Origin of the sequence: Ralstonia condita (assembly GCF_958405655.1) — a bacterium.
Lineage (GTDB): Bacteria > Pseudomonadota > Gammaproteobacteria > Burkholderiales > Burkholderiaceae > Ralstonia > Ralstonia condita.
On record NZ_CATYWO010000005.1, the window covers coordinates 224706 to 272358 of the forward strand.

Below are 47653 nucleotides of genomic sequence, written 5' to 3' on the forward strand. Positions count from 1 at the left end.
ACATGAACGCGAAGAAGCCTTCGGACATGCTGCTCGGTTTCGAGTACGTGGCCGATTGCTGGGTCGGCCGGCTGGCGGTACAGCGGTATAGCAATGCCATATCGGGCTACACGACCCACATCTTTGCCCAGATCGAGTTCAAGGGCCTGTCCAAGGTGGGGAACAATCCGATCGACGTGATCCGTCTGAACGTACCCGGCTACCAGCCGGTGACCGCGCAGCCGATCACGCCGTCCGTGCTGGATCAATATGAATAACGACATCATGGCTTTCCAATCGACCGCTTCTGCCACGCGCGTGGCGCCCAAGGGCCGTCTGCGCTTTGCGACGGGCATGCTGGTTGCACTGATGGCGGGCGCCATGCTGTTGCCTGCCGTTCATGCGCAGCAGACCCAGCCAGCGAAGAAGGGTGCGCTGCGCGGCATCTTCTCCACGCCTGGATCTTCCCCGAGCCAGCCGCTGTTGCAGGGCACGCTGCCCGGGCCGACGGCGACGGGCTCGCGCAGCCAGCTCGTCGATGAAGTGGTGGCCGTGGTCAACACCGACGTGATCACCCGCCGCGAGCTGCTTGACCGTGCCGATCTGGTCGAACGCACGTTCCGAGCGCAGAACCGTCCGCTGCCTCCGCGCGCGGACCTGCTTGGTGAAGTGCTCGAGCAGCTGATCCTGGAGCGCGTGCAGGCGCAGACCGCCAAGGAGAGCGGCATCCGCGTGTCGGATGCCGATGTGGACCGCGCGGTGGAGAGCGTGGCGCAGCGTAACAACCTGTCGGTGGCGCAGCTCAAGACCAAGCTTGCTGACTCGGGTATGACCTACGACAAGTACCGCCAGGATCTGCGTCAGGAGATCCTGCTGGCCCGCCTGCGCGAGCGCGAGGTGGACTCCAAGGTGCAGGTCTATGACGGCGAAATCGACAATTTCCTCGCACAGCAAGGCGGGGGAGACAACGCTACCGCCGGCGAACAGCAATACAACGTCGCGCAGATTCTCGTGCCCGTGGCCGAGGATGCCACGGCCGCCCAGAAGGCCGCTGCCCGCAGCAAGGCCGAGGCATTGCTCAAGCAAGCGCAGGGCGGCGCTGATTTTGCCAAGCTGGCGCGCGAGAACTCGGGCGCGCAGGATGCCGCGCAGGGTGGCGAGCTGGGTCTGCGCCCGGTCGGTCGCCTGCCGGCCGTGTTCGCCAATGCGGTGCTCGACATGAAAGCGGGCCAGGTGGCTAGCGAGGTGATCGAGAGCCCGGCCGGCTTTCACGTGATCAAGCTGCTGGAGAAACGCGCGCCCAGTACGGCTATCGCCACGAAGGTGCAGCAGACGCAGGTGCGTCACATCCTGATCAAGACCGGTCCGACCATGTCAGCAGATGACGCGCGTCGCCAGCTCGCCGGCCTGCGTGACCGCATCGTGCATGGCTATGACTTCGCAGACGCTGCACGCCGCTACTCCCAGGATGGCTCGGCCAGCGCCGGTGGCGAACTCGGCTGGGTATCGCCCGGCCAGCTGGTGCCGGAATTCGAACAGGCGATGAACCAGCTCAAGCCAGGAGAGATTTCGCAGCCGGTGCAGAGCCAGTTCGGCGTCCACCTGATCCAGGTGGAGGGTCGGCGCGAGGCCGAGGTGCCAGTGGATCGCCAGCGCGACTATGCGCGTTCGGTCATTCGTGAGAAGAAGGTCCAGGCTGCGTACGAAGACTGGCTGCGCGAATTGCGGGACGCGGCACATGTGGAATACCGCGTCAACCGTCAACAGTAAATGACGGCATTGCGCATCGCAAACGGCCGCCTGCGGGCGGCCGTGGCGTTTCTGGAATGACATCGATACACCGCAGGTAAGCATCGCATGCTGAACATTGCCATCACGACCGGCGAGCCCGCCGGCATCGGTCCCGATATCACCGTGGCTGCCTTGATGCACCTGGCACGCAAGGCGCCGGCGCGCTATGCCCACGTGCAATGGCACGTGATCGGCGATGCCGGCTTGTTGCAGGCGCGTGCCGATGCGATTGGCCAGGGCGAATTCTGGCGCGTGGCATCCACCGCGCTGACCATCGTGGAGCGCCCGCTTGGTGCGCCGGTCCGCCCGGGCGTGCTCGACGCCGCCAACGGGCGCTATGTGCTGGACCTGCTGGACGCCGCCATCGATGGCTGCCTGCTGGGCACCGCTGAGGGCATCCGCTACGACGCCATGGTCACGGCCCCGGTGCAGAAGAGCACCATCAACGAGGCCGGCGTCCCGTTCACCGGACATACCGAGTATCTGGCCGAACGCAGCCGCACACCGCGCGTGGTCATGATGCTGGCTGGCCCGCAGCCGGCGCACGACAATGCGATGCTGCGCGTGGCCTTGGCAACCACGCACCTGCCATTGCGGGACGTGCCGGATGCCATCACGCCTTCGGTGCTGGACGAGACGCTGGATATCGTCCAGCACGATCTGCGCGCGCGCTTCGGACTCGCCGCGCCACGGATTCTGGTGACCGGGCTGAACCCCCACGCGGGTGAGTCAGGCCACCTCGGCCGGGAGGAGATCGAGATCATCGAGCCGGCCATCGCGCGTGCGCGTGCCCGAGGCATCGATGCACGCGGCCCGTACCCCGCCGATACGCTGTTCCAGCCGCGTCTGCTGGCCGGTGCCGACTGCGTGCTCGCGATGTACCACGACCAGGGGTTGGCGCCGCTCAAGTACGGTACCTTCGGCCACGGCGTCAACATCACGCTGGGCTTGCCGTTCGTGCGCACCTCCGTCGACCACGGCACCGCGCTTGACCTGGCCGGCACCGGCCGCGCCGAATTCGGCAGCATGATCGAAGCCATCGATACGGCTCTCGCCATGGCGCTGAATGCCTCCCAGGCAACCCATTCCTGATTGCATCTTTCGATTCCGAGTTCCGCAATGGCACGATCCACCACCGGCGTTCACCAGGGTCACCAGGCCCGCAAGCGCTTCGGCCAGAACTTCCTGGTCGACGAGGGCGTGATCCACGCCATCGTCGCGGCCATTGACCCGCAGCCCGACGATGTCCTCGTCGAAATCGGCCCGGGTCTGGGCGCACTTACCGTGCCACTGATGGAGCGGGTGCGAACGCTGCAGGTGGTCGAGCTGGACCGCGACCTGGTGGCGCGCCTGCAGCGTCGCTTCGGCGAGCGGCTGGTCGTCCACGCGGGCGACGCGCTGGCTTTCGATTTCGGCGCGCTGCACGTGCCGGGCCGGCCGCTGCGGATCGTCGGCAACCTGCCGTACAACATCTCGAGCCCGTTGCTGTTCCACCTGGCTGCGTTTGCCGACCGCGTGCGTGATCAGCACTTCATGCTGCAAAAGGAGGTGGTGGACCGCATGGTGGCCGCGCCGGGCAGCAAGGCGTTCAGCCGGCTGTCGGTGATGCTGCAGGTCCGGTACTACATGGAGCAGGTGCTGGATGTGCCGCCGGGCTCGTTCAATCCACCGCCCAAGGTGGATTCCGCGGTGGTGCGGATGATTCCGTGGCCGGCCGACAAGTCGCCCTATGCGCCTGTCGATATGCGCGCGCTGGCCACTGTGGTGACAATGGCGTTTTCTCAGCGGCGCAAGGTCTTGCGCAACACGCTGGGCGCGCTGCGCGATGTGATCGATTTCGACGCGCTCGGTTTCGACCTAGGCCGACGTGCAGAAGAGGTGTCGGTGGAAGACTTTGTCGCGGTGGCGAACGCGCTGCCGGCCGATCGCATCGCCGGGAGCGCGACGGATCTCAGCGAAGATTGACGAGCAGGATGCCCGACAGCACGAGCGCGGCGGCCAGCGCAAACCGCAGACCGACCGGTTCGTGCAACAGCAGCACGCCAAACGCGACACCGAACAGCGGCGTCAGAAACGAGAACACCGACAGTCGCGACGCCAGGTAGCGGCGCAGCAGCCAGAACCACGTCAGATAGCTGGCGAAGGCGATCAGCACGGACTGATAGGCGAGGCTCGCCAGCGCCGTCGGCGTCAGGTGGGCAGTGAACGCCTGCCCGGTGCCAGCCGCCATCAGCATCAGCAGGACGGCCGAGACGGCCAACTGGTACAGCAGCGTCTTTGCCGGTGGCGCATTCGAGAGTTTGCTCGCGCGCACCACAATGGTGGTCGCTCCCCAAAGCGCGCCTGCCACGACGCCCAGCCCGTCGCCCAATGACGTCGACGGGCCGGCTGCCGGATGCAGGATGCCGTCGGCAAACGCGAGCACGATCCCGGCAAATGCGATCCCGATGCCGCTCCATTGGCGCGGGCGCAAGTGTTCGCCGGGGACGCAGGCATGCAAGCCAAGCGCGGTGAAGATGGGTGCGGTGTAGAGAAACACCGCCATGCGCGAGGCCGTTGTGTAGCCCAGCCCGGTGAAGATGCAGAAAAACTCGACGCCGAACAGTACGCCCGCCATCAGGCCACCCGGCAGGGTGCCATCGCGCACCGACAGACACGTGCCGCGCCACAACGCAAACGCCAGCACGAGCGCAGCAGCAATCAGCGAACGCACACCGGCCTGCATCACCGGCCCGACATCGTGCGCAGCCACCTTGATGGCCACCTGCTGAAAGCCCCAGCACATGCACAGCACCACCATCAGGCCGATGGCGGTGCCGTCGAGTGGCCGGCGGACCGCGTCAGTGACGGTTGCCATCGGGCATCGAACGTGCCTGGATCAGCTCGATTTTGTAACCGTCCGGATCTTCCACAAAGGCGATGATGGTGCTGCCCCCCTTGACCGGACCCGCCTCGCGCGTGACCTTGCCACCAGCGGCGCGAATCCGCTCGCAGGCCTGCGCGGCATTGTCGACCTCGATGGCGAGATGGCCGAAGGCCGTGCCCAGTTCGTATTCGCTCACACCGTAGTTGTAGGTCAGTTCGATGACCGTATTGCCTGCTTCGGAGCCGTAGCCGACAAAGGCCAGCGAATACTTGTACTCGGGGTTGTCACTGGTGCGCAGCAATTGCATGCCCAGCACGTTGGTGTAAAAGTCGATCGAGCGCTGCATGTCGCCGACGCGCAGCATGGTATGGAGCATTCGCATGGTCTGTCTTCCCTGGAGGACTGCAAAGAAGCGCTATTTTAGGGCGCCACGCGCAAACGCGCTGGCACGCTGAAGGCCGTCCCGTGAAGGCGTTCATGGCTGCAGGTCGCGTGCGTTCCTGAGCCCTTCGACCAGACAATCGGCAAATATCCGCGTGCGTGCCAGCGGCATACGGGTTGGGTGCCACACCAGCTGTACCGGTACGGGCGGGGGCTCGAACGGCGCCAGCACGACTTCGACGCGGCCAGCGTCAAGCAGCGGGCGCATCTGCCACAAGGGGCCGAACCCGATGCCCAACCCTTGCGCCACGGCTTCGATGGCCGATGCACTTGCATCCGCGCGGAAGCGTCCGCCGACCTTGATGCGGCGCAGCTTGCCGCGGCCGCCGCGCACGTTTGCGCAATACATCGAGGAACTGGCCGCCGCCACGCACGAGCCAAACCCCGCTTGAGCAAGCGAAGCAGATCAGAACGCCGGGAGATACTCTGGAGGATGCGACCGCAGTTGCTCGCGCGCCTCGCGGAACTCCGGAAAGATCGATTCGACCGTGTCCCAGAAGCGTGGGCTGTGATTCATTTCCTTGAGATGCGCAAGCTCGTGTGCGACCACGTAGTCGATCAGGCTGAGCGGAAAATGCACGAGCCGCCAGTTCAGGCGGATCTTCCCGTCGGCCGTGCAGCTTCCCCAGCGCGTGGCGGCCGAGGACAGGGCGTACGCGCTGTGCCGCACGCCCAGGCGCTCGGCGTACACATCGAGCCGCTCACCGAACAGGCGGCGCGCCTGCGTCTGCAGCCAGCCTTGCACGCGGTCCTTGATCTGCTGCTCAGTGGTGGCCGGCGGCAGCCCCAGGTGCAGCGCGCACGAGTCGGCATCAAACATCAGAGCGCCGATCGGCGACTCGAGCTTGAGCGTGATCGTCGTGCCCAGGAATGGCAGCGTCGCGCCGTCCTGCCATGTCATGGCCGGCAGCACGCGACGCGCGGCATTGGTGCGCCATTCGGCCAGCTTGGCGAAGATCCACTTCTGTTTTTCGGCGATGGCGTGTTCGATCTCGGCGAGCGTGACCCAGCGCGGTGCCGTGATCGACAAGCCGCGGTCGTCGATGACAAAGCCGATCGTGCGTCGCGACGACCGCTTCAGGTTGTAGACCAGGGCGCGTTCACCCAGTGTCAAACGGCGCTGGTTCGGCCCAAGCGGTGCCGTGAAAAAGTCCGGGGCAGGGGGGGCGAGGAGCGGTGCATCCGGATGCTGGGGCTGCGACGGGGCTTCGGGCGCGAGCAGCGGCAGTTCGAGCTGAACGCTGTCGGCGGGTGTGGGCGAAGTCGGTGGTCGCAGCAGTTTCATGCAGGCTCGCGGTAACTGTCGGCGTCGATTCTACGCATTTCTGTTTCGATCCACGCTTCGACTTCGCGGTTGAGCTCGTCGCTGGTTTTGCCGGCGCTCGGAATGGCGGGGCCGACCGAGAGCGTGATCAAGCCCGGATGCTTCAAGAAGGAATTGCGCGGCCAGACCCGGCCGGAGTTGTGTGCGATCGGGATGACCCAGGCGCCGGTGTCGACCGCAAAGCGCGCCCCTCCGCTCTTGTAGCGCGGTTTGGGATCGCCCGAGCGTGTGCGCGTGCCCTCCGGGAACATGATCACCCAGGCCCCGTCAGCAAGCCGTTCCTTGCCCTGTCGCGCCACCGAGGCAAACGCGTTGGTGCCGTCCTTGCGGTTGATGTGCACCATCTTCAGCATGCCGAGCGCCCAGCCGAAGAACGGCACATACAGCAGCTCACGCTTGAACACGTAGCACAGCGGCCGCGGCATGGTGGCGACAAAGGCAATGGTCTCCCAAGCCGACTGATGCTTGGACAGCAGCACCACCTGCTTGTTGGTGGCGACCGCTTCTTCGATGTGCTCCCACCCCTGGTATTGCCAGCGGATGCCGAGTAGCCAGCGCGCCACCCAGATGACGGATTTCGTCCAGCCCGACACCATCCAGAAACGGCGATGCGGGTTCATGAACGGGAACACGATGAAGCAGGTGACCGCGTAGAGCGGCGTCCACACGATCAGGAAAATCAGAAACAGCAGCGAACGGACAAAGGTCATGGATAGGAATTCAAGGGGCGCGCGACGGCGTGCCCTGGGGCGCAGGTGAGAGCAGCGCGCGCGCAAACGCACGCAGGTCCTTGTGAATCTGGGTGCTCGGCGGCAGATCGCCCGCGTCGCGTGTTTTGACGCCCTTGCCGGTGAGCACGAGATGCGGTACGGCGCCAACCTCGACGCCAGCCTGCAGGTCGCGCAGCGAATCACCGACCACGGGCACACCGGTCAGGTCCATGTCGAAGCGGCGCGCGATCTCGCGCAGCATGCCGGACTTCGGCTTGCGGCAATCGCACGCATCGGCGGCGGTGTGCGGGCAGAAGAAGACGGCATCGACACGCCCGCCATAGGCGGCCAGCGCCTTGTACATCTTCTCGTGCATCGCATTGAGAGCGGCGGCCTCGAACAGGCCGCGCCCGATGCCCGACTGATTGGTCGCGACCACCACCTGGTAGCCAGCCTGATTCAGCTCCGCGATGGCTTCCAGGCTGCCCTCGATGGCGATCCACTCGTCGGGCGACTTGATGAACTGTTCGCTGTCGAGATTGATCACGCCATCGCGGTCGAGGATCACCAGCTTGGGGGTGTGGGGCATGTCGGACTCCGGTGCCGGTTGGCGGGGCTCACGCCGCCAGCTTGGAGATATCTGCCACGCGGTTCATCAGGCCGTGCAGCTCGCCCAGCAATGCAAGCCGGTTGTCGCGCAGGGCGGTGTCGTCGGCCATCACCATCACGCCGTCGAAGAACGTGTCGACCGCCTCACGCAGGCCAGCCAGCGTCTTGAGCGCGGTGGTGAAGTCGCCGCGCGCGAAGGCGTCGTGCACGTGCGGCTCCGACGACGCGACGGCCTGATGCAGCGCGCGCTCGGCGTCTTCCTTGAGCAGTTGCGGCTGCACTGCGCCGATGGCGACATCGGTCTTCTTCAGGATATTGGTAATGCGTTTGTTGGCGGCAGCCAGCGCTTCGGCCTGCGGCAGGGCGGCGAAGGCGCGCACGGCGTCCAGGCGCGCAACGATGTCATCCAGGCGCTGCGGCCGCTGGCTGACGACAGCTTCCACCTCGTTGGTGCTGTAGCCCTTGTCCTTGAGGTAGCCGCGCAGGCGGTCGTACAGGAAGTCAGTGATCGCGGCGAGATCCGGCTTGACGGCGGCGATGCCGTCGAAGCTGGCGGCGGCAATCTGCAGCGCGTCGTCGATCGTGAGCGTGAGCGGCTTTTCGATCAGCATGCGCAGGATACCGAGGGCGTGGCGGCGTAGTGCGAACGGGTCTTTCTCGCCCGTGGGCTGCAGGCCGATGCCCCAGATGCCGACCAGTGTTTCGAGCTTGTCGGCCAGCGCCACCACGGTCCCGGTGGAGGTGCTGGGCAGTGCATCGCCGGCAAAGCGCGGCTGGTAGTGCTCGGAGCAGGCCAGTGCCACGTCGTCCGGTTCGCCGTCATGGCGGGCGTAGTAGGTGCCCATCGTACCCTGCAGTTCAGGGAATTCGCCCACCATGTCGGTCAGCAGGTCGGCCTTGGCGAGCAGCGCGCCGCGCGAGGCGTGCGCCACATCCGCGCCGAGCTTTTCTGCGAGCTGCCCCGCGATGGCCTGCAGGCGCGTCACGCGCTCAAGCTGCGTGCCGATCTTGTTGTGATACACCACGCGCGAGAGCAGCGGCACGCGGTCGGCCAGCGGCTTCTTCTTGTCCTGCTCGAAGAAGAAGCGGGCGTCGGCCAGGCGCGGGCGCACCACGCGCTCGTTGCCTTCGATGATGGCTTCGGGCGTGCCGGTGGCGATGTTCGAGACGATCAGGAAGCGATTGCGCAGATGGCCTTGCGCATCGGTAAGCGCAAAGTACTTCTGGTTGGTCTGCATGGTCAGGATCAGGCACTCCTGCGGCACCGCGAGGAATTGCTCCTCGAAGTGGCACGGGTAGACCACCGGCCATTCGACCAGCGCGTTCACTTCATCGAGCAGCGCTTCCGGCATCACCACCGTGTCGGGACCGGCCGTCCTGAGCAGCTCGGCGTGGATCGCTTCGCGGCGGCGGGCGTAGCTGGCAATGACCTTGCCTTCTGATTCGAGCGTGCTCGCGTACGCCGTTGCATCCTTGATGATGATCTCGCCCGACGACAGAAAGCGATGGCCCAGCGTCACGTTGCCGGATTGCAGGCCCAGCACGCTGGCGGGGATCACCTCGCTGTCGAGCAGCGCGATCAGCTTGTGCGCCGGACGCACGAACTGAACGTTGTCTCCGTTCGGGCGCTGATAGGTCATCACCTTCGGGATCGGCAGGTTGGCGATGGTCTGCGTGAGCGCCACCTGCAGGCCGTCTGCCAGCAGGGCGCCGCGCGCGGTGTAGCGGTAGAAGAGCGATTCGGCCTTGCCGTCCGGTGCGCGTTCGAGCGACTCGGTGGCGATGGCGTCAACCCCCACCGTCTTGGCGAGCGCCGCGAGCTTTTTGGCGAGTGGCGCGGCGGGCTTGCCCTCGGCGTCGAAGGCGATGTTGACGGGCAGCACCTTCTCGCGCAGTTCGCGGTCCGGCGCGGCACGGCGCACACCGGTGATCGATGCGGCAAGGCGGCGCGGCGTCGCAAAGCCTTCCACGGCGGCGCCTTCTTCGAGCAGGCCTTGCGCCGACAAACCATCAAACAGGCCGCGCGCAAAGGCCTCGCCCAGGCGGGCCAGCGCCTTGGGCGGCAGTTCTTCGGTCAGCAGTTCGATCAGGAGGGTGGACATAGCGTTTGAATCAGTGACGTCGTTGTTCTGCGCCGCTCAGGTATTGCGTGCGGCGGTCATGTTGTTCGGTTCAGCAGGGCGATCCGGGCACGGGCTCCACGCCCGACAGTAGCCACACGCCGTTCTGCTGCTGGAAGCGCAATTGCGTGCCAGCGCACTGGCCCGGCGGAGGCGGCGGGGCGATTGGCGCGGGGTTGGTACCGGGCGCAGCGGCATCGCGCCGGATGAAGCGGGCCGACAGCGCGCCGTGGCGCCGGTCGTAGCGCACCTCCTGCAACGTGCCGGACACGTTGAATTCCAGTCGGCTCGGCAGTTGCGCAGCCGAGCGGAACACACGCGTACGGCGTTGCGCCTTGCTGCCCGAGCCCTGCCATTCGACCCAGGTGAACGGGAAGCGCAAGGCGGTGGCGTACGTACGCAGCGGCACGCGGTGCCAGCCGAGATCGCGCGCGCCGGACAGGTCGCAGGCCATGGTGCGCGCCAGGCTTGTCCACTGGTCGAGGGCGGGCGGAGGGGGCGTCCACGCGGTGCTTAGCGCCTGCTGCAGGGGTTTGGCGTCCGCCACGCAAAGTTGCGACAGGTTCTCGGGCAAGACGAAGACCTTCTCGGTGGACGCGGGCCTGGATGTGCGATGCCGCGCCGCCTGGGCAAGGCTGACCGGCAGAGCAAGGGCGGTGACGGACGCGGCCGTCAGCAGCGCCAGGTTGCGCCACGCACGGGTGGCCGTCATGCCGCCTCCGTGGCGACGGCCGTGCCGCACATCGGGAAGCCCAGGCGCTCGCGCGAGTCGTAATAGGCCTGCGCCACCAGGCGCGACAGGTTGCGGATGCGGCCGATGTAGGCTGCCCGCTCCGTCACCGAGATGGCGCCGCGCGCGTCCAGCAGGTTGAACGTGTGGCCAGCCTTGAGCACCTGTTCATAGGCAGGCAGGGCAAGTTGCACGACGGCGGCGCCGTCATCGGCCGCGCCGTCTTCGCGCACGCCCATCAGGCGCTTGGCCTCGGCCTCGTGCTCGGCAAAGCGGCGGAACAGCACGGTCGTGTCGGCCTGTTCGAAGTTGTAGGTCGATTGCTCGACCTCGTTCTGGTGATAGACGTCGCCGTACGTCAGGCGGCGCTTGACCGGGCCATTCGGGCCGGGTTCTTCCCATTCCGTCCAGACGAGGTCGTAGATGTTCTCGACCTGCTGCAGGTACATCGCCAAGCGCTCGATGCCGTACGTGATTTCGCCGGTCACGGGTTTGCAGTCGAGGCCGCCGACTTGCTGGAAGTACGTGAATTGCGTCACTTCCATGCCGTTGAGCCACACCTCCCAGCCCAGGCCCCAGGCGCCCAGCGTGGGGTTCTCCCAGTCGTCCTCGACGAAGCGCACGTCGTTCTGCTTCAGGTCCAGGCCGAGTGCTTGCAGCGATCCGAGGTACAGGTCCAGGATGTTTTCGGGCGCGGGCTTGAGCACCACCTGATACTGGTAGTAGTGCTGCAGGCGGTTGGGGTTCTCGCCGTAGCGGCCATCCTTGGGGCGGCGCGACGGTTGCACATAAGCCGCGCGCCACGGCTCGGGGCCGATTGCGCGCAGGAAGGTATGCACATGCGAAGTCCCGGCGCCGACTTCGAGGTCAATCGGTTGCAGCAGGGCGCAGCCCTGGGCGTCCCAGTACGACTGCAGCTTGAGGATGAGTTGCTGGAAGGTGAGCATGGTGGTACCCGTAGGTCCGCTGCGGCACAGAAACGCTCTGGACGCCGCGCGGCGGTGGAATGCAGCGGCGGGCACGCAAGCGCTTGGCTGCGTGCCCGCCGTAAAACGTTGAATTTTAGCGTTTTTTGTCAGCCGGCCCGGAAAGTGGCCCAAAAGCCGCCGGGCTCGGATCGATCAGCTTGCCCGTGCCCGTCGGCGGCGTGCCAGCGCGACAAGCAACACCACCGCGCCTGCGCCAAGCGCGGGGGCGTTGCCGGCGCGTACGAACGGCGTCAGGCCCTGCATGCCCTGGACCTCCGACTGCAGTGTGCCCAGTGTGAAGACGGGGAGGCGGGCCTGCACGCTGCCGTCCGGACGCACTACGGCCGTGGCGCCCGTGTTGGTGGCGCGCAGCATAGGGCGGCCGGTTTCCAGCGCGCGCATGCGCGAGATCTGCAGGTGCTGGTCCAGCGCGATGGTGTCGCCAAACCATGCCAGGTTCGTCACGTTGGCGAGCATCGTGGCGGGCTGATCGGCATGCCGTAGCGACGCGGCAATTTCCTCGCCAAACAAATCCTCATAGCAGACGTTCGGGGCGACGCGCTGGTCAGCGACCGTCATGGGGGCCTGCACGAGCTGGCCGCGACGGAAATCACCGAGCGGCATGTTCATCATATGGACGAACCAGTGGAAGCCGAACGGGATGAACTCCCCGAAGGGCACGAGGTGGTGCTTGTTGTAGCGGTACACGCCCTGGACCTGCGGGCCGACGCCGAAGACGCTGTTGGTGTAGTCGACGCGCGAATCTTCGCTGGCGGCGCCGAAAAGCACGCTGGAGCCGGTGGTGTCCACGTAGGTGCGGATGGCCAGTGCGATGTCCTGCGGCATGTCCTGAATCATGATCGGAAAAGCCGTCTCGGGCGTGATCACCAGCTGTGCGGGCTTCTCGGTCACCATCTTGGTGTACAGCGCCAGCGAGTGCTCGACGCCGGTCTGCTGGAACTTCACATCCTGCGGCACGTCGCCTTGCAGCAAGCGTACGGAGATGGGTTTGCCCACGGGCTGAGTCCACGCAATGCCATGCAGCGGCCAGCCTGCCACGAGGACGATTCCGCCAATGACGCCCGCTGACCAGTGCAGGCGGCGCTCCGCGGCAACGCACAGCAGGCCGGCCAGCACGGCTGCGATCAGCACGATGCCGTACACGCCCACCAGCGGCGCGTAGCCGGCCAGCGGGCCATCGGTATGGGCGTAACCGCCGTTGATCCAGGGGAAGCCGGTCCACACCGTGCCGCGCAGCCATTCGGTCACGACCCACGCTGCGCCAAATACCAGTGCAGATGCGGTACCGGACCACCGCCCGCGTCTCGTCAGCCACTGCCATGTCCACACCGCCAGCGCGGGATGCAGCGCCAGATAGCCGGCGAACAGCAGCACGGCCAGCGCTGCCATCCATGACGGCATGTCGCCGTAGACGTGCATGCTGATATAGAGCCACCAGATGCCCGACAGGAACCAGCCCAGCCCGAAGGCATAGCCGAGCCAGGCGGCATGATGCAGGCGCGGCGCACGTTGCACCAACGCAGCCAGCCCCGTCAGCGACAGGATCTGCAGCCACCACCAGTGGTTCGGTGCGAACGACAGCGTATGCATGACGCCGAGCAGTGCCGCCAGCGGCATCGCATAGCGCAGCCGCGCGAGCGGCACGGCGGGGGTGTCCTGCCTGCACGAGGAGTCGGCGGCGGGGGAAGAGAACTGGGCAGGCACGGAAGAATCAGACGGGGTGAGAACCAGAGGCGGTGGCTGCAGCGTTGCTGTCTGCCGGCGTGGCAACGCGGCGCACGAGCAGCACTTGCACCTGCCGAGCATCGGCGCGCAGGACTTCGAATTGCAACACGCCCAGGGCGATCTTTTCGCCCCGGTGCGGCACGCGGCCCAGGTGGTTGGCCAGCAAGCCACCGATGGTATCGACGTCTTCGTCGGAGAAGTGCGTGCCGAAGGCGTCGTTGAACTGGCCGATCTCGGTCAGCCCGCGCACGCGCATATGCCCATCCGCCGTGGCCAGGATGTTGTCTTCTTCCTGGTCGAAGTCGTATTCGTCTTCGATGTCGCCGACGATCTGCTCGAGGACATCTTCGATGGTGATGAGGCCCGCCACGCCGCCATATTCATCGACGACGATGGCAATGTGGTTGCGGTTGACGCGGAAGTCTCGCAGCAGCACGTTCAGGCGTTTGGACTCGGGGATGAACACGGCCGGGCGCAGCATGTCGCGCACATCGAAGCCTTCATCGGTGTAGTAGCGCAGCAGGTCCTTGGCGAGCAGGATGCCGATGATGTTGTCGCGGCTGCCTTCGTAGACGGGGAAACGCGAATGCGCGGCTTCCTGCACGAAGGGGATGAATTCAGCCGGTGCGTCGGCGATGTTGAGCGCGTCCATCTGCGCCCGCGGGATCATGATGTCGCGCGCGCACAGGTCTGAGACCTGGAAGACGCCTTCGATCATCGACAGGGAGTCGGCGTCGATCAGGTTGCGTGCGTGGGCATCCTGGAGGATTTCAAGCAGCTCGGCCCGCGATTCAGGCTCGGGCGAGATGAGGTCGGTCAGGCGTTCGAGCAGCGAGCGGGGTTTATCGGCTGGCTTCGGACTGGGATACGGATCATTCATGGCGCGGTCGCGCGTCGTTAGACATCGGCCCAGCATACACCAAATGGCCTGCCGTCCCGATGAAGCGGGGTGGGCGATGTGCCGTCTGAAGTGCTTCACTTTTCACTTCAGGAGATCGGCACGGACCGCATGGCATAGGCGCCGTGGCTCAGGGGTAGTTCTGGTCAGTCGCGGCTGTTCCCGCGGCCAGGATATTGGCCGCCACTGTCGCCACTGCCTTGGCCGTGATCGCCCTCGCCATCGCCGCCCCGGTCGTGGTCGCCATGACTGTCGCCATTGTTGCCGTGGCCGTGATCGCTGTCGTGGTGGTTGCGATTGCCATCACCGTCGCTACCCCGGTCGTGACCGCCATGCCTGTCGCCATGGTTGCCATCGTGGCCGTGATCGCTGTCGTGGTGGTGGTGATTCCCTTCCCCATCGCCGCCACGGTCGTGATCGCCACCATGGTGACCGTCGTGGTCGTGATCATGGTCATGGTCATGGTCATGGTGCCCGCCATCATGGCCACCGTGATCACCGCTGTGGCAACTGCTACAGGGTGATGGCACGGGCCACGGGCTCGGTGTTGGCGTTGGTGTTGGCGTTGGCGTTGGCGTTGGCGTTGGCGTTGGCGTTGGTGTTGGTGTTGGTGTTGGTGTTGGTGTTGGCGTTGGCGTTGGCGTTGGCGTTGGCGTTGGCGTTGGCGTCGGCGTCGGCGTCGGCGTCGGCGTCGGCGTCGGCGTCGGCGTCGGCGTCGGAGTCGGCGTCGGCGTCGGCGTCGGAGTCGGAGTCGGCGATGGCGATGGCGATGGCGACGGTGACGGTGACGGTGACGGTGACGGTGACGGTGACGGTGAGGCGCCTGGCGCGGGGGCGGGCGCGGGGCTGGATTTGGAAGGCGGGGTATTGTCGCTAGCGGGGGGCGGCGCGTCGTTGTTGCCCGTCGGCGTGGTGGCGACCGGAGCGGGTTCCACAGGGTGTGTGTTGCCGTGATACCGGCCAAGCGTGCTGGCGCCACCGTAGGCGGTCCAGCGCCCGGCGACTTCCATGTCGACGCCGGCGAGCCAGTGGTCACCCGTCGCGCCCACGCCCAGCAGAGCCTTGCTGCTTGCAAAATCGTAGCCGCCGCCAATCAGCGCCTGTACGCTGGTGCTGCCGACGACCCCCTGCAAGCGCGGCCGGATCGTGCCCGGCGCGATCATGAGGTTCACTTCCGCCCCGACCACGCTGTTGCTGTCCGACACATTGACCGTACGGCATCCGACCACCGCGCCGGGGTGCCATGCGCCGTCGAAGACGACCACGATGCCGGCATAGCACGATTGCCGGTGTTCCGCACGCGCGATTCCGGGCGCGCCTGCGAGCACGGTGCCGACACCCACGCCGACAAGCAGCGTGGCCCATGGAATGCTGTCCATGAAACGATGACGCATGATGACCTCCCCGCGGGGCCGCGCCCGTCTGTGCGCGGGTTGGCCCGTGGCGCACGTTCGCGCCGATATTCACGATGCGCGCTCGAATGGCGGCTGATGCGTCGAGGATAGAAATCGCTACGGCAAAACCTATGCGCCGTATGGACAGCGGCGAGGGTGTCGGATGGCGGACGGCGGACGAGGGGGCTGATGAGCGATTCGACTGGCGAAGGCCTGCGCCGAATGGCGGAGGAAATGCCGCAAACCGTTGTCGGAACTGGATCTGTGCTGGAACAGCTTGATTCAGCACTGAAACATCGAGGCGGGAAAAACAAAACGCCGGCACGAGGCCGGCGTCTGTAAGCGGTGCGGGACGCGCGTCAGCGGCTTGCGTAGGGGTCGGCAAAGCCGAGCTCGCCGAGGATCTGGGTTTCGATGCCTTCCATCTCTGCCGCATCCGCGGCGTCTTCGTGGTCATAGCCCTGGGCGTGCAGCGCACCGTGCACGATCAGGTGCGCGTAATGCGCCTGCAGCGGCTTGCCCTGCTCCTTGGCTTCCTTCTCGACCACGGAGCAGCACAGCACGATATCGGCAGAGACCGGATCATCCTCGTTCTCGGCGTACGAGAATGTCAGCACGTTGGTGGCGTAATCCTTGCCGCGGTATGTGCGGTTGAGTGTGCGCCCTTCCTCCTCGCCGACGAAGCGCACGTTGAGCTGCGCATCGGCAAACAGTGCGGGCGCGATCCACGCCTCGATGTCCTGCTTCTTGGGCAGCGCCTTGCGTGCAGCGGCCTTGAGTTCGTCGCCGTACTGGACGGTCAGGTCGAGGGTGAGCATTTGAGCGTCGTCGAACGTGTCGTCGAGGTCTTCTGTTCGCTCGGTTTGTACGGGTTCCGCCTCAACGCGAAGCGTGACGCTGTCATGGTGCTCGGGGCGCAATGACAGCATGGCGTTCGTGTTGGTATCCGAATGCTCGGCGACGAGGGTGATGGCGCCATCGGCAGTGTCGGGCACGCTGATGATCAGGCTGCGGCCGTCGGCAAAGGCGATGCGCAGCGCGCTGGCATCGACCGTCTTGGGTTTGCCCTGGGCGTCGAACACGTCGACGCGCGGGCCGAACGATGCTGCGACTGCGGGTTGGGTCTTCTTGGTTTTTGCTTTGGTATCGGTCTTTGCTTTAGCCACGTTCAGGCGTCCTTATGCATCTTTATGCTGGGCATGGAATTCGTCATAGGCCTCGACGATGCGGGCCACCAGCGGGTGACGCACCACGTCGACGCTGGTAAAGCGCGTCATCGCCACGCCGCGCACGTCACGCAGCACGTGCTGCGCTTCGATCAGGCCGCTCTTCTGGCCGCGCGGCAGGTCGATCTGCGTGGTGTCGCCGGTGATCACCGCCTTGGAGCCGAAGCCGATCCGCGTGAGGAACATCTTCATCTGTTCCGGCGTGGTGTTCTGGGCTTCGTCCAGGATGATGAACGCGTGATTGAGCGTACGCCCGCGCATGTAGGCCAGCGGCGCGATCTCGATCATCTGGCGCTCGAACATCTTCTGCGTCTTGTCGAAGCCGAGCAGGTCGTACAGCGCGTCGTACAGCGGGCGCAGGTACGGGTCCACCTTCTGTGCAAGGTCGCCCGGCAGGAAGCCCAGGCGCTCGCCGGCTTCCACGGCCGGACGCGTCAGCACGATGCGCTTGATGGCGTCGCGCTCCAGCGCATCCACGGCGCAAGCCACGGCCAGATACGTCTTGCCCGTGCCGGCCGGGCCGATGCCGAACGACAGGTCGTGCGACAGGATGTTGCGCAGGTACTCGCGCTGCGTCGGCGTGCGGCCATGCAGGTCGGTGCGCCGCGTGTGCAGCACTGGCGACAGATCATTGCCGTCCGGCTCGTCGGCGCTCGATTCCGGCAGATAGGCGCCGTGCGCAGCCACCTGGCGGGTCTCGACCAGGCCGAGCTGGATGTCGTCCACCGACAGCGGCTCGCGCGCGGCGTTATAGAACGTCTCCAATGCGTTGGCTGCGCCCTGCGCGTTGGCACCCCGCACGGTGAACTTGCTGCCGCGCCGGTTGATGGTGACGTCCAGTGCCTGCTCGATCTGCCGCAGGTTCTCGTCCAGCGGCCCGCACAGGTTCTGCAGGCGCGTGTTGTCGTTCTTGGGCGCCGTGAATTCAGCGATGGTCGGTTTCATCAAATCGGGATGGGTTGATGATCAGTGAGTTGCGCTGGCTGCACGCTGTTCCGTCACCTCGCCCCGCAGCGAGTGCGGATACGCGTGCACGATGCGCACGTCCAGCATCTGGCCGACGAGCTGATCGCGGCGCGCCTGCGGCAGGTCAGGCAGGGCGAAATTGACCACGCGGTTGTTCTCGGTCCGTCCGTGCAGCTCGGTCGGATCCTTGCGTGACGGGCCTTCGACCAGGATGCGCTGCACGCTGCCGACCATGCTCTCGCTGATGCGCACCATGTTGGCATCGATGGTCGACTGCAACAGTTTCAGGCGTTCGAGCTTGACCGCGTGCGGTGTGTCATCCTGCAGGTTGGCCGCCGGCGTGCCGGGGCGCGGGCTGTAGATGAAGCTGAACGAGTTGTCGTAGCCGATCTCGTGGATCAGGTCCATCGTCTTGGCGAAGTCCGCATCGGTTTCGCCCGGAAAGCCGACGATGAAGTCGGTGGCGACCGAGATGTTCGGACGGATCGCGCGCAGCTTGCGGATGATGCTCTTGTATTCGAGCACCGTGTAGCCGCGCTTCATCGCCATCAGGATGCGGTCGGAGCCATGCTGCACAGGCAGGTGGAGGTGATCGACCAGCTTGCGATTGGTGGCGTAGGCATCGATCAGCCGCGAGGTGAATTCCTTCGGGTGACTGGTCGTGTAGCGGATGCGCTCGATGCCGGGAATCTCGGCCACGTATTCGAGCAGCAGCGCGAAGTCTGCACGTTCGCTGGTATCGCCCATCTTGCCGATGTACGCATTGACGTTCTGGCCCAGCAGCGTGACTTCTCGCACGCCCTGTTCGGCCAGGCCAGCCACTTCGGCCAGCACATCGTCAAACGGGCGCGACACTTCTTCACCGCGCGTGTACGGCACCACGCAGTAGCTGCAGTACTTCGAGCAGCCTTCCATGATCGACACGAACGCGGTCGCGCCGTCCACGCGTGCCGGCGGCAGGTGGTCGAACTTCTCGATCTCGGGGAAGGACACGTCGACCTGCGATCGCCCCGTGCGGCGGCGCGCGGCGATCAGGTCGGGCAGGCGGTGCAGCGTCTGCGGGCCGAACACCACGTCGACGTAAGGTGCGCGCGCCACGATGGACGCGCCTTCCTGGCTCGCCACGCAGCCGCCCACGCCGACCACGAGGTCAGGCTTGAGCGCCTTCAGCGCCTTCACGCGGCCGAGTTCGGAAAACACCTTCTCCTGCGCTTTCTCGCGCACGGAACAGGTGTTGAAGAGGATCACGTCCGCATCTTCGGGCGTGTCGGTGGGGACGAGGCCTTCAGCCGCGTTGAGCACGTCGGACATCTTGTCCGAGTCGTACTCGTTCATCTGGCAGCCGTAGGTTTTGATGAAGACTTTTTTCATGTGCCGTTCACAGTGGTTGACCTGGGGGCACGTATTTCGTGGGGCGTTATGACGATGCCAGCTACCGAGACTGCGCCTGTGCGGCCACCGCGGCCTTGTAGTCGTCATCGCTGACAACCCAGGCGGTCAGCAATTGCTGATACAGGTCGAGCTGGTAGCGCACCTTGAACGTCTGGCCGACCACGCTCGAGGTTGGCAGCAGGCGCCCCTCCAGCGACAGGATCCGCACACCCGGAGCGAAGCGGATTTCGGCCTTGGTCGTTCCGAAGCCGAGCAGCAGGAAGCTGACCAGTCCGGTGCTGCCGGTGCTCAACGTGCCGGTATTGACCGAATCAACGGTCAATTGGGCCGCAGGGGCCGTCGCCGGAATGTTGCGCAGTACTTGCGCATGAGACAGCAACGGCGCCGATGCCGCAGCAACGGCAGCGAAGGCGAGGGCAAGGACTTGGCGTCGGGTGCGCATGGCGTCGTGAATGGAAAGCCACCGCCGGGTGAGCGACCCGGCACACGAAACACGAGACAACCCGACATTGTAACGCCGGGGAGCTGTTTCCTACAGCGCTTCGGCGATCTTCGCTGCCAGCGCCACGCCGCTGAGGAAGGCGGCTTCCACACGCGGACCTTCGCACCAGTCACCGCAGGCACCCAGGTGGCCGGCGGCATCCCAGTGGCAGGGCATGCCGGCCGATTGCTCCACGAGCGCGTACGGCCAGAGTTGCGCGGCCATGACGTCGGGGTCGGGCGTGCCAGGAAACGCTTCGGCAAAGCGCGCGTGCAGGGCGTGCAGCGCCTGCTCGGGCGAGTCCTTGGCGTGTGCGGCAGACCACGACGGCGAAGCGTGCACCACCCACGACTCATCGACCATCACCCGGCCGGGCTTGGTGTTGTCGCGCGCGGCCCAGGCCAGCATGTCGTCGTCGATGCGGATGCCGTCGTACGGCACGTCCAGCGGTTGCGCAAAACCCATCATCAACGACCAGCAGGGGGCATAGCGCACCGGCGCGATGGCCTGCGCCAACGAGGCCGGCACCGTGCCATTGAAGAGCGCGGGCAGCTCCGGAGCCGGCAGGGCAAGGGCGACGATGTCGGCGTGTTCCACGCTGCCGCCGTTGCGCTCGATTGTCCAGCGGCGGCCTTCGTGGGCGACGCGCGTGACGGCGTGGCCGAAGCGCACATCCAGCGGCGCAGCGAGGCTGCGCACCAGCGCCCCCATGCCGGGCAGGCCGACATAGCGGGTTTCTTCACGATGATCCGCAACGAGCGCGTCGGCTGTGCGATGGCCCCAGCGTGCGGGCCAGGGCAGGACCGACCCCTGTCTGCCGGCCGCATCCACGGCACGGCGAAAGGCCTCGCTGCGCACATTGAACGACTGCGCCCCGTGATCGAACGCATATGCCGGTGCACCTTCCGGCAGTACGGTGGTCGCCAGCCGGCCGCCCACGCCGCCCGCGCGCTCATAGACGGTTGAGGCAATGCCTTCTGCGGCAAGCGCGTTGGCACAGGCGACACCGGCAATACCGGCTCCGACGATGGCGATGGAAGGCTGGGTCATGGGTAATGTGGGCTAGGTTTGGGCTGAACAACCCCGCCATCATATCGGGTCGCGCCCCAATGAAAAACGCCACCCGGAGGTGGCGTCTCGCAAAGGCGCAGATCTGCGGCTTAGAACTTGTAACCCACAGCCAGCCCGAACACGATCGGGTCGACCTTGATGTCGGTCTTGTTGACCGCCAGCACCTGGCCTTGCTGGCTGCGGATCGTGATGGTGGACGTTGTCTTCAGCGGCAGGTACGACACCGTGCCGATGGCAGTCCAGTTCTTGGCGAACTCATACGACACCCCCACGTTGGCGACCGGCGTCCACGAGCTGGACGTTTCCGCCGTCACCTTGGCCGGGCCCGTCGGCACCTGTCCCATGCCGAGCTGCAGCACCTGCCCGAGGTTTTGCAGCGCGTTCACGAAGTTCGAATTCAGGCGCAGGTTGGTGAAGAAGTTGTAGCTGACACCGGCGCCGACGAACGGGCGGAACTTGCTTTCCTTGGTGCCGAAGTAGTACTGCGCAACGACCGCCGGGCTCCATTCACGCACGGTGGCGATCGGGTTGTTTTGCGGCAGCCCCAGGTTGATCAGCGTCAGCGGCCCGATAACCGGCACCGGCGCGATCACATTGCCGCTGCCATACAGGTTGAACTTGGGCGGCACGCCACCCACGAACGTACCGGCGATGTTGTCGTTGAAGAAGTGCGTGAACGTCAGCGACAGCGTATTGGCGTTACTGACCTTCACGTCAGTGCCCGGCGACTGGTAGGTGCCGAGGCCCAGCGCGCTGGTGGTGGTGGTCAGCGGCGTGGCCGAATCCATCGGGCGGATGTAGAACCAGCCCAGTGCCATGACGTTGCGGCCCCAGACGTAATCGTCCATGAAGCCGCTGAAGCCGCCGCTGCTGCTGGCGCTACTGCCACTGCCGCTGCTGGCGCTTGCGGCCACGTTGGCCTCTGCGGTGGATTGGGCGTGAGCCAGGGGGGCAGCAAGGGTGCTGGCGGCAGCGCAGGCGAATGCTGCGGCAAAGCGGCGGGCAAAGCGGTTCATGTGGCGTCTCTCAGGGTGGGATCGTTATTTCGCCGAGGTGTGGCGATTTGTGTTTCCGCAGCATAACGCAGCGATTTCACTGCGTTGATCGAAGCTTTCCTCTAGCTGGTACGCATGCAACAAGGGTTTCCCCTAGTCGCGTTTGATACCGTCCGCCGGATGGCGGAGCCTTGGTGCGCAACGGTCTGCGGGCTGAACTTCAAAACTTGTATTCGGGATTCCTGGGGTTGAAGGTCTGGTCGTTCCACGTTCTGCGCGTCACGCTCTCAATGGTGATCTTCTCAAGCTGGTTGCCCGATTCATCCCATGATTCTTCGACACGTACCCACGGATTCTTGAGGTCGAAATACAGGCGGACGCGTTTGGCGTAGAACGTTGGCGGCCCGCTTGGAGCGTCCCAGGTCAGGCGCAGCATCCGCTCGCCCTCCTCGGTCACCATCCTGGCCTCGCTGAATTTGCCGGTGCCGCCTGCGGCGACGTGTGCGCGTCCGTCGCGCTCGAGCATATCGACGATGAACTGCAGCCCGAGCTCACGCGCCGTATGGTTCGACTGCGATCTGGCGAGCGGTCCGTCGAGGGCGCTCCAGATGGCCGCAAAGCCGAACAGGCCGCCGAGATGGCCGTACATCTCATTCTTGCGCACGGTTTCGTCGTAAATGATCTCTTGCCCAGCATGCGCGCCGCCCTTGAGCCAGCGCGCGTACACCTGGCGCGGCGCGTTGCGGTAGCGCACGAGCATGAGCGAAGGCTGGCTCTGCCACTGGTCTTTCACGCGCTCCTGGCGGCGCATGCGGTATTCGTACTCGGGCAGATGATTGACCTCTGCGCGCAGCCAGCGCGTGAGCGCTTCGGGCTTCATCGCCTGGGCCATCGCGAGGATGTCGTCATCAGACCAGTCCGCGAAGGCGTTGGCGCGGGTCTGGCTGCCAAGCCACGCGGCCTGCCGGCCAATGTCCATGGCGGAAAAGCCGGCCACCGCGGCGGACGGCGCGGCGGGCACGGCCGCCGCAGTGGCAGCAGGCGCCGGGGCTTGCGGCGTCTGGGCCCAACCGGCCGCGCTGCAGGCAAGCGCCGTCAACAGGGCGAGGGTGCGCGATGACATGCGGGTCTCCGGATCCGTGGGGTTATGGCTGTTCCTGTGCCGCGCGGGCGCGCCTGATGTCCGGGTCGGCATCACGCAGCTCGCGGCGCAGGATCTTGCCGACGGTCGACTTGGGCAGCTCTTCGTGGCGGAACTCGACAATGCGCGGCATCTTGTAGCCCGTCAGGTGCGCGCGGCAGTGCTCAAGCAGCGCGGGCTCGGTCAGGGCGCCGGTGCGTGGCACGACGATGATCTTCACGCGCTCGCCGGCCACCGGGTCCGGCACGCCAATGGCCGCGACCTCCAGCACCTCCGGATGCAGCGCGACTACGTCTTCGATCTCGTTCGGATACACATTGAAGCCCGAGACCAGGATCATGTCCTTCTTGCGGTCGATCAGGCGGATGTAGCCGCTGGCGTCCATCACGCCGATGTCGCCGGTGGAAAACCAGCCGTCGCCATCGATGGCCTTGGCGGTTTCTTCGGGGCGCTGCCAGTAGCCGCGCATCACCTGGGGGCCGCGGACCTGCAGCTCGCCCGGCTCCCCCAGCGCCGCGATCGTGCCGTCATCGCGCTTGAAGCGGACTTCGGTGGACGGCGCCGGCAGGCCGATCGTGCCGCTGAACTCGGTGACGTGCGGCGGGTTCATCGACACGACGGGCGAGCATTCGGTCAACCCGTAGCCTTCAACGATGGTGTGGCCGGTGACCTTCTTCCAGCGTTCCGCAATCGCCCGCTGCACGGCCATGCCGCCGCCAATGGTGATCTTCATGGCCGAGAAGTCGCGCTTGGCGAAGTCCGGATCTTCCAGCAGCGCATTGAACAGCGTGTTCACCCCCGCGATGCCAGAGAACCGTTCCTTGCGCAGAATGAACAGCACACGCTTGGTGTCGCGTGGATTGGCGATCAGGATGTTGCGCCCGCCCTGCGTCATGAACATCAGCAGGTTCACCGTGAGCGAAAAGATGTGATACAGCGGCAGCAGCGTGACATTTGTTTCCACGTCGCCGGTCAGCATGCTCTTGGACCACTCTTCCGCCTGCAGCAGGTTCGCGACGATGTTGCGGTGGGTGAGCATCGCGCCCTTGGCCACGCCCGTGGTGCCGCCGGTGTATTGCAGGAAGGCGATGTCTTCCGGCGACAGTTGCACCGCCTGCAGCGCGCGCGAGCGGCCGATGGCCAGCGCGTCGCGCAGCTGCACCGGCGCGGGCAGCTTGTAGGGCGGCACCTGCTTCTGGACATGGCGCATCACGAAGTTCAGTGCGCGGCCCTTCAAGTTGAGCCCGCTGCCCATCAGGTCACCAATGCCGGTGATGACGATGTTGCGAACTTGCGTGCCCGGCAGTGCGCGCTCCAGCGTACGCGCGAAGTTCTCCAGCACGACGATCGTCTGTGCGCCGGAATCGCGCAGTTGATGCGCAAGCTCTGGCACGGTGTACAGCGGGTTCACGTTGACGACGATGGCGCCAGCCAGCAGCGTGCCGAACAGGCAGACCGGATACTGCAGGCAGTTGGGCAGCATGATCGCCACGCGATCGCCTTTCTTCACGCCGCGCGATTGCAGCCACGCAGCGAAGTGCTTCGCCTGGCGCTCGCATTCGTCGTAAGTCATTTCCGTACCGACGCTCACGTAGGCGGTGCGCGTGCGGTACTTCTCCACCGATTCGCGGAATACCTCGGCCAGCGAGGGATAGCGGTCGGGATCGATCTCGGCAGGTACGCCCTCGGGGTAGGACTTCAGCCAGATACGGTCGGTCAGGATGGTGCTGTCGGCAACGGTGTTCATGGTGTCTCCGTCCATGAAAGCGCGGCGTGGTTTTTTTATGTGCCGCGCGGTTGGTGGGGGCCCATTCCGATGGGCCCTGTGGGTCAATGCGATAGGTGCTCCGGTCGTTCAAGGATGGCGACCACGCCTTGCCCGCCAGCCGCGCAGATCGATACCAGGCCGCGCCCGCTGCCGCGCTGCGCCAGCATCTTGGCCAACGTGGCGACGATGCGCCCGCCGGTTGCCGCAAACGGATGGCCGGTGCCCAGCGAGCTGCCGTTCACGTTGAGCTTGCTGCGATCGATGCTGCCCAGGGGCCCGCCGCGGCCGAGCTTCTCCCGGCAGTACTCGGCCGATTCCCACGCCGCCAGCGTGCACAGGACCTGGGCGGCAAAGGCTTCGTGGATCTCGTAGTAGTCGAAGTCCTGCAGCGTCAGGCCGGCGCGCTGCAGCATGCGCGACACGGCATACGCCGGCGCCATCAACAGGCCTTCGTTCTGCTCCGCAGTGCCGCTGAAGAAATCGACGGCCGCCGTATCGGCGCACGTCATGTACGCAAGCACCGGCAGGTTGTGCGCGCGTGCCCAATCCTCACTGGCCAGCAGCACGCAAGAGGCGCCGTCGGTCAGTGGTGTGGAGTTGCCGGCGGTCATGGTGCCGGCGGCACTGCGATCGAACACGGGCTGCAGCTTGGCAAGCTGCTCGGCCGTGAGATGGCTGCGCAGGTTGTTGTCGCGATCGAGCCCAAGATGGGCGGTCATCAGGTCGGTGAAAAAGCCGCGTTCATAGGCGGCGGCCAGGTTGTGGTGGCTGCGCAGGGCCAGCGCATCCTGGTCTTCGCGGCGGATACCCCAGCGCTTGGCCATCAGCTCGCAGTGCTCACCCATCGACAGGCCCGTGCGCGGCTCGCTGTTGCGTGGCAGCAGCGGCCGCACGAACATCGACGGACGCAGCCCGCTCAGCGCCTTGATGCGCGCGCCGGTCGATTTGGCGCGATTGGCTTCGAGCAGCACCTTGCGCATCTTTTCGTTCAAGCCGATCGGGGCGTCGGAGGTGGTGTCGGTCCCGCCGGCGATGCCAACGTCGATCTGTCCGAGCGCGATCTTGTTGGCGACGAGGATGGCCGCCTCCAGCCCCGTGCCGCAAGCCTGCTGCACGTCGTATGCGGGCGTCTGCTTGGCGAGCGTGGTGGAGAGCACCGTCTCGCGCGTCAGGTTGAAATCGCGCGCGTGCTTGATGACGGCCCCCGCCACCACCTCGTCCAGGCGCTGGCCGTGCAGCTGGAAGCGGTCGATCAGGCCTTGCAGTGCGGCCGTCAGCATCTGCTGGTTCGACGCCGTGGCGTAGGCCGTGTTCGAGCGGGCAAACGGAATGCGGTTGCCCCCGAGAATGGCGACGCGGCGCACCTGCGCGTTGACGAGCATGGGTTCAGTCTCCGGTGTGGTCTGGTTGCAGCGGCAGGGTCAGCACGCCACGCAGATACGGCTTGTCGCCCGCGGTGTTGCGCACCTCGAACGCTCGGCCCGGCGCCGCTTCGTTGGCTCGCCACAGCGTGGCGCCACCGGGCAGCGCCAGCGGCATCTTGAACTCCGCCACCACTTCCGCCCGTGCGAGGGGCTCGGCCGGCAGCAGCGCCGCCAGTGCGCGCGCCTTGGTCCACATGCCGTGCGCAATCGGATGCGCAAAACCGAACAGCTTCGCGCCGAGCGCCGAGAGATGAATGGGGTTCCAGTCGCCGGACACGCTGGCGTAGCGGCGGCCGGTGTCCGCGGGCACGTCCCATCGGCCGTCGGGCGTCAGGTCCGGCGCCACCGGCAGCGGAATCAGCGGTGCGCCCTGTGGCGATGGCACGCCCACGCGCAAGTACGTGGAAAGCGACTCCCAGACCACCGCACCGGCCTTGATGACCACCGTTTCGATGGCAAACGCCTGCCCGCGTGCATGCTGGAACAGCCGGCGCGGACGCACCTCCACGCGTACGCGCTCGCCTGCCTGCAGACGCTGATGCTGGCGGATCGTATTGCACAGGTGCACGAGGCCGATGACCGGATAGGGAAACGCCGATTCCGTCATCAACATCAACTGCAGCGGAAAGCCGAGCACATGCGGATAGGTCATCGGCACGCCATGCAGGGGCGAAAATCCGCACACGGCCGCATAGTCGGCGATGTGCTGCGCATCGAGCGGCACCTCCTGGCGGACCAGCGTGCGGCGCGGCAGTGGTCCGCCGCGCTTGCCCTTGCGTTGCGACAGCAATGCGCGCCAGGCCAGCGCCCCCGGCGTGGGGCTCTCGGTCACCAGCATCTGCGTGGGGACGAACGGCGTCGCGGCAGAACGTGGGGGCGTGGCGGTAGCGCGCATGATCTCAAGCCCCAAGCAGGCTTTGGCCGCACACGCGCACGACGTTGCCCGTCACGCCATTCGAGGCCGGATTGGCAAACCACGCGATCGTCTCCGCCACGTCGACGGGTTGGCCGCCCTGGCTCATCGCGTTCATGCGGCGGCCCGCCTCGCGGATGGCGAACGGCACGGCTGCTGTCATCTGCGTTTCGATAAAGCCGGGTGCGACGGCGTTGATCGTGATGCCGCACTCGGCCAGCAGCGGGGCGCTTGCCTGGACAAGCCCGATCACGCCCGCCTTGGATGTCGCATAGTTGGTCTGCCCGAGGTTGCCCGCAATGCCGCTGATGGACGACACGCAGACGATGGCTCCGCCCGCGCGCAGCGCTTTGGCCCCGAGGAGCGCGTCGTTGATGCGCAGCTGCGCGCTCAGGTTGATGTCGAGCACGTTGCGCCAGGCGGGTTCGGTCATGCGCGCAATGGTCTTGTCGCGCGTGATGCCGGCGTTGTGCACGAGAATGTCGACGCCGCCAAGCGCCGAAAGCTGCTGCGCGAGCAGGGCGGGCGTTTCAGGTGCGGCGATGTCATAGACCAGCGCCTCGCCATCGACCTCCCGCGCGACGGCGTTCAGGTTGTCCTGCGCCGCGGGTACGTCCAGGCACAACACGCGCGCGCCGTCGCGGGCCAGCACCTGCGCAATGGCCGCGCCAATGCCGCGCGATGCCCCGGTGACCAGGGCCGTGCGTCCGGCCAACGGCTTTTGCCAGTCCAGCGAGACCACTGGCGCCGGGCGCACCCGCACCACCTGCCCCGAGACATACGCGGAGCGGGCCGAGAGCAGGAAGCGCAAGGTGGAGGCCGCCACGTCTTCCGCGCCATCGGTCACGTAGACGAGTTGCGCCGTGCAGCCGCGCCGGATCTCCTTGCCCAGCGAGCGCGTCAGCCCTTCGAGTGCACGCTGGGCGATGGCAGCCTCGGGTGTTTTGCAGCCTTCGGGTGGGCGGCCGATCACGACCACGCGCCCGCACCGGCCGATGGCGCGCACGCCGTCGTGGAACACGTGATACAGCGCATCCAGCCCGTCGACGGATGTGATGCCCGTCGCATCGAAAACGATGCCGCCGATGCGATCAGACGCGTCGCCGTCCTTGCCCGTGGGTGCAACGAACCGCCCCGTGATCTGCCCGTGCCGATTGGCCGCGCCGAGCCATTCCGGATCGCTTTCATGGAAGCGCGTCGGCACTTCGATCTCGGCAAACAGCGCGGCCAGCGTGTCGCGCATGGCGCCACCCGGCGCAGCACCCATCAGGAACGGGCCGACGAACTCCGGCTCGCCCGTCCGATAGCGGCGCAGCGGCACCGGCTGCGGCAGCCCGAGGTTGGCCGACAGCCATTTGCCGAAACCGGAACCCACGAAGTCGAGGTACTTGTCTTGCATCGTTGTGGTTGTCGTTGGTCAGGCCGCGCGACGTTCGGCGGCCTGCAAAGCCTCCAGCGCATCCTTGCGGCGCTGCAGGTCGGCCAGCAGGTTGAAGTCGGGCGGGAAGTCGTCCACGGCGACGGCGTGTTCGCCATAGCGCGCGTAGTCGCAGAGCTGCGCCCGCTCGGCCTCATCGATGAAGCCTTGTGCCACGGCTTGCGCGGTCCAGACCTCGAAGTCGGGCAGGCTTTGCGGCACGGGCGGCAGCTTGCCTTCGCGGATGACAGGTTTCAAGCGCTGCTCGATCGCATCCACGGCGGGTTGCAGGCGGAAGGCTGCTTCGCCGTACGCAATCGGGTCGATGTCGGGAGTCGGGCAGTACGAATCAGCCAGCAGACGGTCGCGTGCTGCACCCGGCGTCTGCATCAATTCGGCCACCTGCGCGGCCAGTGCGTCCGACGGTTTGCGATACGGTGAGCCGAACGGAAAGATCAGCGCGTGCAGCAGCCCGGCCATGCCGCGGCTCGGGAAGTTCGCCAGTACGCCATCGAGCGCGTCTTGGGCTTTCACCAGCGCATCCTGCACTGACCAATGCACCAGCGGCGCATCTTCCGCCGGGCGGCCTTCATCTTCGAAGCGCTTGAGCGCAGACGAAATCAGATAGAGCTGCGAGAGGATGTCGCCCAGGCGCCCGGTGATGCTCTCGCGGCGCTTGAGCGTGCCGCCCAGCGTGAACATCGACACGTCCGACAACAACGCCAGCGCGGTGGAGAAGCGGTTGACGGCGCGGTAGTAGCGCTGCATGTCCGGCGCAGCATTCGACGGCGCTGCCGCCATGCGCCCGCCGGTCAGAGCATGCAGGAACGCGCGCACGAAGTTGCCCGCAAGGAATGCGCCGTGCCCAAACAGAGCCGCATCGAATGCACGCAGCGTTTCCGGCGTATCGCTGCCCTGAGCGGCCGTCATCTCGCGCAGCACATACGGGTGGCAGCGGATTACGCCCTGCCCGAAGATGATCAGGCAGCGCGTCATGATGTTGGCGCCTTCCACCGTGATGGCAATCGGCACCTGCTGATACGCGCGCGCCAGGAAGTTGTTGGGCCCCATGCAGATGCCCTTGCCGCCGACGATGTCCATCGCATCGTTCACCACATCGCGCGCCCGTTCGGTGACGTGGTACTTGGCAATCGCGGAGATGACGGACGGCTTCTCGCCCAGGTCCACAGCCAGCGCGGACAGGCGACGCGTTGCATCCATCATGTACAGGTTGCCGCCCATGCGGCCCAGTGCCTCCTGGATGCCCTCGAACTTGCCGATGGGCGTGCGGAACTGGCGTCGCACGGCAGCGTACGCGCCGGTCGAGCGCACGGCCAGCTTGGCCAGGCCCACGTTTGATGACGGCAACGAAATCGCGCGGCCGGCTGCCAGACACTCCATCAGCATGCGCCAGCCGCCGCCAACCTGCGCCCGTCCGCCGATCACCCAGTCGATCGGGATGAACACGTCCTTGCCCCAGTTCGGGCCATTCTGGAACACCGCGTTCAGTGGCCAGTGGCGGCGGCCGATGTTCACGCCCGGATGCCGCGTCGGAATGAGCGCGCACGTGATGCCGGGCTCTTTGTCGCCGCCGAGCAGCCCGTCCGGATCCACCGCGCGGAAGGCGAGGCCGAGCACGGTCGCAATCGGCCCGAGCGTGATGTAGCGCTTGCTCCAGGTCACGCGGAAACCGAGCGTCTCGCGGCCCTCGTGCATGCCGCGGCAGACGATGCCCACGTCCGGGATGGCGGCCGCATCGGAGCCGGCATAGGCGTTGGTCAGGGCGAAGCAGGGAATCTCTTCACCGCGAGCGAGTCGCGGCAGGTAGTGGTTCTTCTGCGCCTCGGTGCCGTAATGCAGCAGCAGCTCTGCCGGGCCGAGCGAATTCGGCACCATGACCGACACGGTAGCGGCCGAGCAGCGCGTTGCCAGCTTCATCACCACCTGCGAGTGCGCGTAGGCCGAGAAGCCTTTGCCGCCGTATGCCTTCGGGATGATCATGCCGAGGAAACCGGCCTGCTTGGCGTAGGCCCATGCCTCGGGCGACATGTCCTGCCAGATCTGCGTGCTTTCCCAATCGTTGGCCAGGTCGCACAGCTTTTCCGTTTCCACGTCGAGGAAGGATTGTTCCTCCGGCGAGAGGCGCGGCTGCGGTGCGGACAGCAGCCGCGACCAGTTCGGGCGGCCGGAAAACAGTTCGGCGTCCCACCAGACGGTGCCGGCTTCAATCGCATCGCGCTCGGTAGGTGACATCGACGGCATGATCTTGCGGAACATGGCCAGCACCGGGCGCGTGATCACCGCGCGGCGCAGCGGCTTGCATGCCAGCACGAGCGCGGGCAGAACGAGCACCACGGCGAGCCCCGCCGCCAGGATCGGCCCGACGAGTCCAAGCCACGCCCCGGCCGCAAGCCACCCGGCGGTGGCAACCAGCCAGGCCAGAGCGGAAGCCTCCATGCTGGCGAGCATGAGCGAGCCGATGCAAAGCAGGACGATCCAGATCGTCATGAGCGTCTCCGTGTCATGAGTTCAGTGGCCGGGCATCCGGCGCCCGCCCGAGGTCCGGGCAGCTCCCGCGCCGGAACGTGGGCGTTCGGCGCGGGTCTGGCCTGTCAGGCGGTGGGGCTGCGCCAGGGGCGCATCGGGTTGGCGGGGAAGATCGCGCGGGCGGCGTTGCTGCGGCGGATGGCCAAGGCCCGAGTCCGCGCGGTAGGCGCGCCGGCCTCGCGGTCCTCGTCCTCGTCGGCTTGATGGTCCGGGGCAGGATCGTCGTGCTCATCGGTGACCAGGTCGGCGCTGGCGCGTACGCCGGGCGTGCGACCGAACAGATCACCGGAGAAGGGCGAGGCGGTGGCGGGCGTCGCGCCGCGTTCCGTTGCGCGGCCGTTCCCGTGTCCTGCCTGGCGGCCAGACCCGCCGTGGCCGCTGCCGCCGTCACTGCCGGTGGCAGCGTCGCCGATCTGCGCGACGGGCGTGGGCACCTGGGCTTCAGCCAGTTCGACGACCTGATCGAGCGCGCCGGCCTCGCCGGGCAGCGGGGCGTTGAGCGTGGCCACCACCAGCGCCGTCAGGCGGGCCAGCAGCGAGGCATCGGTCATCGGTTTGCCCTGTGTGAACATCGGCAGCAGGTTGTTCAGATCGTCACCAGCCAGCACGCCGGCAAGCGCCTTGAGCGCAAAGTGCAGGCGCCAGCCCAGTTCCGGGCGCGGCAGGTGCGGCAGCGCGCGCGAAAACGCTTCGAAGAATCGATCGAACACCGGCGCGTAATGGCCGAACAGGTAGTTCTGCACGAACGGCGAGGTGTCGGAATACACGCGGCCCATCAGACGCAGGAAGGCGGGCCCACCGGTCTCGGGATTGCGCGCCATCTGGAGCGCGGGCACGAACAAGGCGCCCAGGACGTGGTCACAGGTGAGCTGCTCCTTGGTCCAGCGCGCTTCGCACGCGGTGAGCAGCGCCAGGCGGCGCGTGTTGAGCGGATCAAGGCGGCGGCCGAGCACCGATTGCATCAGCGCTTCCTTACTGCCGAAGTGATAGTTGACCGCCGCCAGATTGACCTTGGCGCGCGCGGTGATCTGCCGCAGCGACATCGCCTCGTAACCGAACTCGATGAACAGCAGTTCGGTGGCTTCCAGAATGCGGCCCTTGGTGTCACCTGCTCCAGGACGTCCCATGTCTCCTACCTCGTCTCTTTTTGGTCTGATATCGGGCCCGATTGCTGCATTGCAGTGATCGAACACACGATTCAAACATGTGTATTTGTGTTGCTGGGGCATGTTAGGAACAGACGTTTGAAAACGCCAAGCGCCCAATTCGAGTAAGGACTCTAGAGCCGAAGTGATTGCCACGGCAGCGTATGAAACGCAAGGGTCTGGCCGTGAGTGGGCGCAAACATTCCGACTGTGCAAAGGAGGCTGCGGTTCGAACGGGAGGCGTCAGCCGACCGGTTGACGCAGCGACTCCAGTCCGCTGGAGCATGCGGCAGCCGCTCTGCATCGACAGACGCCAGCATGAGAAAAGCCGCTCGAACAGCGGCCGCTCCCGACTGCCGACGTGGCGTTTCTGGCGCATATTCGGCCCTACACAGCCCCCCATTGCCGGCGCAGCGCCTGGGCGACGGGGTGATGCGCCTCGGGAGCGCATTGCGTTTGCGGGCCGTGGGTACTGGGCGGAAAAGGCCGTGTCGCCGGGGCTCGATGCGGCATGCTGTTAAACTACGCTCCTTCGCAGTCCCCGGGGTCCAGTCGCCCCGTCACCTACCCAGGCTCTGTCCACGATTGGCGCACGAACGAATGCGCGGGACACGCCGGTCCAATCGCTTTCCATGTCGTTTTCCGAACTCGGCTTGTCAGACAAGCTGGTACGCGCCGTGGCCGAACTCGGCTACGCAGAACCCACCCCGATTCAACGCCAGGCCATCCCCGCCATCCTCAAGGGCGGTGACCTGCTCGCCGGTGCACAGACCGGCACCGGCAAGACCGCCGGTTTCACGCTGCCGCTGCTGCATCGCCTGTCTGGGTCGCAGCCCAGCAAGGTGCAGACGCCGCAGGGCATGCGCTTTCCGGTCCGCGCGCTGGTGCTGACGCCCACGCGTGAACTTGCCGCGCAGGTCGAAGAAAGCGTGCGCGCCTATGGCAAATACCTGCCGCTGAAATCGATGGTGATGTTCGGCGGCGTCGGCATCAACCCGCAGATCGATGCGCTCAAGCGCGGTGTCGATATCGTCGTGGCCACGCCGGGCCGCCTGCTGGACCACGTCGGCCAGCGCACCATCGATCTGTCGCACATTGAACTGCTGGTGCTGGACGAAGCCGATCGCATGCTCGACATGGGCTTCATCCACGACATCCGCAAGATCCTCAACATCCTGCCGCCCAAGCGCCAGAACCTGCTGTTCTCGGCAACGTTCTCCGACGACATCCGCGAATTGGCCGATCGCCTGCTCGACAAGCCGGCGCTGATCGAAGTGGCGCGCCGCAACACGACGGCCGAGACGGTCGAGCAACGCATCTACCCGGTCGACCGGGAACGCAAGCGTGAACTGCTGGCCAAGCTCGTGCGCGACAACGACTGGCACCAGGTGCTCGTCTTCACGCGCACCAAGCACGGCGCCAACCGCCTGGCCGAGCAGCTCACGCGCGACGGCATTCCGGCGCTGGCCATTCACGGCAACAAGAGCCAGGCGGCACGCACGCGTGCGCTGTCGGAGTTCAAGGCGGGGACGCTGCGCGTGCTGGTTGCCACCGATATCGCCGCGCGCGGTATCGACATCGACCAACTGCCGCACGTGGTGAACTTCGACTTGCCGAACGTGCCCGAGGATTACGTGCACCGTATCGGCCGCACCGGACGCGCGGGTGCACAAGGCGAGGCGATCTCGCTGGTCTGCGTGGACGAGCACGGCTTGCTGCGCGACATTGAACGCCTCATCAAGCGTGAACTGCCGCGTACCGTGCTGGAAGGTTTCGAGCCGGACCCGACCATCGCAGCGGAGCCGATTCCGAACGGGCGCAACTCGGCAGGCCGTGGCGGCAACGCGCGCGGTGGTCGTCCGGGCGGTGGGCGCAGCCAGCAGCCTCGCCAGGCCAGCGGTAACGCTGCCCCGCGCGAGCCGCGGGCTCCGCGTGAACCTCGCGAACCGCGTCGCGAGTCGAGCGGTAACAGCCAGGGCCAGGGCCAGGGCCAGAATCAAGGCCAAGGCCAGGGTCGCAATGGTGCCGGCAGCCGCCAGCGTCAGGCGCAAGGTCAGCCCGGTCAACGTGACGGCCAAGCTGCGCCGAAGCCGCGCAATGGTCAATCGCAAGCCCGCGGCCAACGTCAGGGCAATGGCCAAGGCCAAGGCCAAGGCCAAGGCCAAGGCCAGGGCGGTGGGCAAGGCGGGCAGGGTGGACAACAACGCCGGGCATCGAACACGCAAGCCGCGCAGCCAGCCCACAAGGGACAGCCGGCCAAGCAGCCGTTCAACGGTTTGTTTGCCAAGGCGGCTGCGTTGCTCGGCGGCCGTAAAGCCTGACGTTCATGCACGACGACGGCCAACCGGCATCCGCTGAAGCGCCCTACGATGGCCTGACGCCCGACAGCATCCTCGATGCGTTGGCGCAGGTCGGGCTGATGCCGGACGGCCGCATGTTCGCGCTCAACAGTTACGAAAACCGCGTCTACCAGGCCGGCGTGGAAGACAGCGCGCCAGTGGTGGTCAAGTTTTACCGCCCGGGCCGCTGGACCGAAGCGCAGATCGTCGAAGAGCATGCCTTCACGGCAGAACTCGCGGCGGCGGAAATCCCCGTGATCGCGCCGCTGGAAATCGACGGCCGCACGCTGCACACGTTCGAGCGCTGGCACTTCGCCGTCTTCCCGCGCTGTGCCGGACGCGTGCCGGCCATCGACCGCGACGACACGCTGGAATGGATGGGCCGTTTCCTCGGTCGCATTCACGCCATCGGCGCGCAGCGGCCGTTCCTGGCCCGGCCCGCACTCGACATCGACACCTTCGGCGAGCAATCGCGCGACTGGCTGCTCAAACACGATTTCATCCCGCCCGATTTGTTGCCGGCCTGGCGCAGTGTGGCCGACGCCGCACTCGACGGCGTGCGCCGCTGCTACGACCGCGCGGGCGACGTTTCGCTGCTGCGCCTGCACGGCGATTGCCACGCCTCAAACGTCCTCTGGATCGAAGAAGCCGACGCCAAGCAGGGTGATCCGCTGCGCAGCGCGGGCCCGCATTTCGTCGACTTTGACGACAGCCGCACCGGCCCCGCCGTGCAGGACTTGTGGATGCTGCTCTCGGGCGATCGCGCGTCGATGCAATCGCAGCTCGCCAGCCTGCTGGCCGGCTATGAAGACTTCTGCGAATTCGACACGCGCGAGCTGTATCTGGTGGAAGCGCTGCGCACGCTGCGCCTGCTGCATTACAGCGCATGGTTGGCGCGTCGCTGGAATGATCCGGCGTTTCCCGCCGCGTTTCCGTGGTTCAACACGCAACGCTATTGGCAGGACCGGGTATTGGAATTGCGCGAGCAGATCGCGCTATTGGATGAACCGCCGCTCTGGTGAATCCGAGCGGCGGTTTTTCTTTGAGGCTTGGGCTTAGGCGAACTTGCCGGCCTGGAAGTCTCGAACAGCCTGGAAAATCTCTTCCTGCGTGTTCATCACAAACGAGCCGTATTGGGCAATCGACTCGTTCAGCGGCTTGCCAGCCACCAGCAGCACCCGAGCCGGTGCGTCGCCCGCCCGGATGACCACGCCCTCGGCGCCTTCCGTGTTGGCGAGGATGGCCATCTGCTTGTCTTCCACGCGCTGCAGCCCAGCGTTGCCAGATGCTTCGGCGTCGCCCACCAGCGCGCTGCCACGGAACACGTAGACGAACGCGTTGTGCCCGGCCGGCAGCGGCTGCGCAAACGACGCACCCGCCGGCAGCGTGATGTCGAGGTACAGCGGCTGCGTCGCTTCACGCGTCATCGCACCTTGCACGCCTTGCGATTCCCCGGCGATGACACGCACGGCCACGCCGTCTTCCGTCGTGAATTCGGGAATCTCCTTCGACGGAATGTCCCGGTACCACGGTGTCGTCATCTTGTCGCGGGCGGGCAGGTTCAGCCACAGCTGGAAGCCTTCCATCACGCCATCTTCCTGTTCCGGCATTTCAGAGTGCACGACACCGCTGCCGGCCGTCATCCATTGCACGCCGCCGTGTTGCAGCAGGCCTTCGTGGCCGGCGCTGTCGCGGTGGCGCATGCGGCCCGCGATCATGTATGTCACCGTTTCAAAGCCACGGTGCGGGTGGTCGGGAAAGCCGGCCAGATAGTCGTTCGGGTCGTCACTGCGAAACGCGTCCAGCATCAGGAACGGGTCCAGCCGGCGTTGCAGGTTGTTCGTCAGCACGCGTGTGAGCTTGACGCCCGCGCCATCGGACGTTGCCTGGCCGGTGACGATCCGCTCGACACGGCGCCCCTTCTGGAGTTGCGGCGCTTGCGGTTGCACGAGGGTTCCCATGTGATTCTCCTGGATTCGGGGATTGGTCATATCCGAAATGTAGGGTGGTTGCCCCCTTTGCACTAGTCGGTTATGGTGGGAAAAAATGTTGCTCCGGACGAGACAATAACAACCATCAGCCGGCGAGCACCCCAAAACAGGAGGAAACCATGGATCTGAACCAGTTGGCGCTCTTCGTGCGCGTGGTGGAAGCGGGGAGCTTTACCGCCGCGGCGGCGCGGCTCGATTTGCCGAAATCGTCTGTCAGCCGGGGTGTCGCCGCGCTCGAGCAGGATTTGAACGTACGACTGTTACAGCGCACCACGCGCACCCTGCACCTGACCGATGCCGGCCAGAGTCTGTACCAGGTGGCGTCCCACGCGCTGGAGGACATCGAGCGCGCCACGACCTGCGCCGGCGAGCTGCAGGACCTGCCGCGCGGCAAGGTGCGCATCACATCCCCAGAAGATGTGGGACGTCTTCTGGTCGCGCCCGTGGCCGCGCGCTTCATGCAGCAGTATCCGGACATCGATCTGGACGTCGTCCTGACGCCGCGCAACGTCGATCTGGTGCAAGAGGGCTTCGACCTGGCCGTCCGCGTGGGGCGCCTGGCGGACAGCTCGCTGGTGGCCCGGCCGCTGGGCGTGTTGCGGATCGGCCTGTTTGCCTCGCCGGATTACCTGCAGCGCCGCGGTGTCCCGCAAAGTGTGCAGGCGTTGGCCGACCATTGCTGCCTCGACTTCCGCGGCACGGGCCGCGGCGAAACGCAATGGCGCCTCGTCGGCCCGGATGGGCTGAAAACCGTGGCCGTCCATGCGGGCCTGAATGCCGACAGCTTGTCGTTCCTTGAGTCGCTGATCGCATCCGGCACCGGCATCGGCCCGCTGCCGCTGTATGCAAGTGCCGTGGCGCGAGCCAATGCCCCGCTGCCGCGACTGGTACGCGTGCTGCCCGAATACGCAACGAGCGGCGAGCCACTGAACCTTGTCACGCCGTCTGCCCGCTTTGTGCCCAAGCGCGTGCGCCTGCTGGTCGACATGTTGATGGAGTCGATCCGGCAGGAACTGGAAAACGCCGAATCCACCTGATGCGCTGCCCCTTGCGCATGCAGAGGCCTGTCAAATGATGTGACGAACCAGCTCGATACCGGCCACCCGCGGCATGATGTGGCGCACATATGCCGGGCAAGAACGTCGGACCTTCCTTGACGTCATCCCCGTGAGACGTCGCAGCGCTTCCCCCCGGTGTGCTGCGATGTGTTCGGCATATGCGACCCTTGGGTGTTTCCGATCCCGTCACGTTGTGGGGAAACACCGCAGCCCGGACCCTGTGTGTCCGGGCTTTTTTTTATCCGCGACCGCCGGATGCGTTGGCAGGGCGGCGGGTCGCCGGGGGCTTCACAAATTAGGACTCTTCTCATGGTTCGTCGCAAACCTCGCCATGAAAATGCCTGACACGCAACACATGCAATGGATCGCGTGAGATCGCGACTGATCGTGCGCAAGAGACGCCCGAGCCATCCCGGCATGCATGTGCGCAACTTTCGTGGAACCGAACATGCGAATCGCCTTGCTTGAAGACGATCCCTTCCAGAGCGAAGTCATCGTGCAGATCCTGTCCCAGTCAGGCCACGAAGTGGTCACCTTTGCCGATGGTGCAACGTTGCTGCGCATGCTTGGACGTTCGTCCTTCGACATGCTGATCCTCGACTGGCATACGCCCGGCATGCTGGGCATCGACGTGGTCAGCGTGGTGCGCAGTCGTCACAAGGAAGTCCTGCCGATCCTGTTCGTAACGGCCGAAGAAGGCGAGCGGGGGCTCGTGCGCGCGCTCTCGCAGGGGGCCGACGACTACATCGAGAAGCCTTTCCGGATTCCGGAGCTGCGCGCGCGCGTCGATGCGTTGCTGCGCCGTGCCTACCCGATTCCGTATGGCCGGTTGCCATTTGATGTGGGCCCGTACCACTTCAATCCGCAGCGCCAGCAGGTGACATTGCACGGCGAGCCCGTCGGCCTGACGGGCATCGAGTTCCAGCTCGCATTGCTGCTGTTTTCGAGCGTGGGCCGGACGCTGTCGCGCGACCACATCTTCGGGCAGGTGTGGGGCCGTAACGCCTTCGAGTACACGCGAACCATCGATAGTCACGTGTCGCGCATCCGCATGAAACTGAATATTGAGCCGGTGAATGAAGTGCGCCTGGTTGCGGTGTACAAACACGGCTACCGGTTGGATCACCTCAAGCCGGCAGACAACATGGAGGCGCTGGTCATGGCCGGTGCTGCGTCCTACACCGACTAGGCGCACGCCAGACGCAGGCGATCGAGGCGATGTCGCATGAGGTGCGACATCGCTTTTTTCATTTGGGGAGCTGAGATGCCCGCCGCTGCCCATTCTTGCGTCGAGGCGGCCGTGCCGCTGCTAGTCGACATCACTGCCGTTGCGCAGATGCTGCCGCGTGCGGGGTCGTCCCGTGTGCTGGAGCGCTTTGGCGGCGCCAATTTCACGGTGCTGCGAATGGGTGGCGTGCCGGATCCCGACGAGAGCCACGGCCACCCCGAGGTCTGCGGGCGATCGCTCGCGAACGGCGACTGCGCATCCGCAAACGCGAGCATCGCGGCCGGGCAGGCATGAGCGGCATTGGCGATACCGCTGGTCAAGGGCGGGGCGGGGTCGTGAACGCGACGGATGTGTGACCAAAGCGATCACGACAGACCGCGAGCGTTGAGGCAGTTCCCGGGGCGGGCGGGGATAATGCGCAGACCCCACGCCCACCTCACGACCGGACGCGCCATGCACATCAAATGGCTGGAAGACTTCAAGGAACTGGCGAAGACCCGCAGCTTCAGCCGTGCCGCGGAAAACCGTCACGTCACACACCCGGCATTCGGGCGTCGCATCAAGGCACTGGAGGCCTGGGTGGGCACCGCGCTGGTGGAGCGCAGCGAGCATCCGGTCACACTCACGCCCGCTGGGCGGTTGTTCCTGGACGCGGCAGCCAACGCGGCCGATGGCTTGAACGATGCGCGCCTGCTGCTGCGCGAAGCCCAGTTGCCGGTGGCGCTCAAGATCGGGACGGGGCGCACGCTGGCACGCACGTTTGTGCCCGGCTGGTACGAGACCCTGGCGCAGGCGCGCGGCGTCTTTCCCCTCAGTGTGACCACGGGCGGCACGCAGGAGGGCGTGCTGGCGCTGGCCGATGGCACGGTCGACCTGCTGATCGCCTATGCCAGCCCGCAGGCAGACGTCCTGCTCGATCCGCGAAAATACGATCACTGCAGGCTCGGCAGCGAGACGCTGTTGCCCGTGAGCGCGCCGGACAAGCGCGGCCGCGCGCGGTTCACGCTGCCGGGTTCAGCCGCAGCGCCGCTGCCGTGGCTGGCCTTTGCGCGGGGGCTGACACTGCGCCAGATGCTCGATAGCCATCTCGCGGCTGCCGACGACAAGCCGCATCTTCAGCCCGTATTCCAGGCGGATTTCTACGAAGCGGTGGAGGAGATGGCCCTGCGCGGCTTCGGCATGGCCTGGTTGCCGTACCGCCTGGCCAAGCCGCACCTCAATCACGGCGCATTGCGTCCGGCCGGCGGGGAAGCCTGGCACATCCACGTCGATATCCGCATGGTGCGCGTGCGCAGCAACCAGAGCGCCCTGCTTGACGAGGTGTGGCAACTGGCCGTCGACAACGCGCCGGCTGGCGGCACCTGAGACGGGCCTGGAACAGCTTCACCGCAGAAAGCCCAAGCTTGTGCCAAAACGGCACAAGCGCCCTGGGCGCGCCGCCTAGACTCCCCGCAACCTTCAACCGCCTGGCGATTCAACGGGCGGACCGGCACAGACCACGGGGAGACAACCATGCCAGCCAACAGCCTCCATGCGGGCGACGCAGCCGCACGCGTCACCGACACGCACCGACACCCCGCCCCTTGGCGCGCCGTGCTGGCCGCCAGCGTCGGCAATGCGCTCGAGTACTACGATCTGCTGATCTACGGCTACTTCGCCATCACCATCGGCAAGCTGTTTTTTCCGACGGGCGACGCATGGACCTCGCTGATGCTGTCTGTCGGCACGTTCGGTGTGTCGTTCATCATGCGACCGCTCGGTTCAATGGTGCTTGGCAGCTATGCCGACCGCGTCGGCCGCAAGGCCGCGCTCACATGGTCGATCCTGCTGATGATGCTGGGTACCGCCATGATCGCGTTTGCGCCGACGTATGCGTCGATCGGCCTGTGGTCGCCGGTCATCGTGATCGTGGCGCGGCTGCTGCAGGGCTTTTCGGCCGGCGGCGAGTTCGGCTCGGCGACAGCGTTCATGATCGAGCACGCCAACGGCAAGCGCATGGGCTACAACGCAAGCTGGCAGGCGGCCACGCAGGGCCTCGCCACGCTGCTCGCCGCGGGGCTGAGCGCATGGCTGACCTACGCGCTGACGACCGCCCAGGTCGAGGCATGGGGCTGGCGCGTGGCGTTCATGTTCGGCTTGCTCATCGGCCCGATTGGCGTGTATATCCGCCGCCAGACGCCCGAGACACCGGAGTTCATTGCCATGCAGGCGCAGGAGCGCACGGCGATGACGGAGCGCTCGCCGCTGCGCGACACGCTGACGCGGGGCCTGCCCGGGCTGCTGTTGGGGGCGGGCGTCGTGGTGGCTGTCACCGCGTTCAACTATGTGCAGAAGGTCTACATGCCGACCTACGCTATCAACCAGCTCCACATCGCCACCAGTGCGTCGCTGGTGTGCACGATGATCACCGGTGCCATGTTGATGGTGATGGCGCCGGCTTTCGGTCTGCTGGCCGACCGCTTCGGCAGTATTCGCGTGGTGTCGACGGCAATGGTGGTGATTGCGTTGTCGACGGTTCCGATGTTCGCCACGCTGGTCGCGCGGCCGACGTTCTGGACACTGCTCATCATGCAGGCGATCGTGGGCGTGCTGCTGGCAGCCATTCTCGCCCCGCTCCCGGCATTGCTGGCCGACATCTTTCCGACGCGAACGCGCGGCACGGGTCTGGCGTTGAGCTATAACGTGTCGGTGACGATCTTCGGCGGATTTTCGCCCCTCATCGTCACGTGGCTGATCGGCGTGACGCATAGTAAGACCTCGCCAAGCTTCTATGTGCTGGCCACCACGCTCATCAGCCTGGCTGCACTGTGGATGCTGCGGGGTCGCAGCCGGGCGCACTGAATCAAGACCTATCTTTCGTTTCACCAAGGATTTCGCATGATGACCCTGGAGGCGCTGCGCGCCACGCTGCCGGTCTACCCGATCGAGTTGCAGAAACCCGATATCGGCCGCTGGGAGACCGGCACACATGGCGTCGACTACGTGCATACGTTCGACAGCGGCGTGCCGGGCCCGCACGTCATGATCAATGCGCTCACGCATGGCAACGAACTGTGCGGCGCCATCGCCGTGGATACGCTCCTTGCAGCCGGCGTACGCCCCGTGCGCGGTCGGCTGACACTGTCCTTCGCCAATGTCGAGGCCTACGAACGATTCGACATCCGCGACCCGGACGCCACCCGCTTCATCGAAGAAGATCTGAACCGTGTCTGGTCCGCCGACAAGCTCGATGGCCCCGGCAACACGCTGGAGCTGCGCCGCGCGCGCGTGCTGCGTCCGGTGATCGACACCGTCGACTGTCTGCTCGACATTCATTCGATGCACGAAAAGGCTGCGCCGCTGATGCTGACCGGCCCGCTGGAAAAGGGCGTCGCGTTCGGCGGTCAGGTTGGCGCGCCGGCGCATCTGATGATTGACGCTGGCCACGCCGCTGGCCGACGCATGCGCGACTACGGTGGCTTTGGAGATGCCGCCAGCCCGAAGAGCGCATTGCTCATCGAGTGCGGCCAGCACTTTGAACGCGTGAGCCGTGACGTTGCGCTCGATGCCTGCGCGCGCTTCCTGACGGTGCTGGGCACGGTCGAAGAGACGACCGTGGCGCCTTGGCTGGGCATTGCACCTGCACTCGACGTGCGGTGCATCCGCGTGGCCGACGCGGTGGTCGCCCGGTCCACGGCCTTCCGTTTTGCCGAAGACTACCGGGGCATGGAGGTGATCGCTCGGGCCGGCACCGTGATCGCCACCGACGGCGACACCAGGATCGTCACGCCATTCGACAACTGTGTGCTCCTGCAGCCATCGCTGCGGCACTTGGCGCCAGGCGTGACGGTGGTGCGCCTGGGCCGGCTTGAGGTGGCTTGAGGTGGCTTGAGGCGGCGCAACGCTCGCTGACCCGCGCGCTTTCGCTCGCTGGAGGGGCAGGTGCGTGACGGCGCCGTCAGCGTGCGGCAACGGACTGTAAGGTGCCGAGCAGCACCTGCCGGCAATTGCGCACCATCTTTTCTTCTCTTTCGCGATAGCCGCCCAGCAGCCAGGCCGCGCCGACATTGGTCATGGCGCCCACCAGTGCCAGGCCGATGATGCGCTGGTCAGCGCGCGCGTCCGCGCCAGCCTGTTCGTCTGCCCGCGCGCGTGGCGATTGACCAATTGCCATGATCTGCTTGCCGAATTCCAGCAGGTTGCGTTGATAGGTCGCATCGGTTTCGGGGCTCACCCCCATCACTTCCAGCAGCAGTACCCGCGCGGCGCTGGGGTCTCGCAAGAACGCGAAGAACGCCTGCAAGCCGGCGTCGACACGCGCTTCCAGGCTGTCATCGACCGCTGCGATGGCCTGCCAGACCTGCGCACGCAGGCTTTCGGCGTGCAACTGGTACGTCGCGCGCAGCAACGCCTCCAGGCTGTCGAAGGCCGCGTAGAAATAGCGGTCGTTGAGCTTCGCTTCGTGACAGATCGCCCGCACGGTGGCCTTGCGGAAGCCCACGGTGCCGAACACCTGCGTCGCGGCCCGGATGAGTGCCTCGCGGCGCTCCGCCGCACGCGCCTCCGGGGCCATACCTCCGTACGGCCGGCCTTTTCTGGCCGTTTCAAATGTTTTTTCCATTTCGCTATTTGACGCCAGGACGCCTGAAAATTAAAGTGGTGACGAGAAACACCACATTCAGGGCGGCATCCGCGATGCCGCCAACAGGGAGACCGCATGGAGACGATGACCCACGAGGGCGCCAGCCGCTCAGCCGCCCCGGACACGGACCTTGATGTGCTGATCGTCGGCGCGGGCCTCTCCGGCATCGGGGCCGCCTATCACCTGCGGGAGCGTTGCCCGTCGGCGCGCTTCGCCATCCTGGAAGGCCGCGCGACCATCGGCGGCACGTGGGATTTGTTCCGCTACCCCGGCATCCGGTCCGACTCCGACATGTTCACGCTGGGCTACAGCTTTCGGCCGTGGCACAGCGATAAGGCGATCTCCGATGGCCAGACCATCCTGGATTACATCCGCGACACGGCGCGTGTATTCGGCATCGACAAGTCGATCCGCTTTCGCCACAGGGTGACGGGCGCAAGCTGGGATTCTTCTGCCGCGCGCTGGTCCGTGCAGGTCGTGCATAGCGACGGGGCGCGCGAGGCGCTTCTGCATTTCACGTGCAAGTTTCTCTACATGTGCAGCGGCTACTACGATTATGCGCAAGGCCATGCGCCCACATGGCCCGAGATGGCGGCGTTCAAGGGGCGCATCGTGCATCCGCAGCACTGGCCGCAAGACCTCGACTACACAGGCAAGCGCGTGGTCGTGATCGGCAGCGGGGCGACAGCGGTGACGCTTGTGCCCGCGATGGCCGCGTCGGCGCAGCATGTGACGATGCTGCAGCGCTCGCCCACCTATATCGTGTCGCGGCCGGAGCAGGACGCCGTGGCCAATATGCTGCGCCGCTGGCTCCCCTCCGGCCTGGCGCACCGGCTGGTGCGCACGAAGAATGTCCTGCTGACGATGTATTTCTACAGCGTGGCGCGCCGCAAGCCAAAAGCCTTCAAGGACTTCATCATCCGCATGGCGGGCAAGCAGCTCGGCCCCGGCTTCGATGTGCGCAAGCACCTCACGCCGCGCTACAACCCCTGGGACCAGCGCCTGTGCCTCGTGCCGAACGGCGACCTCTTCAAGACCATCCGTGCTGGCAAGGCTTCCATTGCCACCGACGAGATCGTGCGTTTTACGCCCACGGGCCTGTTGCTCAAGAGCGGTGAACATCTGGATGCAGACGTGATCGTCACCGCCACGGGCCTCAAGCTCAAGGTGCTGGGCGGGGCGTCCATCACGATCGACGGCCGCCCGGTGAATCTTGCGGAAACCGTGTCCTACAAAGGCATGATGTATAGCGGCGTGCCGAACCTCGCGTCGTCATTCGGTTACACGAATGCCTCGTGGACGCTCAAGGCGGAGCTGATCGCGCAATACGTGTGCCGCCTGCTCAATCACATGCAGACGAACGGCTTCGACACGTGCGTGCCGCGTCTGGACGACGACGCGATGCACCTCGAGCCCGCCGTGGACCTGACCTCCGGCTATATCCAGCGTGCGGCGGCCATCCTGCCCAAACAGGGCACGAAGCAGCCGTGGAAGTCCTATCAGAACTACGCACGCGACCTGCTGATGCTCAAGTTCGGCAACCTTGCCGACAGCGCCATGCAGTTCGAGCGCCGCGCCCAGCCTGCCGGCGTCGCCCAACCGGTTTAACGATTCGAGACGACTGTGATCCAGATCATCCTGTATGCCATCGCCCTGACGATTGCGGCGCTTGTGGCGTTCTCCTTTTTTATCGCGCGTCGTGTTGCCAGGGTCTTTCCGCCAGAAGGCAAGTTCATCGATGTCGGCGGCGATCGTGTGCATTACACCGACCGTGGCCATGGCCCAGCCATCGTGTTGGTGCATGGTCTATGCGGCAATCTGCGCAATTTTGCGTACCTGGATCTGGAGCGCCTGGCGCAATCGCATCGCGTGATCGCGATCGACCGGCCGGGCTCGGGGCGCTCGTTGCGCGGCGCGGCGTCCACCGCAAACATCTATGCGCAGGCGCGCATGGTTGCACAGTGCATCGAGACGCTCGGGCTGGAAAAGCCGCTGCTGGTCGGGCACTCACTGGGCGGGGCAATCGCGCTCGCGGTGGGGCTCAATCACCCGCAGGCCGTTCGCGGGCTTGCCCTGATCGCTCCGCTGACACATACCGAAAGCACGCCGCCCGGCGCTTTCAGTGGCCTCGCGCTGACGTCGCCGCTGGTGCGCCGGCTGGTCTCCTGGACGCTGGCGATCCCCCTGTCGATTCTCAACTCACGCAAGGCCATTGCCATGGTGTTTGCGCCCGAGTCGATGCCAAAGGACTTTCCGTTCAAGGGCGGCGGCTTGCTGGGCCTGCGCCCGCATGTGTTCTACGCGGCATCGTCCGACCTCGTCAGCGCACCGGAGGATCTGCCCGACATGGAGCGTCGGTATGCGTCGATGACCGTGCCGGTCGATGTGCTCTACGGGCGCGGTGATCGCATCCTCAACGTCCGGCGTCAGGGCGAAGCGCTCACGCACAAGCTTGACCGTGCGAATCTGCGGATCGTGGAAGGCGGGCACATGCTGCCCGTTACGCAGCCCGCGTTGACGACGGCGTGGGTGCTCGAAGTTGCCGCCTCGGCCGCTGAGCCTGCCGAGGCACTTGCCTAAGGAGAGTAGCCGCGCCGCGCCCTGATCACCTTGCCACCCCGAAGACCGGGGTTGCGGCGCTCAGCGCGGTAGTCGATGGTGCCCGGCAGGGGCTTGCCAGCGCGTTCACAGATGCGCTCCACGCAGCCGGTCAGCAAGACCATGGCTTCATCTTCGGATTGGCTGGTCAGTGTGTCGCGCAAAGCTGATGCGCCACCCGCTGCCTTACGGAGCTTGATCGGCCGCGCGGATACCTATTCCGGGTTTGGCTTGGGTTCGATCCAGTCCTACAGCCATCAACGGTCCCAACCGGGCGCTGAAGATGAAAATCCCGACCGTGGCGTTGGCTGGGCAGGCTGGCGCGCGATGATCCAACTCAGGACGAACACCGCAGCCGCGCTGCCTCGACTGTGAAGCAGCGCGGTCTCGCGATAGCCAAGGCGTCCCCGGGCTGCGGCCCCAGAGCCTTGGGCCCACGCGTGCTACTGCGATTGAAGGAACGCCGCGACCGCGTTGGCCTCTTCGTCGTTGAGCGTATGTGCGACAGCGCTCATCACTGGGGCGTTACCACGCGCTCCGCTTCGGAAGTGGGTGATCTGCCGCGCGAGATAAGCCTCGTGCTGCCCCGCCAGCCGGGGGAACGTATCGTGTCCCTCACCATGCTGGCCATGGCACGATGCACAAGCAGGGACGCCCTCCTTGGCAAGGCCGTGCTCGAAGATTTCCTTGCCCCTGACGCAGGTGCTGGCGCATTACTGCGGTACGGATTGGCAGCCGATCACGCTCGACACCGAAGCAGGACTGCAACGACCTTTTGAGGTGGCGGGTATCCATCATCTGCGCATCACGCCGTTTCCACTCAGCAGTAAGGCGCCTCCTTACTCGCCGCGCCGGCTCAAGCCCGATCCGGGCGACAACATCGGCATTTTGCTGGAGGACACGCGTACCGGGCGCAAGACTTTTTACGCTCCTGGCCTTGGTGTCATCGAGCCGCACATCGCAACTGCCATGGCTGGTGCGGACTGCGTGCTGGTGGACGGAACCTTCTGGACCGAGGATGAAATGGTGCGCTCGAACTTGTCGAGCAAGCTGGCCCACGAAATGGGCCACCTGCCGCTCTCCGGCGACGCCGGCATGCTTGCATTTCTGAACACGCTGGATGCGCGCCGGAAGATCGTCATCCACATCAATAACAGCAACCCGATTCTCGACGATGATTCCGCCGAACGCGCAGAGCTGACTCGATACGGCGTCGAGGTCGCATACGACGGGATGGAGATTGAACTTTGAGCCAAACCAACGCAAGCCTAGACGCTGCATGGCCGCCCGAGGAATTCGAGGTGCAGTTGCGCGCAAAGGGCGCTGGCTACCACATCCATCATCCGTTCAACGTGCGCATGAACAATGGTGAACTGACGCCCGACCAGGTTCGGGGCTGGATCGCCAACCGTTTTTATTACCAGATCAACATCCCTCGCAAGGATGGCGCCATCATCGCCAATTGCCCGGATCGCGAAACCCGCCGGCTTTGGGTGCAGAGAATTCTCGATCATGATGGGAGTGCCGATAGCCCTGGCGGCATCGAGGCCTGGGTGCGGCTGGGTGCGGCTGCAGGCATACCCGAGCAAGACCTCTGGTCGCTCAAGCATGTAGTGCCGGGTGTACGCTTTGCCGTCGACGCTTACGTGAATTTTGCACGGAGCGTGCCGTCGTCCAAATCTGAAGCCAAGAGCAAGCCCAAGCGCCAGGCATTGCCGCCGCAGTTGCCGCGCACCGACATCCACCACGAGCCGGA

45 protein-coding genes and 1 pseudogene (1 of these 46 running past the window's edge) are annotated in these 47653 nt (G+C 65.7%); 17 read left to right on the top strand and 29 right to left on the bottom strand.

Annotation, left to right across the window (positions count from 1 at the left end):
- The 4 genes from R2N03_RS16820 to rsmA all read left to right on the top strand — a co-directional run.
- Positions 1–257, top strand: the 3' end of a protein-coding gene (locus R2N03_RS16820; RefSeq protein WP_316658915.1) for an LPS-assembly protein LptD. It extends 2173 nt beyond the left edge of the window; only the last 257 of its 2430 coding nucleotides appear in the window; its start codon lies beyond the left edge, outside the window; the stop codon is at positions 255–257.
- Between the two features lie 7 nt (positions 258–264).
- Entirely contained in the window at positions 265–1749 is a 1485-nt protein-coding gene (locus R2N03_RS16825; RefSeq protein ID WP_316658916.1) for a peptidylprolyl isomerase, read from the top strand.
- An 87-nt stretch (positions 1750–1836) separates the two neighbouring features.
- Positions 1837–2862 (top strand): 4-hydroxythreonine-4-phosphate dehydrogenase PdxA, encoded by a 1026-nt coding sequence (gene pdxA, locus R2N03_RS16830; RefSeq protein WP_316658917.1) that lies wholly within the window; start codon positions 1837–1839, stop codon positions 2860–2862.
- Between the two features lie 27 nt (positions 2863–2889).
- Positions 2890–3735 carry a 16S rRNA (adenine(1518)-N(6)/adenine(1519)-N(6))-dimethyltransferase RsmA gene (gene rsmA, locus R2N03_RS16835; protein WP_316658918.1) on the top strand — a complete coding sequence of 282 codons (846 nt, stop codon included), beginning with the start codon at positions 2890–2892 and terminating at the stop codon, positions 3733–3735.
- Here rsmA and R2N03_RS16840 read toward each other — a convergent pair.
- From R2N03_RS16840 to R2N03_RS21045, 12 genes are all read right to left on the bottom strand, one after another.
- On the bottom strand, positions 3722–4627 hold the full coding sequence (locus tag R2N03_RS16840; RefSeq protein WP_316658919.1) for a DMT family transporter: 906 nt from the start codon (positions 4625–4627) through the stop codon (positions 3722–3724). The genes rsmA and R2N03_RS16840 overlap by 14 nt on opposite strands.
- Positions 4611–5018: a lactoylglutathione lyase gene (gene gloA, locus R2N03_RS16845; protein WP_316658920.1), complete on the bottom strand. Its 408-nt coding sequence runs from the start codon at positions 5016–5018 to the stop codon at positions 4611–4613. The genes R2N03_RS16840 and gloA overlap by 17 nt, the downstream gene beginning before the upstream one ends.
- Positions 5019–5111: 93 nt before the next feature.
- The gene (locus R2N03_RS16850) at positions 5112–5426 is read right to left on the bottom strand and encodes a LysR substrate-binding domain-containing protein (RefSeq protein ID WP_316658921.1); all 315 of its coding nucleotides are present in this window, start codon (positions 5424–5426) and stop codon (positions 5112–5114) included.
- A 57-nt stretch (positions 5427–5483) separates the two neighbouring features.
- The gene (locus tag R2N03_RS16855) at positions 5484–6362 is read right to left on the bottom strand and encodes a M48 family metallopeptidase (RefSeq protein WP_316658923.1); all 879 of its coding nucleotides are present in this window, start codon (positions 6360–6362) and stop codon (positions 5484–5486) included.
- Positions 6359–7111 carry a lysophospholipid acyltransferase family protein gene (locus R2N03_RS16860; RefSeq protein WP_316658924.1) on the bottom strand — a complete coding sequence of 251 codons (753 nt, stop codon included), beginning with the start codon at positions 7109–7111 and terminating at the stop codon, positions 6359–6361. Before R2N03_RS16860 ends, R2N03_RS16855 begins: the two co-directional genes overlap by 4 nt.
- Positions 7112–7121: 10 nt before the next feature.
- Positions 7122–7700 (bottom strand): D-glycero-beta-D-manno-heptose 1,7-bisphosphate 7-phosphatase, encoded by a 579-nt coding sequence (gmhB, locus tag R2N03_RS16865; protein WP_316658926.1) that lies wholly within the window; start codon positions 7698–7700, stop codon positions 7122–7124.
- A 28-nt stretch (positions 7701–7728) separates the two neighbouring features.
- Positions 7729–9822, bottom strand: coding sequence for a glycine--tRNA ligase subunit beta (gene glyS, locus R2N03_RS16870; RefSeq protein WP_316658927.1), 2094 nt, complete (start codon positions 9820–9822; stop codon positions 7729–7731).
- A 70-nt stretch (positions 9823–9892) separates the two neighbouring features.
- Positions 9893–10552: a hypothetical protein gene (locus R2N03_RS16875; protein ID WP_316658929.1), complete on the bottom strand. Its 660-nt coding sequence runs from the start codon at positions 10550–10552 to the stop codon at positions 9893–9895.
- Entirely contained in the window at positions 10549–11517 is a 969-nt protein-coding gene (glyQ, locus tag R2N03_RS16880) for a glycine--tRNA ligase subunit alpha (protein WP_316658931.1), read from the bottom strand. The genes R2N03_RS16875 and glyQ overlap by 4 nt, the downstream gene beginning before the upstream one ends.
- A gap of 174 nt (positions 11518–11691) precedes the next feature.
- Complete coding sequence (gene lnt / locus R2N03_RS16885) at positions 11692–13203, bottom strand: apolipoprotein N-acyltransferase (protein WP_316658979.1); 1512 nt, start codon at positions 13201–13203, stop codon at positions 11692–11694.
- Positions 13204–13270: 67 nt separating this feature from the next.
- Positions 13271–14164: a CorC family transporter gene (locus tag R2N03_RS16890; protein ID WP_316658932.1), complete on the bottom strand. Its 894-nt coding sequence runs from the start codon at positions 14162–14164 to the stop codon at positions 13271–13273.
- 164 nt (positions 14165–14328) lie between these two features.
- Positions 14329–15576, bottom strand: a complete 1248-nt coding sequence (locus R2N03_RS21045) for a hypothetical protein (RefSeq protein ID WP_428984422.1) — start codon at positions 15574–15576, stop codon at positions 14329–14331.
- Between the two features lie 189 nt (positions 15577–15765).
- Here R2N03_RS21045 and R2N03_RS16905 point away from each other — a divergent pair, with 189 nt between their 5' ends.
- Positions 15766–15918: a hypothetical protein gene (locus R2N03_RS16905; RefSeq protein WP_316658938.1), complete on the top strand. Its 153-nt coding sequence runs from the start codon at positions 15766–15768 to the stop codon at positions 15916–15918.
- A 17-nt stretch (positions 15919–15935) separates the two neighbouring features.
- Here the strand turns inward: R2N03_RS16905 and ybeY are convergent, their stop codons facing one another.
- The 13 genes from ybeY to R2N03_RS16970 form a co-directional block, all read right to left on the bottom strand.
- A complete protein-coding gene (ybeY, locus tag R2N03_RS16910) occupies positions 15936–16742 on the bottom strand; it encodes an rRNA maturation RNase YbeY (protein WP_316658939.1) in 807 nt (268 codons plus the stop codon).
- Between the two features lie 12 nt (positions 16743–16754).
- On the bottom strand, positions 16755–17747 hold the full coding sequence (locus R2N03_RS16915) for a PhoH family protein (RefSeq protein ID WP_316658941.1): 993 nt from the start codon (positions 17745–17747) through the stop codon (positions 16755–16757).
- Between the two features lie 21 nt (positions 17748–17768).
- A complete protein-coding gene (gene miaB, locus R2N03_RS16920; protein ID WP_316658942.1) occupies positions 17769–19139 on the bottom strand; it encodes a tRNA (N6-isopentenyl adenosine(37)-C2)-methylthiotransferase MiaB in 1371 nt (456 codons plus the stop codon).
- 61 nt (positions 19140–19200) lie between these two features.
- Positions 19201–19602 (bottom strand): hypothetical protein, encoded by a 402-nt coding sequence (locus R2N03_RS16925; protein WP_316658944.1) that lies wholly within the window; start codon positions 19600–19602, stop codon positions 19201–19203.
- A 90-nt stretch (positions 19603–19692) separates the two neighbouring features.
- Entirely contained in the window at positions 19693–20691 is a 999-nt protein-coding gene (locus R2N03_RS16930; RefSeq protein ID WP_316658946.1) for an NAD(P)/FAD-dependent oxidoreductase, read from the bottom strand.
- A 110-nt stretch (positions 20692–20801) separates the two neighbouring features.
- A complete protein-coding gene (locus tag R2N03_RS16935) occupies positions 20802–21728 on the bottom strand; it encodes an OmpW/AlkL family protein (protein ID WP_316658947.1) in 927 nt (308 codons plus the stop codon).
- 199 nt (positions 21729–21927) lie between these two features.
- Complete coding sequence (locus R2N03_RS16940) at positions 21928–22830, bottom strand: DUF1571 domain-containing protein (RefSeq protein WP_316658948.1); 903 nt, start codon at positions 22828–22830, stop codon at positions 21928–21930.
- A 22-nt stretch (positions 22831–22852) separates the two neighbouring features.
- A complete protein-coding gene (locus R2N03_RS16945) occupies positions 22853–24595 on the bottom strand; it encodes an AMP-binding protein (RefSeq protein WP_316658949.1) in 1743 nt (580 codons plus the stop codon).
- Between the two features lie 83 nt (positions 24596–24678).
- Complete coding sequence (locus R2N03_RS16950) at positions 24679–25998, bottom strand: acetyl-CoA C-acetyltransferase (RefSeq protein ID WP_316658950.1); 1320 nt, start codon at positions 25996–25998, stop codon at positions 24679–24681.
- A 4-nt stretch (positions 25999–26002) separates the two neighbouring features.
- A complete protein-coding gene (locus tag R2N03_RS16955) occupies positions 26003–26935 on the bottom strand; it encodes a MaoC family dehydratase (RefSeq protein WP_316658951.1) in 933 nt (310 codons plus the stop codon).
- A gap of 4 nt (positions 26936–26939) precedes the next feature.
- The gene (locus R2N03_RS16960; protein ID WP_316658952.1) at positions 26940–28352 is read right to left on the bottom strand and encodes a 3-oxoacyl-ACP reductase; all 1413 of its coding nucleotides are present in this window, start codon (positions 28350–28352) and stop codon (positions 26940–26942) included.
- 18 nt (positions 28353–28370) lie between these two features.
- Positions 28371–30878 carry an acyl-CoA dehydrogenase gene (locus tag R2N03_RS16965; RefSeq protein ID WP_316658953.1) on the bottom strand — a complete coding sequence of 836 codons (2508 nt, stop codon included), beginning with the start codon at positions 30876–30878 and terminating at the stop codon, positions 28371–28373.
- 104 nt (positions 30879–30982) lie between these two features.
- Entirely contained in the window at positions 30983–32044 is a 1062-nt protein-coding gene (locus tag R2N03_RS16970; RefSeq protein ID WP_316658954.1) for a TetR/AcrR family transcriptional regulator, read from the bottom strand.
- 650 nt (positions 32045–32694) lie between these two features.
- Here R2N03_RS16970 and R2N03_RS16975 point away from each other — a divergent pair.
- The gene (locus R2N03_RS16975) at positions 32695–34383 is read left to right on the top strand and encodes a DEAD/DEAH box helicase (RefSeq protein ID WP_316658956.1); all 1689 of its coding nucleotides are present in this window, start codon (positions 32695–32697) and stop codon (positions 34381–34383) included.
- A 5-nt stretch (positions 34384–34388) separates the two neighbouring features.
- Positions 34389–35423 carry a serine/threonine protein kinase gene (locus tag R2N03_RS16980; RefSeq protein WP_316658957.1) on the top strand — a complete coding sequence of 345 codons (1035 nt, stop codon included), beginning with the start codon at positions 34389–34391 and terminating at the stop codon, positions 35421–35423.
- 33 nt (positions 35424–35456) lie between these two features.
- Here R2N03_RS16980 and R2N03_RS16985 read toward each other — a convergent pair whose 3' ends face one another.
- A complete protein-coding gene (locus tag R2N03_RS16985) occupies positions 35457–36362 on the bottom strand; it encodes a pirin family protein (protein WP_316658958.1) in 906 nt (301 codons plus the stop codon).
- A 149-nt stretch (positions 36363–36511) separates the two neighbouring features.
- On the opposite strand from R2N03_RS16985, the gene R2N03_RS16990 reads away from it, so the two are divergent.
- The 6 genes from R2N03_RS16990 (at position 36512) to R2N03_RS17015 (ending at position 42539) form a co-directional block, all read left to right on the top strand.
- On the top strand, positions 36512–37429 hold the full coding sequence (locus tag R2N03_RS16990; protein ID WP_316658959.1) for a LysR family transcriptional regulator: 918 nt from the start codon (positions 36512–36514) through the stop codon (positions 37427–37429).
- A gap of 469 nt (positions 37430–37898) precedes the next feature.
- Entirely contained in the window at positions 37899–38639 is a 741-nt protein-coding gene (locus tag R2N03_RS16995; RefSeq protein ID WP_316658961.1) for a response regulator transcription factor, read from the top strand.
- A gap of 75 nt (positions 38640–38714) precedes the next feature.
- Positions 38715–38972, top strand: coding sequence for a hypothetical protein (locus R2N03_RS17000; protein WP_316658963.1), 258 nt, complete (start codon positions 38715–38717; stop codon positions 38970–38972).
- 159 nt (positions 38973–39131) lie between these two features.
- Positions 39132–40043 (top strand): LysR family transcriptional regulator, encoded by a 912-nt coding sequence (locus tag R2N03_RS17005; RefSeq protein WP_316658981.1) that lies wholly within the window; start codon positions 39132–39134, stop codon positions 40041–40043.
- A 147-nt stretch (positions 40044–40190) separates the two neighbouring features.
- Positions 40191–41519, top strand: coding sequence for an MFS transporter (locus R2N03_RS17010; RefSeq protein ID WP_316658964.1), 1329 nt, complete (start codon positions 40191–40193; stop codon positions 41517–41519).
- A 36-nt stretch (positions 41520–41555) separates the two neighbouring features.
- On the top strand, positions 41556–42539 hold the full coding sequence (locus tag R2N03_RS17015; RefSeq protein WP_316658965.1) for a M14 family metallopeptidase: 984 nt from the start codon (positions 41556–41558) through the stop codon (positions 42537–42539).
- A gap of 76 nt (positions 42540–42615) precedes the next feature.
- Here the strand turns inward: R2N03_RS17015 and R2N03_RS17020 are convergent, their stop codons facing one another.
- Entirely contained in the window at positions 42616–43278 is a 663-nt protein-coding gene (locus R2N03_RS17020) for a TetR/AcrR family transcriptional regulator (protein WP_316658966.1), read from the bottom strand.
- A gap of 96 nt (positions 43279–43374) precedes the next feature.
- Here R2N03_RS17020 and R2N03_RS17025 point away from each other — a divergent pair, with 96 nt between their 5' ends.
- Both R2N03_RS17025 and R2N03_RS17030 read left to right on the top strand, forming a co-directional pair.
- Positions 43375–44907 (top strand): flavin-containing monooxygenase, encoded by a 1533-nt coding sequence (locus R2N03_RS17025; RefSeq protein WP_316658967.1) that lies wholly within the window; start codon positions 43375–43377, stop codon positions 44905–44907.
- 15 nt (positions 44908–44922) lie between these two features.
- Positions 44923–45879, top strand: a complete 957-nt coding sequence (locus tag R2N03_RS17030; RefSeq protein WP_316658969.1) for an alpha/beta fold hydrolase — start codon at positions 44923–44925, stop codon at positions 45877–45879.
- Here the strand turns inward: R2N03_RS17030 and R2N03_RS17035 are convergent.
- Entirely contained in the window at positions 45876–46061 is a 186-nt protein-coding gene (locus R2N03_RS17035) for a hypothetical protein (RefSeq protein ID WP_316658970.1), read from the bottom strand. The genes R2N03_RS17030 and R2N03_RS17035 overlap by 4 nt on opposite strands.
- Positions 46062–46340: 279 nt before the next feature.
- A pseudogene (locus R2N03_RS17040) lies at positions 46341–46592 on the bottom strand (c-type cytochrome); the annotation flags it as partial.
- 7 nt (positions 46593–46599) lie between these two features.
- On the opposite strand from R2N03_RS17040, the gene R2N03_RS17045 reads away from it, so the two are divergent.
- Both R2N03_RS17045 and R2N03_RS17050 read left to right on the top strand, forming a co-directional pair.
- Positions 46600–47148 carry an MBL fold metallo-hydrolase gene (locus tag R2N03_RS17045; RefSeq protein WP_316658983.1) on the top strand — a complete coding sequence of 183 codons (549 nt, stop codon included), beginning with the start codon at positions 46600–46602 and terminating at the stop codon, positions 47146–47148.
- Positions 47145–47653 (top strand): thiaminase II/PqqC family protein (locus tag R2N03_RS17050; RefSeq protein ID WP_487372172.1); only part of this gene is annotated, 509 nt, incomplete at its 3' end. The genes R2N03_RS17045 and R2N03_RS17050, both read left to right, overlap by 4 nt.

Excerpts from the sequence above, each read along its gene's own strand:
- R2N03_RS16970 (WP_316658954.1), bottom strand. The coding sequence starts at position 32,044 with ATGGGACGTCCTGGAGCAGGTGACACCAAGGGCCGCATTCTGGAAGCC.
- R2N03_RS16935 (WP_316658947.1), bottom strand. The coding sequence starts at position 21,728 with ATGAACCGCTTTGCCCGCCGCTTTGCCGCAGCATTCGCCTGCGCTGCC.
- R2N03_RS16925 (WP_316658944.1), bottom strand. The coding sequence starts at position 19,602 with ATGCGCACCCGACGCCAAGTCCTTGCCCTCGCCTTCGCTGCCGTTGCT.
- R2N03_RS16985 (WP_316658958.1), bottom strand. The coding sequence starts at position 36,362 with ATGGGAACCCTCGTGCAACCGCAAGCGCCGCAACTCCAGAAGGGGCGC.
- R2N03_RS21045 (WP_428984422.1), bottom strand. The coding sequence starts at position 15,576 with ATGCGTCATCGTTTCATGGACAGCATTCCATGGGCCACGCTGCTTGTC.
- R2N03_RS16890 (WP_316658932.1), bottom strand. The coding sequence starts at position 14,164 with ATGAATGATCCGTATCCCAGTCCGAAGCCAGCCGATAAACCCCGCTCG.
- R2N03_RS17025 (WP_316658967.1), top strand. The coding sequence starts at position 43,375 with ATGGAGACGATGACCCACGAGGGCGCCAGCCGCTCAGCCGCCCCGGAC.
- R2N03_RS17000 (WP_316658963.1), top strand. The coding sequence starts at position 38,715 with ATGCCCGCCGCTGCCCATTCTTGCGTCGAGGCGGCCGTGCCGCTGCTA.
- gmhB (WP_316658926.1), bottom strand. The coding sequence starts at position 7,700 with ATGCCCCACACCCCCAAGCTGGTGATCCTCGACCGCGATGGCGTGATC.
- R2N03_RS17015 (WP_316658965.1), top strand. The coding sequence starts at position 41,556 with ATGATGACCCTGGAGGCGCTGCGCGCCACGCTGCCGGTCTACCCGATC.
- R2N03_RS16875 (WP_316658929.1), bottom strand. The coding sequence starts at position 10,552 with ATGACGGCCACCCGTGCGTGGCGCAACCTGGCGCTGCTGACGGCCGCG.
- R2N03_RS17005 (WP_316658981.1), top strand. The coding sequence starts at position 39,132 with ATGCACATCAAATGGCTGGAAGACTTCAAGGAACTGGCGAAGACCCGC.
- glyQ (WP_316658931.1), bottom strand. The coding sequence starts at position 11,517 with ATGCTCACCTTCCAGCAACTCATCCTCAAGCTGCAGTCGTACTGGGAC.
- glyS (WP_316658927.1), bottom strand. The coding sequence starts at position 9,822 with ATGTCCACCCTCCTGATCGAACTGCTGACCGAAGAACTGCCGCCCAAG.
- miaB (WP_316658942.1), bottom strand. The coding sequence starts at position 19,139 with ATGAAAAAAGTCTTCATCAAAACCTACGGCTGCCAGATGAACGAGTAC.
- R2N03_RS16825 (WP_316658916.1), top strand. The coding sequence starts at position 265 with ATGGCTTTCCAATCGACCGCTTCTGCCACGCGCGTGGCGCCCAAGGGC.
- R2N03_RS16860 (WP_316658924.1), bottom strand. The coding sequence starts at position 7,111 with ATGACCTTTGTCCGTTCGCTGCTGTTTCTGATTTTCCTGATCGTGTGG.
- R2N03_RS16950 (WP_316658950.1), bottom strand. The coding sequence starts at position 25,998 with ATGCTCGTCAACGCGCAGGTGCGCCGCGTCGCCATTCTCGGGGGCAAC.
- R2N03_RS16960 (WP_316658952.1), bottom strand. The coding sequence starts at position 28,352 with ATGCAAGACAAGTACCTCGACTTCGTGGGTTCCGGTTTCGGCAAATGG.
- R2N03_RS16915 (WP_316658941.1), bottom strand. The coding sequence starts at position 17,747 with ATGAAACCGACCATCGCTGAATTCACGGCGCCCAAGAACGACAACACG.
- R2N03_RS16940 (WP_316658948.1), bottom strand. The coding sequence starts at position 22,830 with ATGTCATCGCGCACCCTCGCCCTGTTGACGGCGCTTGCCTGCAGCGCG.
- R2N03_RS17010 (WP_316658964.1), top strand. The coding sequence starts at position 40,191 with ATGCCAGCCAACAGCCTCCATGCGGGCGACGCAGCCGCACGCGTCACC.
- R2N03_RS16975 (WP_316658956.1), top strand. The coding sequence starts at position 32,695 with ATGTCGTTTTCCGAACTCGGCTTGTCAGACAAGCTGGTACGCGCCGTG.
- R2N03_RS16855 (WP_316658923.1), bottom strand. The coding sequence starts at position 6,362 with ATGAAACTGCTGCGACCACCGACTTCGCCCACACCCGCCGACAGCGTT.
- R2N03_RS16945 (WP_316658949.1), bottom strand. The coding sequence starts at position 24,595 with ATGAACACCGTTGCCGACAGCACCATCCTGACCGACCGTATCTGGCTG.
- R2N03_RS16965 (WP_316658953.1), bottom strand. The coding sequence starts at position 30,878 with ATGACGATCTGGATCGTCCTGCTTTGCATCGGCTCGCTCATGCTCGCC.
- R2N03_RS16840 (WP_316658919.1), bottom strand. The coding sequence starts at position 4,627 with ATGGCAACCGTCACTGACGCGGTCCGCCGGCCACTCGACGGCACCGCC.
- R2N03_RS16955 (WP_316658951.1), bottom strand. The coding sequence starts at position 26,935 with ATGCGCGCTACCGCCACGCCCCCACGTTCTGCCGCGACGCCGTTCGTC.
- R2N03_RS17020 (WP_316658966.1), bottom strand. The coding sequence starts at position 43,278 with ATGGAAAAAACATTTGAAACGGCCAGAAAAGGCCGGCCGTACGGAGGT.
- rsmA (WP_316658918.1), top strand. The coding sequence starts at position 2,890 with ATGGCACGATCCACCACCGGCGTTCACCAGGGTCACCAGGCCCGCAAG.
- R2N03_RS16995 (WP_316658961.1), top strand. The coding sequence starts at position 37,899 with ATGCGAATCGCCTTGCTTGAAGACGATCCCTTCCAGAGCGAAGTCATC.
- R2N03_RS16930 (WP_316658946.1), bottom strand. The coding sequence starts at position 20,691 with ATGACCCAGCCTTCCATCGCCATCGTCGGAGCCGGTATTGCCGGTGTC.
- R2N03_RS16990 (WP_316658959.1), top strand. The coding sequence starts at position 36,512 with ATGGATCTGAACCAGTTGGCGCTCTTCGTGCGCGTGGTGGAAGCGGGG.
- R2N03_RS16905 (WP_316658938.1), top strand. The coding sequence starts at position 15,766 with ATGAGCGATTCGACTGGCGAAGGCCTGCGCCGAATGGCGGAGGAAATG.
- gloA (WP_316658920.1), bottom strand. The coding sequence starts at position 5,018 with ATGCGAATGCTCCATACCATGCTGCGCGTCGGCGACATGCAGCGCTCG.
- R2N03_RS16850 (WP_316658921.1), bottom strand. The coding sequence starts at position 5,426 with ATGTATTGCGCAAACGTGCGCGGCGGCCGCGGCAAGCTGCGCCGCATC.
- pdxA (WP_316658917.1), top strand. The coding sequence starts at position 1,837 with ATGCTGAACATTGCCATCACGACCGGCGAGCCCGCCGGCATCGGTCCC.
- R2N03_RS16980 (WP_316658957.1), top strand. The coding sequence starts at position 34,389 with ATGCACGACGACGGCCAACCGGCATCCGCTGAAGCGCCCTACGATGGC.